At 70.7% G+C, this 57671-nt stretch carries 47 protein-coding genes (1 of these 47 running past the window's edge); 13 read left to right on the top strand and 34 right to left on the bottom strand.

Annotated features, from left to right (window positions below; genetic code table 11):
* Positions 1-453, bottom strand: partial view of a serine hydrolase domain-containing protein gene (locus AB0395_RS07360; protein ID WP_366277930.1) — the beginning only. The gene continues 843 nt to the left of window position 1, outside the view; only the first 453 of its 1296 coding nucleotides appear in the window; its start codon is at positions 451-453; its stop codon lies off the left edge, out of view.
* A 305-nt stretch (positions 454-758) separates the two neighbouring features.
* Between AB0395_RS07360 and AB0395_RS07355 the strand changes: the two genes are divergently transcribed.
* Positions 759-1004, top strand: a complete 246-nt coding sequence (locus AB0395_RS07355) for a hypothetical protein (RefSeq protein WP_366278127.1) — start codon at positions 759-761, stop codon at positions 1002-1004.
* On the opposite strand, the gene AB0395_RS07350 is transcribed toward AB0395_RS07355, so the two are convergent.
* From AB0395_RS07350 to dnaE, 5 genes are all read right to left on the bottom strand, one after another.
* Entirely contained in the window at positions 932-1147 is a 216-nt protein-coding gene (locus AB0395_RS07350; protein ID WP_366277928.1) for a serine hydrolase, read from the bottom strand. The genes AB0395_RS07355 and AB0395_RS07350 overlap by 73 nt on opposite strands.
* Positions 1144-2145, bottom strand: a complete 1002-nt coding sequence (locus tag AB0395_RS07345) for a hypothetical protein (RefSeq protein ID WP_366277926.1) — start codon at positions 2143-2145, stop codon at positions 1144-1146. The genes AB0395_RS07350 and AB0395_RS07345 overlap by 4 nt, the downstream gene beginning before the upstream one ends.
* A gap of 61 nt (positions 2146-2206) precedes the next feature.
* Positions 2207-3430 carry an MFS transporter gene (locus tag AB0395_RS07340; RefSeq protein WP_366277924.1) on the bottom strand — a complete coding sequence of 408 codons (1224 nt, stop codon included), beginning with the start codon at positions 3428-3430 and terminating at the stop codon, positions 2207-2209.
* The gene (locus AB0395_RS07335) at positions 3431-4813 is read right to left on the bottom strand and encodes a discoidin domain-containing protein (protein WP_366277922.1); all 1383 of its coding nucleotides are present in this window, start codon (positions 4811-4813) and stop codon (positions 3431-3433) included.
* 386 nt (positions 4814-5199) lie between these two features.
* Positions 5200-8721 carry a DNA polymerase III subunit alpha gene (dnaE, locus tag AB0395_RS07330; protein ID WP_366277921.1) on the bottom strand — a complete coding sequence of 1174 codons (3522 nt, stop codon included), beginning with the start codon at positions 8719-8721 and terminating at the stop codon, positions 5200-5202.
* Positions 8722-8872: 151 nt separating this feature from the next.
* Between dnaE and AB0395_RS07325 the strand changes: the two genes are divergently transcribed.
* Together AB0395_RS07325 and AB0395_RS07320 are read left to right on the top strand one after the other, a co-directional pair.
* Positions 8873-10252, top strand: a complete 1380-nt coding sequence (locus AB0395_RS07325; protein ID WP_366277919.1) for an amino acid permease — start codon at positions 8873-8875, stop codon at positions 10250-10252.
* Between the two features lie 24 nt (positions 10253-10276).
* A complete protein-coding gene (locus tag AB0395_RS07320; RefSeq protein WP_366277917.1) occupies positions 10277-10642 on the top strand; it encodes a helix-turn-helix transcriptional regulator in 366 nt (121 codons plus the stop codon).
* A 28-nt stretch (positions 10643-10670) separates the two neighbouring features.
* On the opposite strand, the gene AB0395_RS07315 is transcribed toward AB0395_RS07320, so the two are convergent.
* Positions 10671-11600, bottom strand: coding sequence for a chorismate mutase (locus AB0395_RS07315; protein WP_366277915.1), 930 nt, complete (start codon positions 11598-11600; stop codon positions 10671-10673).
* A 311-nt stretch (positions 11601-11911) separates the two neighbouring features.
* On the opposite strand from AB0395_RS07315, the gene AB0395_RS07310 reads away from it, so the two are divergent.
* The 6 genes from AB0395_RS07310 to AB0395_RS07285 all read left to right on the top strand — a co-directional run bounded on the left by AB0395_RS07310 (position 11912) and on the right by AB0395_RS07285 (position 19856).
* On the top strand, positions 11912-14158 hold the full coding sequence (locus AB0395_RS07310) for a protein kinase (protein ID WP_366277913.1): 2247 nt from the start codon (positions 11912-11914) through the stop codon (positions 14156-14158).
* Positions 14159-14208: 50 nt separating this feature from the next.
* The gene (locus AB0395_RS07305; protein WP_366277911.1) at positions 14209-16302 is read left to right on the top strand and encodes a protein kinase; all 2094 of its coding nucleotides are present in this window, start codon (positions 14209-14211) and stop codon (positions 16300-16302) included.
* Positions 16299-17255, top strand: coding sequence for an AraC family transcriptional regulator (locus AB0395_RS07300; protein ID WP_366277910.1), 957 nt, complete (start codon positions 16299-16301; stop codon positions 17253-17255). The genes AB0395_RS07305 and AB0395_RS07300 overlap by 4 nt, the downstream gene beginning before the upstream one ends.
* 10 nt (positions 17256-17265) lie before the next feature.
* A complete protein-coding gene (locus tag AB0395_RS07295) occupies positions 17266-17946 on the top strand; it encodes an AzlC family ABC transporter permease (RefSeq protein ID WP_366277909.1) in 681 nt (226 codons plus the stop codon).
* The gene (locus AB0395_RS07290) at positions 17943-18257 is read left to right on the top strand and encodes an AzlD domain-containing protein (protein ID WP_366277907.1); all 315 of its coding nucleotides are present in this window, start codon (positions 17943-17945) and stop codon (positions 18255-18257) included. The genes AB0395_RS07295 and AB0395_RS07290 overlap by 4 nt, the downstream gene beginning before the upstream one ends.
* 96 nt (positions 18258-18353) lie before the next feature.
* Positions 18354-19856 (top strand): protein kinase, encoded by a 1503-nt coding sequence (locus tag AB0395_RS07285; RefSeq protein WP_366277905.1) that lies wholly within the window; start codon positions 18354-18356, stop codon positions 19854-19856.
* 142 nt (positions 19857-19998) lie between these two features.
* On the opposite strand, the gene AB0395_RS07280 is transcribed toward AB0395_RS07285, so the two are convergent.
* From AB0395_RS07280 to AB0395_RS07270, 3 genes are read right to left on the bottom strand one after another with little or no spacing between them, the layout of a single operon-like run.
* A complete protein-coding gene (locus AB0395_RS07280; protein WP_366277903.1) occupies positions 19999-20931 on the bottom strand; it encodes an RluA family pseudouridine synthase in 933 nt (310 codons plus the stop codon).
* Positions 20924-21583: a signal peptidase II gene (gene lspA, locus AB0395_RS07275; RefSeq protein ID WP_366277901.1), complete on the bottom strand. Its 660-nt coding sequence runs from the start codon at positions 21581-21583 to the stop codon at positions 20924-20926. Before lspA ends, AB0395_RS07280 begins: the two co-directional genes overlap by 8 nt.
* A complete protein-coding gene (locus AB0395_RS07270) occupies positions 21547-21966 on the bottom strand; it encodes a TraR/DksA C4-type zinc finger protein (RefSeq protein ID WP_366277900.1) in 420 nt (139 codons plus the stop codon). The genes lspA and AB0395_RS07270 overlap by 37 nt, the downstream gene beginning before the upstream one ends.
* Positions 21967-22431: 465 nt before the next feature.
* On the opposite strand from AB0395_RS07270, the gene ileS reads away from it, so the two are divergent.
* Positions 22432-25599 (top strand): isoleucine--tRNA ligase, encoded by a 3168-nt coding sequence (gene ileS / locus AB0395_RS07265; RefSeq protein ID WP_366277898.1) that lies wholly within the window; start codon positions 22432-22434, stop codon positions 25597-25599.
* 202 nt (positions 25600-25801) lie between these two features.
* Here the strand turns inward: ileS and AB0395_RS07260 are convergent, their stop codons facing one another.
* The 18 genes from AB0395_RS07260 to mraZ all read right to left on the bottom strand — a co-directional run bounded on the left by AB0395_RS07260 (position 25802) and on the right by mraZ (position 47251).
* Positions 25802-27460, bottom strand: coding sequence for a hypothetical protein (locus AB0395_RS07260; protein WP_366277896.1), 1659 nt, complete (start codon positions 27458-27460; stop codon positions 25802-25804).
* 63 nt (positions 27461-27523) lie between these two features.
* Positions 27524-28381, bottom strand: coding sequence for a DivIVA domain-containing protein (locus AB0395_RS07255; protein ID WP_366277894.1), 858 nt, complete (start codon positions 28379-28381; stop codon positions 27524-27526).
* Positions 28382-28429: 48 nt separating this feature from the next.
* Positions 28430-28717: a YggT family protein gene (locus tag AB0395_RS07250; protein ID WP_366278116.1), complete on the bottom strand. Its 288-nt coding sequence runs from the start codon at positions 28715-28717 to the stop codon at positions 28430-28432.
* An 85-nt stretch (positions 28718-28802) separates the two neighbouring features.
* Positions 28803-29306, bottom strand: coding sequence for a cell division protein SepF (sepF, locus tag AB0395_RS07245; RefSeq protein WP_366277893.1), 504 nt, complete (start codon positions 29304-29306; stop codon positions 28803-28805).
* Positions 29307-29426: 120 nt separating this feature from the next.
* Positions 29427-30131 carry a YggS family pyridoxal phosphate-dependent enzyme gene (locus tag AB0395_RS07240; RefSeq protein ID WP_366277891.1) on the bottom strand — a complete coding sequence of 235 codons (705 nt, stop codon included), beginning with the start codon at positions 30129-30131 and terminating at the stop codon, positions 29427-29429.
* A gap of 90 nt (positions 30132-30221) precedes the next feature.
* Positions 30222-31625, bottom strand: a complete 1404-nt coding sequence (gene ftsZ, locus AB0395_RS07235) for a cell division protein FtsZ (protein ID WP_366277889.1) — start codon at positions 31623-31625, stop codon at positions 30222-30224.
* Between the two features lie 224 nt (positions 31626-31849).
* Positions 31850-32518, bottom strand: a complete 669-nt coding sequence (locus tag AB0395_RS07230) for an FtsQ-type POTRA domain-containing protein (protein ID WP_366277887.1) — start codon at positions 32516-32518, stop codon at positions 31850-31852.
* Positions 32519-32575: 57 nt separating this feature from the next.
* The gene (murC, locus tag AB0395_RS07225) at positions 32576-33982 is read right to left on the bottom strand and encodes a UDP-N-acetylmuramate--L-alanine ligase (protein ID WP_366277886.1); all 1407 of its coding nucleotides are present in this window, start codon (positions 33980-33982) and stop codon (positions 32576-32578) included.
* Between the two features lie 177 nt (positions 33983-34159).
* Positions 34160-35251: an undecaprenyldiphospho-muramoylpentapeptide beta-N-acetylglucosaminyltransferase gene (gene murG / locus AB0395_RS07220; RefSeq protein WP_366277885.1), complete on the bottom strand. Its 1092-nt coding sequence runs from the start codon at positions 35249-35251 to the stop codon at positions 34160-34162.
* A 14-nt stretch (positions 35252-35265) separates the two neighbouring features.
* Positions 35266-36576 (bottom strand): putative lipid II flippase FtsW, encoded by a 1311-nt coding sequence (gene ftsW, locus AB0395_RS07215; RefSeq protein WP_366277884.1) that lies wholly within the window; start codon positions 36574-36576, stop codon positions 35266-35268.
* Entirely contained in the window at positions 36573-37985 is a 1413-nt protein-coding gene (murD, locus tag AB0395_RS07210) for a UDP-N-acetylmuramoyl-L-alanine--D-glutamate ligase (protein ID WP_366277883.1), read from the bottom strand. Before murD ends, ftsW begins: the two co-directional genes overlap by 4 nt.
* A gap of 10 nt (positions 37986-37995) precedes the next feature.
* Complete coding sequence (gene mraY / locus AB0395_RS07205; RefSeq protein WP_366277881.1) at positions 37996-39054, bottom strand: phospho-N-acetylmuramoyl-pentapeptide-transferase; 1059 nt, start codon at positions 39052-39054, stop codon at positions 37996-37998.
* Positions 39051-40526 carry a UDP-N-acetylmuramoyl-tripeptide--D-alanyl-D-alanine ligase gene (murF, locus tag AB0395_RS07200; RefSeq protein WP_366277880.1) on the bottom strand — a complete coding sequence of 492 codons (1476 nt, stop codon included), beginning with the start codon at positions 40524-40526 and terminating at the stop codon, positions 39051-39053. Before murF ends, mraY begins: the two co-directional genes overlap by 4 nt.
* A 12-nt stretch (positions 40527-40538) precedes the next feature.
* Positions 40539-42083, bottom strand: a complete 1545-nt coding sequence (locus AB0395_RS07195) for a UDP-N-acetylmuramoyl-L-alanyl-D-glutamate--2,6-diaminopimelate ligase (RefSeq protein WP_366277879.1) — start codon at positions 42081-42083, stop codon at positions 40539-40541.
* A 40-nt stretch (positions 42084-42123) separates the two neighbouring features.
* Entirely contained in the window at positions 42124-44985 is a 2862-nt protein-coding gene (locus AB0395_RS07190; RefSeq protein WP_366277877.1) for a penicillin-binding transpeptidase domain-containing protein, read from the bottom strand.
* A 77-nt stretch (positions 44986-45062) separates the two neighbouring features.
* Positions 45063-45533, bottom strand: coding sequence for a hypothetical protein (locus tag AB0395_RS07185; RefSeq protein WP_366277875.1), 471 nt, complete (start codon positions 45531-45533; stop codon positions 45063-45065).
* A gap of 70 nt (positions 45534-45603) precedes the next feature.
* Entirely contained in the window at positions 45604-46596 is a 993-nt protein-coding gene (gene rsmH / locus AB0395_RS07180) for a 16S rRNA (cytosine(1402)-N(4))-methyltransferase RsmH (RefSeq protein ID WP_366278115.1), read from the bottom strand.
* A 223-nt stretch (positions 46597-46819) separates the two neighbouring features.
* The gene (mraZ, locus tag AB0395_RS07175) at positions 46820-47251 is read right to left on the bottom strand and encodes a division/cell wall cluster transcriptional repressor MraZ (RefSeq protein ID WP_366277873.1); all 432 of its coding nucleotides are present in this window, start codon (positions 47249-47251) and stop codon (positions 46820-46822) included.
* A gap of 571 nt (positions 47252-47822) precedes the next feature.
* On the opposite strand from mraZ, the gene AB0395_RS07170 reads away from it, so the two are divergent.
* Genes AB0395_RS07170 through AB0395_RS07160 form a run of 3 tightly spaced genes read left to right on the top strand, consistent with a single transcriptional unit; the run spans position 47823 to position 52476 of the window.
* Entirely contained in the window at positions 47823-48800 is a 978-nt protein-coding gene (locus tag AB0395_RS07170; RefSeq protein ID WP_366277871.1) for a MoxR family ATPase, read from the top strand.
* Positions 48797-50053, top strand: coding sequence for a DUF58 domain-containing protein (locus tag AB0395_RS07165; RefSeq protein WP_366277869.1), 1257 nt, complete (start codon positions 48797-48799; stop codon positions 50051-50053). The genes AB0395_RS07170 and AB0395_RS07165 overlap by 4 nt, the downstream gene beginning before the upstream one ends.
* A complete protein-coding gene (locus AB0395_RS07160) occupies positions 50050-52476 on the top strand; it encodes a DUF3488 and transglutaminase-like domain-containing protein (protein WP_366277868.1) in 2427 nt (808 codons plus the stop codon). The genes AB0395_RS07165 and AB0395_RS07160 overlap by 4 nt, the downstream gene beginning before the upstream one ends.
* 185 nt (positions 52477-52661) lie before the next feature.
* Here the strand turns inward: AB0395_RS07160 and AB0395_RS07155 are convergent, their stop codons facing one another.
* The 6 genes from AB0395_RS07155 to AB0395_RS07130 all read right to left on the bottom strand — a co-directional run bounded on the left by AB0395_RS07155 (position 52662) and on the right by AB0395_RS07130 (position 57529).
* Positions 52662-53060, bottom strand: coding sequence for a DUF3040 domain-containing protein (locus AB0395_RS07155; RefSeq protein WP_366278113.1), 399 nt, complete (start codon positions 53058-53060; stop codon positions 52662-52664).
* Positions 53061-53207: 147 nt separating this feature from the next.
* A complete protein-coding gene (dinB, locus tag AB0395_RS07150) occupies positions 53208-54446 on the bottom strand; it encodes a DNA polymerase IV (RefSeq protein WP_366277866.1) in 1239 nt (412 codons plus the stop codon).
* Positions 54447-54483: 37 nt separating this feature from the next.
* A complete protein-coding gene (locus tag AB0395_RS07145) occupies positions 54484-55242 on the bottom strand; it encodes a methyltransferase domain-containing protein (RefSeq protein ID WP_366277865.1) in 759 nt (252 codons plus the stop codon).
* Between the two features lie 224 nt (positions 55243-55466).
* On the bottom strand, positions 55467-55877 hold the full coding sequence (gene nusB / locus AB0395_RS07140; protein WP_086577701.1) for a transcription antitermination factor NusB: 411 nt from the start codon (positions 55875-55877) through the stop codon (positions 55467-55469).
* Entirely contained in the window at positions 55877-56437 is a 561-nt protein-coding gene (gene efp, locus AB0395_RS07135) for an elongation factor P (protein ID WP_366277863.1), read from the bottom strand. The genes nusB and efp overlap by 1 nt, the downstream gene beginning before the upstream one ends.
* A gap of 24 nt (positions 56438-56461) precedes the next feature.
* On the bottom strand, positions 56462-57529 hold the full coding sequence (locus tag AB0395_RS07130; protein ID WP_366277862.1) for a Xaa-Pro peptidase family protein: 1068 nt from the start codon (positions 57527-57529) through the stop codon (positions 56462-56464).
* Positions 57530-57671 lie beyond the last annotated feature (142 nt).

Here is a 57671-nt window from a genome sequence, read left to right as displayed (position 1 = left end):
GAGCAGCATCCGCACCGTGACCTTCTGGCCGAGCTCCGGCGGCAGCAGCCTCGGCAGGTAGCGCGCGACGGGCGCATCCAGATCGACACGTCCCCGCTCCACCTGCTGAAGGATCGCGACCGAGGTGAAGGACTTGGTGATGCTGCCGATCCGGTGGAGCATCCCCGCCCTGACGGGGCGGCCGGTGTCCAGGTCAGCGGTCCCGGCCGCCCCGTCCCAGGCCGCCTCACCGTCCCGCACACCGGAGTAGACGCCGTACATGCCCGCCTCGTGGATCGCCGCGAGGGTCTTCTTGAGCGCCTGGCGGTCAAGCGCCGATGGCGCCACCGGGCCGGACCCCGGTGGCGCCGCCACCGCCGTCGCGGGCGGCTGCCCCGTTTCCGGCCCGGCCGCCTCGGCGGGCGCGACGGCACCCGCCACGAGCACCGCACTCAACCCGAGTCCAACGATCATGAGCCCACGTTGGGAACGCCGTGCGAAATTCATCGTCCGCTATCTCCCTGAAGTCGGAAACACGACTGGATCGGAAACACGACCCCTTCACGATCGCAATCCACCTCGTCCCCGGCCTCCCCATCCCGGATGATCCGCCGTTCCTTCGCAAGGACGACGACCCCCGGAACGGAGCCGCATACCGGCCAGTGAAAACGGCGTGGAGGGCTTTTCACCTGCCACGCAGGGTAACCACGCTCATCCGCAAGACGTCCCCGGGGCTCTTCTCAGGGGACGCACCCGAATGCCCTCTTTGGCAGGCTCAGGTGAGACATCGGGAGGAGTGGAGCCTGGACGACGTCACCTTCGACATCGACACCTGGCCCGGCCTGTCAACCTTCGTCGAGATTGAAGGACCGGACGAGGCCACGGTCCGGCGAGCCGCGTCCCTCCTCGGGTTCGACTACTCCGAGGCCCGGTTTGGCAGCGTCGACGAGATTTACAAGAGCGAGATGGGCCGGGACATCCTCGCCGAACCCACCCTTCTCTTCTCCCAGGCGGACAAGGCGTAGAGGATGTAGTCGGCGATCCCGCTGATGTGGTTGAGCGGCATCCGCACCGTGATCTTCTCGCCGCGCTCCCCCGGAATCAGCTCGGGCAGGTAGCGCCCGACGGGCGCGTCCAGGTCGAGACGGGCGTGCCGTACGGCGCTCACCGCGTGGCCACCGGGGAGGATGCCCCCCGCACCAGCGGGACCGGGGCGCCCGAGCCGTCGGCGGGGACCGACCAGACGTCCCCGCCCCTGGCGTACATCACCGTGCGCTCATCGAGCCAGGCCGCCTGGTCGTCGACGTTCGCGGTCTCGGCCAGCGGCGTCTCCTTCATCGTGGACAGCTCCAGCAGGTGGAGCCGCCACATCCTCCGGGGGTCGGAGGAGACCCGTTTCTTGAACACCAGGCGGGTCCCGTCCGGCGACAGCGACGGGCACTCGACGTTCTCCCTGAGGGTCCGCGCCCGCCATCGGCCGTAGTCGCCCTCGACGAGGTAGGTCTTCCCGCCGGTGGCGACGGTCGCGTAGAAGCGGTTGTCGTCGGCGGCGAAGGTGACCCCCCAGTAGTTCACGTCCGGCGCGTGGTAGCGGCGGCCGTTCAGGGTGAGCGGGATGTCCTCGATGTTGGTGACGGCGTAGCCGGTGCGGGTGTCGAGAATGCCGGTCCAGGTGGAGAACTTCCCGTCGCTGTAGGAGTCACCGGTGACGAACACGGTCCACGACACCATCCGGCCGCTCGGCGAGACCCTGGCCCGGTTCGGGATCCCGGCCAGCTTGATCCGGCGGGTCTCCCTTAGGGACCGGTCGAGGATCACCGCGTCCGTGGTGACCAGCGCCCCCGGCCTGGCGACGAGGCAGACCGACGTGCCGCCCGCCGTGGAGAACCTGTTACAGGTCAGGCCCAGGGGGACGGGGGCCGCCGCGGGGTCGTCCTGCGGCACCCCGGCGACCTGGCCGCGGGCCGTACGGAACAGCAGCCGCCCGGCCCCGGGCGCGCCGCCCGCCGCCCCATCCCCCGCCTTCGCCCCCGCCGCCGTGACCGGGGCGGAAACGGAGGCGGCGGCGGTGTCCCGGCGCGCGGCCCAGGCCGTGTAACCGGCCGCCGTGCCGCCGAGGACGGCGACGGCGGCCAGCAGCACCGTCAGGCGCCTGAGCGGGGTCATGGGCGTCTCCTCGCCGTGTGCCGGGGGGCGGTCCCCCGTCGCGCCGGTGGCCGGAACGGGATCACGAGTGTCTCCTCAACGCGAACCAGGTGCCGAGTACGCAGAGCGCGAGCCCGGCCGCCATGACGGACAGTCCCCAGGTGCTTCCCCACACCGTCCAGACCGCGCCGAACAGGGCGGAGGACAGCAGCCTGGCCGTCGCCTGGCCGGTCTGGAGCAGGGCCATGCCGCTGGTGCGCAGGTGGGCCGGGAGCATCGGCCCCGCGACGGCCATCAGCACACCGTCGGTCGCGGCGTAGAAGGCGCCGAGCAGGGCCAGCACGGCGACCGGCCATCCGGGGCCCAGCAGCACGAGGTAGGCGGCGGCCAGGGCGGCGTGCCCGGCCAGGAAGACCGGCACCCGCCCCAGCCGATCGGCGAGCCGCCCCACGGGCACGGCCAGCAGCAGATAGGCCGCGGCCGTGCCGATCGACAGCAGCGGGAAGTACTCGGCGCCGATTCCGCCGCGCTTCTGCAGCAGCAGGTAGACGAACGCGTCGCCGACCGTGACCAAGCCGAGGGCGGCGGCCACGACGCACACCCGTAGGAACGCCGCATCGCGCAGCAGCCCCAGCGCGGCGCGCGGCGAGGTGGCCTGACCGGTCCCCGGTAGCGGCGCGCGCCGGTCGCGGACGTACATGACCAGCAGCAGCACGCCGAGCAGGGCGACGCAGAAGCTGACCACGAACACCGCGTCGTAGGCCCCGCCGGTGCCCGTCAGAACGGCGAACGCCACCAGTGGGCCGAGCAGCGCGCCGAGGGTGTCCATCGCGCGGTGCGTGCCGAAGGCCCGTCCGAGCTCGTCCGGTGGCGCGCTCAGCGAGATCAGCGCGTCACGCGGGGCCGTGCGCAGTCCCTTGCCCGTCCGGTCGACCGCGATCACCGCGCCCAGCGCCGTGACCGAGCCGCCCGCGGCGAGCAGGGCCGGCTTGCACAGCGCCGAGAGCGCGTACCCGATCCCGGCGACGAGTTTGCGCCGCTGCCACCGGTCGGCGAGGTTGCCTCCGGCGAGGCGGACCAGCGCGGTCACTCCGAAGGAGAGGCCGTCGAGCAGCCCGAACTGCAGCGGGTTCAGCCCGAGGAAGAGGGTCAGGTAGAGCGGGAGCACGGCGGTGACCATCTCCGAGGAGACGTCGGTGACCAGGCTGACCGCCCCGAGCGCGAGCACGTTCCCGGGAACCGCCCAGGAGAGCCGGGACCGCGGACGGGTTCCGTCCGCGGTCCGGCCGTTCGCCGAGATGTACATCTAGTGGCAGGCGTAGGTGGGGCCGGTGTCCTTGACGGAGCCGTCCGTCCCGATCAGCTGCCAGGAGAACGAGGCGGGGGCGAAGTTCATCTTGAGCACGCCGTAGGTGTCAACCAGCCGCTTCTGGCTGTTGGGCTGGACGTTCTCGATCTTGTACGGCGAGGCCCCGCCCATGCCCCCGAGGATCTCAACGATCCCGTTGGGGTCGGCCTGGGCGTCGGGATTCTGCGGGGCGAACCGCTCGTAGTGGTGGTCGTGTCCGTTGAGCACCAGGTCGGCGCGGGCGTCGTAGAGGATCTTCCAGACCGGCTTGCTCACCGGGTCGTTGCCGTGCTCACCGGAGCTGAACAGCGGGTGGTGCCAGTAGGCAGCGACGCACCCCCTGGTGTTGGCGGCCAGGTCCGCCTTGAGCCAGTTGATCTGGGCCGTCTGGTCGAAGTAGTTGGAGTCGAGGGCGATGAAGTGCCAGTTGCCCCGGTCGTAGCTGTAGTAGGTCTTTCCCTGCGGGGTGGCCGCGGAGCCGAAGTAGGCCTTGTATCCGGCGTAGACGCCCGCCGGGTCGTAGGTCTCGTGGTTGCCGACGGCCGGGCGGGTCTTGCTCTTGAAGGCGCCCCACGTCTTGTCGTAGTAGTTCTGGAAGTCCGACAGGCGGGCGTCGTCGTACTGGTTGTCGCCCATCGTGATGACGAACTCGGGGTTCATCGCCTTGACCTGCGCCGCGGTCTTGGGGTGGGCGCAGGAGCCAGAGCTCGAGGTGCACTGCTCGGCGATGTCACCGGCCGCCGCCACGACGAAACTCCCGCCCGGAGACGCCGTCGGGGTCACGGTCGCGGTCGGGGTGGCCGTCGGCGTCGGGCTCGGCGTCGAGGCGCCGCCGCCGAACACCTGGAACTCATACAGCGAGTAGCCGTACTCGGTGCCCCTGGCGGTGCCGTACACGCGGACGTAGCGCCCCGAGCCCGACAGGCCGGTCAGGTCGTCCTGGCCGCCGTCGCCGCTGCTCGTCGAGTAGACGGTCGTCCAGTTCGTGGCGTCGTCGGAGACCTGGATCTTGTAGGCCTTGCCGTAGGCGGACTCCCAGAACAGCTTGACCCGGGAGATCGGGGAGACCGCGCCCAGGTCGACGCGGATCCACTGGGGGTCGCTGCCCTCGGCGGAGGCCCAGCGGGTCGAGGTGAGGTCGCCGTCGACCGCCTTGGCCGGACTGTAGGAGGAGCTCTCCTTCGAGGAGGAGGCGGTCGGCCTGCCCTGCGACAGCAGGGTCTCGGCGGCGTCGGCGCGGCCGGTGGCGACCAGGGCGCCCGCGACGAGCGCCGTCGCCGCGAGCGCGAACAGGAACCGGCGGGGGAAACGGGGAACGGAGTGAGGCGTCGTTGAAGACACGTGCTTGTCTCCTGAGGGGGGAGAGACGACGGTCACGGCGCCGTCCGCGGCGCCGTGCGACAACGCGGCCGGGGCAGTCCAATCTCTCACTGAGCACGTCACGTCCCCGCCGGGGACGCCGCGCCAAGCCGCTCACCGGCATGGTGGCAAGCGGCCGGAAGGCATGTCAATGGAAGTTAGGAAAGTTTCCTAACTTGAAGACAGATGTACAGGCTGAGTACACGCACCCGATCTTGCCGTCCCGGCGGACGGCCGAAGGCCCAGAACGGAGCGGCGGCTCCGCCCCGGGCGGGGCGGAGTGGCGGCGGAGCCCCGGGCGGACGCAGTGGCGGCGAGATACGGCGAGGGGCGGGCGCCGGGCCCGCCCCTCGCCGGAAGGAGCCGGGTCAGGCGCCCAGGCAGGCCGGGCCGAGGAGTTGCTTCAGGTCGCCCATCAGGGCCGGGGAGAGCGCGACGCGCAGCCGGTCGTCGAGACGCACAATCGTGGTCTTCGGGCCGTTGTGGACCTGGAGGTGGACCTCCGTCGTGCCGGGGTGGGCGTTCAGGACCTCCTTGAGGCGGCCGATCACCGGTGGGGTGCAGCGGGTCAGCGGAAGGCTGACGGGCAGCGGGCCGCCGCTCTCCCGGGTGAGGTCGGGGGCCGTCACCTCCATGGCGATGATCTTGCCGACGTCCTCGCGCTTGTCCAGGCGGCCCTTGACGAAGACGATGGCGTCCTCGGCCAGGACGGTCGCGCAGAGTTGGTACGCCGAGGGGAAGATCATCACTTCGATGGCGCCCTCCAGGTCCTCCAGCATGGTCAGGACCCAGGTGTCGCCCTTCTTGGTGACCTTGCGCTGGACACCGCTCAGAATGCCGCCGACGGTGACGACCTGGCCGTCGGGGCGGTGCTCGTCCTGGAGCGCGGCGACCGAGCAGTCGGCGCCGGAGGAGAGGATGTGCTCGACGCCGAAGAGCGGGTGGTCGGAGACGTACAGGCCCAGCATCTCCCGCTCGAACTGCAGCACGGTGTTCTTGTCCCACTCCCCCGGTGGGATCTGCACATCGAAGGTCTGGTCCTCGGCTCCCTCGATGGCGCCGAACAGGGAGTCCTGCCCCTGCGCCTCGTTCTTCTTGATGCCGATGATGCTGTCGACCGCCTGCTCGTGGACCAGCACCAGGCCCTTGCGCTCGTGCGCGAACGAGTCGAAGGCTCCCGCCTTGATCAGCGATTCGATGACCCGCTTGTTGCAGACGACCATGGGAACCTTGCGGAGGAAGTCCTTGAAGTCCGCGAAGCGGCTCTTCTCCTTGCGCGCGGAGATGATCCCGTCGACCACGTTGCCGCCGACGTTGCGGATGGCCGAAAGGCCGAACCGGACGTCGCTGCCACGCGGGGTGAAGTCGAAGTCGGAGTCGTTGACGTCCGGCGGGAGCACCTTGATGCCCATGCGGCGGCACTCGTTGAGGTAGAGCGCCGACTTGTCCTTGTCGTCCTTGACCGAGGTCAGCAGCCCGGCCATGTACTCGGCCGGGTAGTTGGCCTTGAGGTAGGCGGTCCAGTAGGAGACCAGCCCGTAGGCGGCGCTGTGCGCCTTGTTGAAGGCGTAGTCGGAGAAGGGCAGCAGGATGTCCCAGAGGGTCTTGATCGCCGCGCCCGAATAGCCGTTGTCCTTCATGCCCTGTTCGAAGGACTCGAACTGCTTGTCCAGCTCGGATTTCTTCTTCTTGCCCATCGCGCGGCGCAGAAGGTCCGCCTTGCCGAGCGAGAACCCGGCGACCTTCTGCGCGATGGCCATGACCTGCTCCTGATAGACGATCAGACCGTAGGTCGTGCCAAGGATCTCCTCCAGTGACTCCCTGAACTCCTCGTGGATCGGGGCGATCTCCTGCTGGCCGTTCTTGCGCAGCGCGTAGTTGGTGTGCGAGTTGGCGCCCATCGGGCCCGGGCGGTACAGCGCGCCGACGGCGGAGATGTCCTCGAAGTTGTCGGGCTTCATCAGCCGCAGCAGCGACCGCATGCCACCGCCATCGAGCTGGAACACCCCCAGGGTGTCGCCCCGGCCGAGCAGTTCGTAGGTCTTGCGGTCGTCCAGCGGAAGCTTGAGCAGGTCGATCGCGCTGCCGGTGTTCGCCTCGATCATCTTCAGACAGTCGTCGATGATCGTCAGGTTACGCAGGCCGAGGAAGTCCATCTTCAGCAGGCCGAGCGTCTCGCAGGTCGGATAGTCGAACTGCGTGATGATCACACCGTCGGAGTCGCGGCGCATGATCGGGATGTAGTCGGTCAGCACCTCCGAGGACATGATGACGCCCGCGGCGTGCACACCGGTCTGCCGGATCAGGCCTTCCAGGCCCCTGCCGAGGTCCATCGCCGACTTGACGTCGACGTCCTCGTCGTACAGCTTGCGCAGCTCACCGGCCTCGTTGAAACGAGGATGGTCCTTGTCGAAGATGCCCGACAGCGGGATGTCCTTGCCCATCACCGCGGGCGGGAAGGCCTTGGAGACCTTGTCGCCGAGGGCGTACGGGTGACCGAGGACGCGGGCCGCGTCCTTGATGGCCGCTTTCGCCTTGATGGTGCCGAAGGTGGCGATCATGGCGACCTTGTCGGCGCCGTACTTCTCCGTCACGTAACGGATCACGTCACCGCGCCGACGCTCGTCGAAGTCGATGTCGACGTCGGGCATGGAGACGCGGTCGGGGTTGAGGAACCGCTCGAAGATCAGGCCGTGCGGCAGCGGGTCGAGGTCGGTGATGCCCAGCGCGTACGCCGCCAGCGAGCCCGCGGCAGAGCCACGGCCGGGACCGACCCGGATGCCGTTGTTCTTGGCCCACATGATGAAGTCGGCGACCACGAGGAAGTACGAGGGGAACCCCATCTGCAGGATGATGTCCATCTCGTAGTCGATCTGCCTCTGGTGGGTCTCGTCGACCCCCTCGGGGAAGCGGCGCTCCATGCCCCGCTGGATCTCCTTGCGGAACCAGCTCTCCTCGGTCTCCCCCGCGGGGATGGGGAAGGTCGGCATCAGGTTCTTGAAACCGAACATGCCGCTCGGGTCCACCTTCTCGGCGACCAGCAGCGTGTTGCGGCACCCCTCGGCCCACAGGTCGGAGGAGTCGACCGCGCGCATCTCGTCGGCGGTCTTGATGTAGTAACCGCTGCCGTCGAAGCGGAACCGGTCGGGGTCGGACAGCTGCTTGCCGGTCTGGATGCACAACAACGCGTCGTGGGAGGTCGCGTCGGACTCGTAGGTGTAGTGGGAGTCGTTGGTGACCAGCGGCGGGATGTTCAGTTCCTTGGAGATGCGGGTCAGCCCGTCACGGACCCGGCGCTCGATGTCGAGCCCGTGGTCCATGATCTCCAGGTAGTAGTTGTCCTTACCGAACAGCTCCTGGAACTTCGCCGCCGCCGCGACCGCCTCGTCGTACTGGCCCAGGCGCAAGCGGGTCTGCACCTCGCCGGACGGGCAGCCGGTCGTGGCCATCAGCCCCTCGGAGTGCTCGGCGAGGGTCTCGGCGTCCATCCTGGCCCACTTGCGGACGAAGCCCTCGGTGTAGGCGCGCGAGGAGAGCTTCATCAGGTTGCTCAGGCCCTTGGCGTTCTTCGCCCAGATCGTCATGTGGGTGTAGTAGCCACCCGCCGACACGTCGTCGCGCCTCTGGTGCGGCTCGCCCCACAGGACCGGCTTCTTCTGGTGCCGGGAGGCCGGGGAGACGTAGGCCTCGATGCCGATGATCGGCTTGATGCCGGCGCCGGTGGCCTGCTTGTAGAAGTCGTAGGCGCCGTGCATGTTGCCGTGGTCGGTGATCGCGATGGCGGGCATGCCCAGATCCCCGACCTGTTTGAACATCTGCTTCAGACGGGCCGCTCCGTCGAGCATGGAGTACTCCGTGTGAACGTGAAGATGCACAAACGAGTCGGACATGCGGCCTCGTTCCTCCCCCTAGTCGCGTGTCGGCGTGGGAAGCCTACGCTCGTTCGCCGCCCTTCGGGGGCACCCGCCGCCGCCTACCCAGAGCAACGATTGCATACTGTCCGTAACATCGTTTCCGGGCTGGGCAAATGGAGGGGGACCCATGAAGACCGACGAGGGCTACAGCCATGCGCTCGGCAACCGCCAGGTGCAGATGATAGCGATCGGCGGGGCGATCGGTGTCGGCCTGTTCCTGGGGTCCGGCGGGCGACTCCAGGCGGCCGGACCGGCATTGGTGCTGTCGTACGCGGCCGCCGGGCTCGCGGCGTTCTTCGTCATGCGGGCCCTCGGCGAGCTGGTGCTCTACAAGCCGACCTCGGGCTCGTTCGTAGAGTACGCCGCCGACTTCGTCGGGCCGTGGGCCGCCTTCGCCAGCGGCTGGATGTACTGGGTCAACTGGGCCTTCACCGGCATCGCCGAGCTGACCGCCATCTCCACCTACGTGGGACTGTGGGCCCCGCAGTTCCCCCGATGGGTCACCGCGCTCGTCGCACTGGCGTTCGTGCTCACCGTCAACCTGCTGTCGGTGCGGCTCTTCGGCGAGCTGGAGTTCTGGTTCGCCATGCTCAAGGTTCTGGCCATCTGCGCGTTCCTGGTGGTCGGGCTGGCACTGGTGATCTTCGGGACGTCCCTGGGCGGGAGCACCGCGGGAGTCGGCAACCTCGTCGACCACGGCGGCTTCACCCCCAACGGGTTCCCCGTGGTGCTGATGAGCCTGCAGTCGGTGATCTTCGCCTACTCCTCGATCGAGCTGGTCGGCATCGCCGCCGGTGAGACGAGGAATCCCAGGGAGATCATGCCCAGGGCGGTCAACGGCGTGATCTGGCGGATCGCGGTCTTCTATGTCGGCTCGGTCCTGCTGCTCGCCATGGTCCTACCGTGGACGGCGTACGGCCCCGGCCAGTCACCGTTCGTGACGGTCTTCGCCGCCCTCGGCGTCCCCTGGGCCGCGGACGCCATGAACCTCATCGTGATCACCGCGGCCATGTCGTCGTGCAACTCGGGCCTGTACTCCACGGGGCGCATCCTGCGGGCCATGGCGATCAAGGGCGAGGCCCCCGCGTTCGCGGGACGCCTCGGCTCCCGCCATGTCCCCTACGGCGGCATCCTCATCACGGCCGCGGTGTTCCTCGCCGGGGTCGCCCTCTACTACTTCGTGCCCGAGCGCGCCTTCAACATCGCGACCGCGGTCGCCTCCCTCGGGGTGGTCACCACCTGGGGCGCCCTGCTCTTCTGCCAGATCCGCCTGCGCGAGGCCGCCGAGCGGGGCCTGCTGGAGCGCCCCTCCTTCAGGATGCCCGGCTCGCCGTACACCGGCTGGGCGACCCTGGGCTTCCTGGCCCTGGTCGTGCTCCTGATGCCGTTCGCGGACGCCGACCAGCGCGTCGCCTTCTTCTGCATCCCGCTGCTGGTCGCCGCCATCGCCGCCGGATGGCGGATCGTCGATCCCCGCCGTCGCGCCAGGTCCCCCCTTGATCGATAGTACGTTGCGCGATATATATCGAATATGGCCTTACGTGAGCAGAGCTATCTGATCCTGCTGGCCCTCTCAGAGGGCCCATTACACGGATACGGCGTGATCAAAACGGTGCGGGAGCTGTCCGAGGAGCGAGTACGGCTCGGCGCGGGCACCCTCTACGGCGCGCTCGACCGGCTGGCCGCCGACGGCCTGGTGACCGTGACCGGCGAAGAGGTCGTGGACGGCCGCCACCGCCGCTACTACGACCTGACCGGGCAGGGGCGCGAGATCCTCACCGAGGAGACCGCCCGCCTGTCCCGCCTCGCCGCCACCGCCCGCCGCCGCCTGAACCTCCGCCCCGGGCCGGAGGCGGGCCAGCCCTCCCCGAGCATCGCGCCCCCACCGGCCCCGTGACGGCCTCGCGGCCGTGGCGGGCGCCGAACTAGGGCTGGAGGTCGGCCGCGCGTTCCTCGGACAGATGCAGGCCCGCCTCGATGATCGCGTTCATGATGGGCGCCAGCCGTACCTCGCCCAGAGTGGGCGCGCGGCGGGCCATCTCGGCGACCAGGCGGCGCTCACGGTCCATGTCGCGTCCCGCGAAGCCGCCGACGGGCTTGAGGCGCTGGATGGTTCCGGCCAGCTCGGCGCGACGTTCCAGGAGGACGGCGAGGGCGGCGTCGACGCGGTCGATGGCGCCCCGGGCGGCCAGGACGGAGTCGGGCCTCTCGTTGCGGGTGACCGCGCCGACGATCCGCGCGGCCTCCTGGGCGGTGAGGGCGGCCCGCTCGGTCGCGCCGGGGGCCAGCAGGAGCCCGTCGGCCCCGGCCGCGACCGCCGCGGCGGCCAGGGCGGGGTCCTCTCCGAGATCAGCCAGCACGGGACGGCCGGAGCGCTGCCTGGCCGCGCGCATCAGGGCCAGGTCGAGGGTGGTGCCCGCCTGGTGCGTACGGCTGCCGCTCTCACAGAGCACCACCTGGTCGTTGCCCTCGGCCACGCAGTAGTCGGCGATGGCCAGCCACTCCTCGAGGGTCGCGGCGGGTCCGCGCTGGACGACCACCGGGATGCCGAGCCTGGCGACCGCCCTGACCAGCTGGAAGTCCTGCATCCAGGCCGCGCCGACCACGACCCCCTCCGCGTCCGCGGCGATCTCCGGCAGGTCCGCCGCGGAGAACGGCTCGGCCAGGACGGGCCCGGCCCAGTCGGCGCGGACCGCGGCCAGGGTCTCCGCGGCGGACACCCTCCCGTGGTGGTCGCGCAGGCTGACCCAGCGGGCGTCAGCCCCGGCACCGCCGATCACCACGGCCGGTCCGGCACCCACCGTGAGCGTCCCCACCTGTACGGCTCCGCGCTCCAGGTGTGCGGTCAACGACATCTCGGCTCCCCATGCTCAGCCGGCGCCCATCCAGCGATCCGGCGAATCGTAAGAAACAAAAAAGGCAGAGACTGTGGCGTCTCTGCCTGGTGCCGGCTCCGAACGGTCGCTACATCACGCTGTCACGACCGGCTCCTCGGAGCCGGCTCGATAAACACGGAATAGCAAGTCATGAAAACGACGATAGGGCATCTCCTCCCCAGACGCCACTTGGATGGGCAACGGACCCCGGGGTACGGGCATCCAGATCTCCGGAGAGTCGATCACCCTCCTCGGCCTATGAGAGTATTCGGGGGTTTAGAAGGGGGTAGATGCGGTTGATGGCCGGAGCTCAGCCGGAGGGACGTCGCGTCGCCTCCCGTTACCACCTGCTCGAACCCATCGGCCGGGGCGGCATGGGCATCGTCTGGCGGGCGCACGACGAGCTCCTCGACCGTGAGGTCGCGGTCAAGGAAGTCCGCTACGCCGACATGCTCGGCGAGGACAACCAGGAGGACTTCAACCGCCGCACCAAGCGCGAGGCGCGGGCCGCGGGGCGGCTGACGCACCCGAACGTGGTCGTCGTCCACGACGTGGTCGAGGAGGACGGCAGGCCCTGGATCGTCATGCAGCTCGTGGAGTCCCGCTCCCTCGGCAAGGTCCTGCGCCAGGACGGGCCGCTGCCGTACCGGCGGGTGGCCGAGATCGGACTGCAGGTGCTCGAGGCGCTGCGCGCCGCCCATGCCCAGGGAGTGCTGCACCGGGACGTCAAGCCGGAGAACGTGCTGCTGGCCGACGACGGCCGGGTGGTGCTGACCGACTTCGGCATCGCGACGCTGGAGGCGGAGACCGCGCTGACCATGACCGGGATCGCGGGCACGCCCGCGTTCATCCCGCCCGAACGGATCAAGGGCGCCGCTGCGCAGCGCGAGTCGGACCTGTGGTCCCTCGGGGCGACACTGTACGCGGCCGTCGAGGGCAAGCCTCCGCACGACCGGGGCGGGGCGCTGCCGACCATGCACGCCGTGCTGAACGACGAGCCGGACGCCCCGGTCAACGCGGGGCCGCTGGCCCCCGTCCTTGAGGGGCTGCTCCGCAAGGACCCGGACCTGCGGATGTCGTACGAAGAGGCGTCGCGGCTGCTGCGCGAGGTCGCGGAGGGCGCAGAGGAGCGGCAGCGGCCCGTTAGGACGGCCGTCATGCCCGCCCTGCCGAGCGAGGCGACGGCCGAGACCGATCCGGGGATCCAGTACCAGGCCGAGGGCCTGCCCGCGACGGGGGTGAAGCTGGGCTCCGCCGTACCGGACCCCGCGCAGGACGCCCCCGCCCAGGAGGAACGGCAGGCGGAGCAGGAGGAGCCTGCGACGCAGGCGCGGCGGGAGCGGCCCTCGGGCGCGGTCCCCGGCCCCGTGTCCGGGTCCGTGTCGAAGCCCGCGCGGAAACCGGCGGCCAAGCCACTCTCGGGGCCGCTCTCGGGACCGGCGCCGAAGCAGGTGTCGAAGCCAGTCTCGAAACCGGCGCCTCAGCCGGCACCGAAGCCGGCGCCCGCGGCGGCCGGAGGCCAGGCGGCGCGTCCGGCACCCGTTCCGCCGCGGAAGCCGGAGCAGGAGGCGGCGTCCGGGCAGGTCCCGCGCCCCGCCTCCGCCGGGAAGCCCCCGGCTCAGGGCGCTCAGAACAGGACACCCGCGCCGGGCCCGGTCTCCGCCCCCGCCCCCAAGGCGGGGCGCGAGCCCATCCCGCCGGTACGGCGGGTCCCCGCCCCGGCGCCCGCCCCCGTCCCCGCCCCGCGGGATCTCCTCGCCGACCTCAGGCCCTCGTCCCCGCGGGCGGTGCCGATGGAGGAGTACCTCTCCACCTCGCCCTCCGCGGGCGGGGAGACCCCGAGGGGCCTGTCCTCCCTGTCGCCGATGATGCGGGGCCTGCTCCTAGTCGTGCCCGCGCTCGTGATCGTCGGAGTCGTCGCGGGCTACCTCGGGATGCGCTCGGGCGAGCGGGCGGGCGGCCTGCCCGCGCCCCGGCCCAGTGAGCCGACGGGGGCGACCCGGCCCGCCGAGACGGCCAAGGAGCGGAGCCCGGACCCGTCGCCGAGCCCGAGTCCCAGTGACAGCCCGACCAAGAAGGACAAGGACAAGGACTCCGCGCTTCCCGAGGGCTGGCACAAGCACAAGGACGGCAACGGGTTCTCCGTCGGACTGCCCAAGGGGTGGGACGTGGACCGGCGCCAAGGGCAGTCGGTGTGGTTCCGCGGCCCCGACCGGGTGAGCTACCTGCTGATCGAGTACACCGACAACCCGAGCTCCGACCCGAAGAAGGACTGGGAGGAGCAGGAGCGGTACGGCCGCAGCAACTTCAACGGCTACAAGCGCGTCCGGATCGAAAAGGTCGACTACATGAAGAAGGCCGCCGACTGGGAGTTCACCTGGAACATGAGTTCCGGCAAGGCACGGGTGATCGACCGGGGGTTCGTGACCGAGGGCGGCAGGGGGTACGCGATCTACTGGCACACCCGGGCCGACGAATGGGACAAGAACCTCGGTCTCTTCAAGGGGTTCACCACGACCTTCTCCTCGAAAAAGTAGCGAGGGTCCCGACCGGCTACGATGCGTGGGTTTGGGAGGGGCGGGAGAGAATGACCGAACGGAAGGTCGCGGGCCGGTATCGCCTGCTCGAACCTATCGGCGAAGGCGGGATGGGCGTCGTCTGGCGATCCCATGACGAGCTTCTCGACCGGGTCGTGGCGGTCAAGGAGGTTCGCTATCGCGGAGTCGACGAGGCCGCGCGGGCCGACCTGAACCGGCGGACGATCCGGGAGGCGAAGACCGCCGGGCGGCTCGACCACCCCTCCGTGATCATCGTGCACGACGTGGTCGAGGAGGAGGGCAGGCCCTGGATCGTCATGCAGCTGGTCCGCTCGCGGTCCCTGGGCGAGGTGGTGCGTGAGGGCGGGCCGCTGCCTCCCGCGCGGGTCGCCGAGGTCGGGCTGCACGTGCTGAGCGCGCTGCGGGCGGCGCACGCCGCCGGGGTGCTGCACCGGGACGTCAAGCCGGAGAACGTGCTGCTGGCCGATGACGGCCGGGTGGTGCTGACCGACTTCGGCATCGCCTCGATGACGCAGGAGACCGGGATCACCCGCACCGGCGGGATGGTCGGCACCCCGGCGTTCCTTCCCCCGGAACGGCTGCACGGGATGACCGCGACCCCCGAGTCGGACCTGTGGTCCCTGGGGGCGACGCTGTACGCCGCCCTGGAGGGGCGCCCGCCGTTCGAGCGGCCCACGGCCGCGGCGACCATGATGGCGGTCCTGAACGGCGAGCCCAGCCCCATGGCGCACGCCGGGCCCCTCACCGCCGCGATCCTCGGCCTGATGGCCAGGGAGCCCGCCGCCAGGATGAGCGCCGACGAGGCCGAGGCCCTGCTCACCCGCGCCGCGGCGGAGACGCGATCCGAGGACCGGTCCCCACGGGCGGGCACGGCAGGCCGCCACAGCCGCCCACCGCACGGCGCCCCCCAGGGGGCCGGGCAGCCGCCTCTGCCCCAGGACCAGTCGTTCTCACAGCACCCCACCGGTCCGGCGTCCCCGGGGCGGTCGTTCCACCCGACCGCCCCGTCCGACCGGCCGTTCGACGCCGATCCCTTAGGCTCCGGGCAGCCACCGTACGCGAACGATCCGGCGCGCTCGCCGTACCGAGACGGTTCCACCCAGGCGGGGCAGCCGCCCTACCCCAACGACCCGTTCCAGGCCCTCAACTCCGGCGGTCCGGGGCAGGCGGGACAGTGGCCGTACCCCCAGGACCCGTTTCAGGCCCCCTACCCCGGCACTCCCCCCCAGGCGGGACAACCCCAGGCGGGACAACCGCCCTATCTCCACACTCCCCACGCCACCCCCGCCCAGCCGCCCTACCCCAACGACCCGTTCCAGGCTCCATACCCCAACGCCGCGCCCCAGACGGGACAGCCGTCTTACGGCTTCGAGCCCGCCTACCAGGGGCCCAGGACGCAGCGAGGGCAGCACGCCGCGACCGACGAGCCCGCGCCCCGCGACCGACGGCCGGGCGCGCGGCGGATAGCCCTCATGGTGGGGATACCGGTGCTCGTCCTGGTGGTCGGGGTCGGCGGATGGCTGGCGTTCACGAATCTGACCGGCGACCCGGGGAACACGCAGAAGCCGCCGACGGCCACCGCCGCACTCCCCGACCCGACGGGCTCTCCGACGAGGCCTCCGAAGAGCCCCGACCCGACGGGCTCTGTGACCAAGCCTTCGAAGAGCCCCCGCCCGACCAGACTGCCCGAGGGCTGGCAGTCGTACCGGGACCCGGTGATGGGCTTCAGCGTGGCCATGCCGCGCGGCTGGGTGAGCAAGCGCTTCTCCGGGCGTGACCGGGTGGAGTTCAGGGCGCCGGGGTCGGACGCCCTGCTGTGGATCGAGTCGACCGAGGACCCGGAGACGGACCCGGTCAGGCACTGGGAGAAGGTCGAGAAGGGCGGGCTGGCCAAGAACATCTGGCCGGGGTACGAGCGGGTCGGCATCACCCCGCTGAGATACCGTGGTGTCGAGGCGGCCGACTGGGAGTTCACCTACCTGAAGAACAACGTCCCGACACACGTCCTGGACCGGGGGTTCCGCACGATCACGGGCCGCCCCTACGCGATCTACTGGGAGAGCCCGGAGTCCGAGTGGGACCGGACGTTCTTCGACAGGTTCATCGAGACCTTCCGTCCGTGACCGGCCGGAAGGCGGGCCGGGAGAGACGACTGGAGGCAGGACCGGAGAGCATGCCGAATCCGGTGCCCAGGCTGGAGCCGGGGCCGGAGACGGGGCTTGAGCCGGGGAGCGGGAGGCTGGAGGCGGCACGCTTCTGGCGCAGCCCGGCACTGCCCGGGGTCGACCTGCTCAGGGCCAGATACGTGACCCACAGGTTCACTCGGCACGCCCACGACGGCTACGCGATCGGGGTGATCGTGTCCGGGGTCGAGGAGTTCGACTACCGGGGCGCCCGGCACCGCGCGGGCGCGGGAAGCGTGGTCCTGGTCGACCCCGAGCAGGCGCACACGGGCCACGCGGGCGAGCCGGACGGCTGGGCGTACCGGATGCTGTACCCCTCGGTCGAGGTCATCGCCGAGATCGCCGCCGAGCTGGTCGCCGGGCGCGGCACACCGTACTTCCCCGAGCCCGTGGTCTTCAACGCGCACAGCGCCGCGCTGCTCAGGGCGGCGCACGACGCGGCCGAGCACGGCGACAGCCTGGCCTCCTCCACGCTGGCCCGCACGGCCTTCGGCGCGCTGCTCCGGCACCACGCCGCCCGACTTCCCCCGGAGACGCGGCTTCCCGACGACCCGAGCGCGGTACGGCTCGCCCGGGAGATCCTGCACGAACGCCTCGTGGATCCGCCGACGCTCGAGGATCTGGCGCTGGCCGTGCGGGCGAAGCCGTTCGCGCTGATCCGGGCCTTCAAGACGGTCACGGGACTGCCTCCGCACGCCTACCTGAACACGCTGCGGGTCAGCCGGGCGCGCGGACTGCTCGACTCCGGTGTGCCGGCCGCGCAGGTCGCCGTCGACGTGGGTTTCACCGACCAGGCCCACCTGACCAGGCACTTCAAGCGGATCGTCGGCGTTCCCCCCGCCGCGTACCAGCGTGCAGGAACGTACAAGACCAGGACCGAAAACCATACATAACCTCGTTTTTATGGAAACATCCACTCGTTCCTCAGCGGTCAGGGACGGACTCGGGGTGGGAATCGCGGTCGGGCTGTCCGGGCTGGCGTTCGGTGCCAGCGCGGTCACCGCGGGGCTGAGCATCGCGCAGGCGTGCGTGCTGAGCCTGTTCGCCTTCACCGGCGCCTCGCAGTTCGCCATGGCCGGCGTCGTCGCGGGCGGCGGGAACCTGGTCGCGGGCACCGCGGGTGCGCTGCTGCTGGGAGCCCGCAACAGCCTGTACGGCCTGCGCATGGCCGACGTGCTCGCCGTCAGGGGCAGGCACAGGTTCCTCACCGCCCACGGCGTGATCGACGAGACGACGGCGGTCGCCCTCGCCCAGCCCGACGACGAGTCGGCCAGGACGGGATTCCTCGTCACGTTCGGCAGCCTCTACCTGACCTGGAACCTCACCACCCTGCTCGGCGCGGTCGGCACCTCCTGGGTCGCCGATCCGGCCGTGCTCGGCCTGGACGCGGTCGGCCCCGCGACGTTCCTGGCGATCCTGTGGCCCAGGCTCACCGGCGACGGCCCCGAGACCCGCACGCTGCGGCTGATCGCGGCGGCCGGCGCGGCGATCGCGCTGGCCGCGACCCCCTTCACCCCGCCCGGCGTGCCCGTGCTCATCGCCGCGGTCGCCGTGCTCGCCGTGATCATGAGGAGGCCCCGATGAGCGGCGTGTGGTGGGCCGTGATCGTCACCTGCGCGGGATGCTACGCGCTGAAGCTGGCCGGGCTGTCCGCGCCGCGCAGGCTGCTCGACCATCCGCAGGTCCAGCGGTTCGCGGCGTTGGTCCCGGTCGCGCTGCTGGCCGCACTGATCGCGGTGCAGACCTTCGCGCACGGCCAGTCGCTGCACCTGGACGTGCCGCGTACCGCGGGGCTGGGAGCCGCCGTCGTCGCGCTGCTGCTGCGCGCCCCCTTCCTGGTGGTGCTGGCCACGGCGGCCGTCGTCACCGCCGTGTTGCGGTTGCTGATCGCCTGACCCGATCTATCACGAAAAGACCACCGTATGCCCGTTATTCACTGGCCGTTATGACTTACGCGGATTGTCGCCGGTAATCACGGGTAGGCGAGGCCCATGTCCGACTCTGGAGAGATCATCGGCGCTCGGTACCGGCTGCTCGAACACATCGGCCGCGGGGGCATGGGCACGGTCTGGCGGGCACAGGATGAGGTGCTCGGCCGGAACGTCGCGGTCAAGGAGGTCATTCCCTCGCCGGACCTGACGGGCTCCGAGCGCGAGGTGTTCACCGTACGGACGCTCAGGGAGGCCCGGGCCGCGGGCAGGATCGGCCACCCGGGCGTCGCGACGGTCTACGACGTGATCGAGGAGCACGGGCGTCCGTGGATCGTCATGCAACTGGTCGAGTCCAGAACGCTCGGGGCGGTGGTCCGCGAGGATGGGCCGCTGCCGCCCACCCGGGTGGCCCAGATCGGGCTCGAGGTGCTCGGGGCGCTGATCGCCGCGCACAACGCGGGTGTGCTGCATCGCGACGTCAAGCCGGACAACGTGCTGCTCGCCAGGGACGGCCGGGCCGTACTGACCGATTTCGGCATCGCGGTGCTGGAGGGCGACTCGTCGGTGACCAGGACCGGCGCGCTGATCGGCACTCCCGCGTTCATCGCGCCGGAGCGGGCGAGCGGGGGACCCGCGGAGTTCGCCTCCGACCTGTGGTCGCTCGGCGTGACGCTCTACGTGGCGGTCGAGGGACGCTCCCCCTTCGAACGCGCGCACCCCCTGGCCACGCTCAGCGCGGTCATGCATGAGGAACCCGCTCCCCTGAGGTTCGCCGGGCCGCTGGGCCCGGTGGTCTACGGCCTGCTCTCCAAGGAGCCCGCGCGGCGCATGTCCGCCCAGGACGTGCAGACGCACCTGCGTTCCATCGTGAACGGGATCGCCCCGCAGGCGACCATGCCGATCGACCTGCCCGCCCTCGCGCCGGTCCCCATGCCGGTGACCGGCCAGATCGCAGAGCAGACGGCGGGCTTCGCAGTGGCGCCGCCGGGGCCGGGCGGGGAGGACATCGTGGCCGCCCAGGGCGCCCGGCGACGACGCCCGGCCACGGCGACCGTGGTTGCGGCGGTGCTCGCGGTCACCGCGACCGCGGGCGCGGCGGCCTGGGCCGCCATGAGTTCCGCTCCCCCGCTCTCCAGGGAACCGTCGACCTCGGCGAGCGTCCCCGCGAGGGACGACTCGCCCCGCACCAAACCGGAGCAGGCGAAGCTGCCCTCGAAGAAGGCCCCCTCCCCCGTCCAGACCGGACAGGACCGGCGGGAGCGACCGGCCGCTTCCCCCTCGCCCCGCGACGAGCCGGAGACGAGCGATCCGTCCCCGTCCGGCGAGCCCTCGGCGACCCCCTCGAAGAAACCCCAGAAGAACGACACGGGAGACGGCCCCGGCAAGGGCAAGGGCGGCGAGGACGGGAAGGGCCAGGACTCGGAGAACGGCCCCGGATCCGGCGACGACGGCGGGAACGGCTCACCGCAGGACCAGGGAGACGACCAGGGCGCGGGCGAGCAGGAGCCGCTCGACGAGGTGGACCCCGGCGGCGCGCTCAACGCCCTCGCCAAGACCTCCTGAGCCCCGCCAGGACACGAGGACCGCGAACGGGAGAACCTGCACGACGGTCATAGGCCCTCTGCGACCGGGTCTTCCTACGTGCCGGTACGGCGGGCGGCGCGGCCCCGATCGGTGCCGGTAAGCGGCGCGTGCCCCGCGCCCGTTACCAGGATTCCTCGCCTACGACCTTCAGGGCGTGGGCGAGGTCGTCGGGGTAGTCGGTGGTGAAGCTGACCCATTCGCCCGTCGCCGGGTGCTCGAAGGCCAGGGAGACGGCGTGCAGCCACTGGCGGGTGATGCCGAGCCGCGCGGCCAGCGTGGGGTCGGCGCCGTACATCATGTCGCCGACGCACGGGTGGCGCAGCGCCGACATGTGAACCCGGATCTGGTGGGTACGGCCGGTCTCCAGCTTGATGTCCAGCAGCGACGCGGCGCGGAAGGCCTCGATCGTGTCGTAGTGGGTGACCGACTCCTTGCCTCCGGCCACGACCGCGAACCGGCCGTCCCCTGACGGGTGGCGGTCGATCGGCGCGTCGACGGTGCCGCGCAGTGGATCGGGGTGGCCCTGGACCAGCGCGTGGTAGCGCTTGTCGACCGTGCGCTCCTTGAAGGCCCGCTTCAGCCGCGAGTAGGCGTGCTCGCTCTTGGCCACGACCATGGCGCCGGTGGTGTTGGCATCCAGGCGGTGCACAATGCCCTGGCGCTCCGCGGCGCCGCTGGTCGCGACCCGGTGCCCGGTGCCGAGCAGGCCGCCGATCACGGTCGGGCCCGTCCAGCCCGTGGTCGGGTGCGCGGCGACGCCGATGGGCTTGTTGACGACGACGATGTCGTCGTCCTCGTAGACGATCGTCATGCCGGGGACCGGCTCGGCGACCGGCATCGGCGCGCTCGGCGGCGGCGGCAGGGTGACATCCAGCCAGGCGCCCGCGTGCACCCGGTCGGACTTGGCCGCGGGCGAGCCGTCGACCAGCACGTCGCCGTCGACGATCAGCTCGGCCGCGCGGGTGCGCGAGAAGCCGAACAGCCGGGACAGGGCGGCGTCGAGACGCTCGCCCTCCAGGCCGTCGGGGACCGGGAGACTCCGCTGTTCAGCCATCACTCTTGCTCTCTGCCCTGTTCTCCTGGCCGCTCTCCGCGGCGGTGTCCGCGCTGCCCTGCCCGGTGTCGCGCGTGCCGTCGATCTGGTAGCCCCGCCAGGCGAGGAAGACGGCCAGGATCCCTCCGCAGACGATCGCCGAGTCGGCGACGTTGAAGACCGGGAAGTGGCCGGGGAAGGTCTCGATGAAGTCCACCACGTGGCCCTGGAGCCCGCCGGGGGCGCGGAAGAGCCGGTCGGTCAGGTTGCCCAGCGCCCCGCCCAGCATCAGGCCGAGCGTGACGGCCCACGGCAGGCTGCGCAGGTTCCTCGCGGTGCGCAGGATGGCGATCACGACACCGGCCGCGATGATCGTGAAGACGATGGTCATCCCGGTGCCGATGCTGAAGGCGGCTCCCGCGTTGAAGATCACCCGGAACTGAAGCAGGTCGGGGATCACCACGAACGGCTCCCTGCCCTCGAGCGTCCTCAGCACGATGGTCTTCGTCAGCAGGTCGAGACCGTAGACGACCACCGCGAGGGCCGCCAGCAGCGCGACCCGCCGCGCCCGCCGTGGGAGGGCCCGGGGAACCCCGCCGGTGGTCTCGCCGGGGACCCCTTCTGCGGCGGCGCCGGTCAGCGCCGTTCCTCCCGCTGCTTGCAGGCCACGCACAGCGTCGCCCTCGGGAACGCCTGAAGGCGCTCCTTTCCGATCGGCTTGTGGCACGATTCGCACACTCCGTAAGTCCCCGCGTCGATCCGGGCGATCGCTCGCTCGTTCTGCGCGACCAGATCGCGCGAATTCAGGGTAAGGGCGATCTCGCGTTCCCGTTCATACGTCCGGGCGCCCGCGTCGGCCTGGTCGTCTCCCGCCCCGTCCGTGACGTCGCTCGACGCGATCTCTGTCTCGGCCTTGAGGATCTCCTGGTTCAGCTCGTCGATCTCCGCGGCCAGTCTCCCGCGGACCTCGGCGAGCTCCTTGGCCGACCAGGTGACGGCGCTACCGTTCTCCGACGGTGCTACCGCGCTCTCGTCCGCGCGTACAGTCGCGGCCATGGCGGCCTCCTTGCTCGATCGGACCGTATCCAATGTGGTAAACGGTGCGGGCAGCTTAGGTCTCCCATAACAGAACGGCAAACGACCCGCCGTGATGTTTACCACTCCCGTAACATCCGGCCCCCTCCTCTGGATTCCGTCCTCAGCCTTGACAACTGGGAGATATTCGGGAAGCTTCGCGCGAGCCGGTGCGTTATGGTGTGAGCCTGCAAGGCGTTGATGGGGACAACTACCTCCGAGCCCCTCGCGTGAGCGACCCGGGGACGGTGCGAGCCCGGGGCGATGCCCGGAGGGAAAATCACCCCTGAGCCGCCGGAAGAACGGTCGTCGAGACCCAGTAGAACCGGCAGCAGAGACCAAGGAAGAGGGCCTTCTCCCGAAGGCCAAGGAGGGTGGTACCGCGGGGCCCGCAGGGTCTCGTCCCTCCACGCCACTGCCAGCACCAGCGTGGAGGTCCAGACCGTCATGTCCGCCTATTTCCGCTCTCTTCCCGCGCAGGTCGACCTGCCCGCGCTCGAACACGAGGTGCTCGACCGCTGGCGGGACGGCAAGGTCTTCGAGCGGTCGGTCGAGCAGAACGCCGGCGGGCCCAACTGGGTCTTCTACGAGGGGCCGCCGACCGCCAACGGCATGCCCGGCGTGCATCACGTCGAGGCCCGCGTGTTCAAGGACCTCTTTCCCCGCTACCGGTCGATGCGCGGCTACAACGTGCCCCGCAAGGCGGGCTGGGACTGCCACGGCCTGCCGGTCGAGGTCAGCGTCGAGAAGGAGCTCGGCCTGTCCGGCAAGAAGGACATCGAGGCGTACGGCATCGCCGAGTTCAACGCCAGGTGCCGCCAGTCGGTGCTACGGCATGTGGACGCCTTCGAAGAGATGACCGAGCGGATGGGGTACTGGATCGACCTGTCCCAGGCCTACCGCACGATGGACCCCTCCTACGTCGAGTCCGTCTGGTGGTCGCTCAAGGTCATCTTCGACAAGGACCTGCTGACCCGCGACTTCCGGATCACGCCCTACTGTCCCCGTTGTGGCACCGGCCTGTCCGACCACGAGCTGGGCCAGCCCGGCGGCTACGAGACCGTGACCAGCCCGTCGGTCTACGTCCGCATGCCCGCCACCTCTGGCCCGCTGGCCGATCTGGGCGCCTCGCTGCTGATCTGGACCACCACCCCGTGGACGCTGGTCTCCAACACGGCCGTGGCCGTTCACCCGGAGGTGACCTACGTCGCCGCGCGCCCCGCGGGCTCCGACGAAGTGCTGGTCGTGGCCGAGCCACTGCTGGCCTCCGCCCTGGGTGAGGGCGCAGAGGTGCTGGCCTCCTTCCAGGGCTCCGACCTCGAGCACACCACCTACACGCGCCCCTTCGACCTGGTCGACATCCCCGGCGCGCACTACGTGGTGCTCGGCTACTACGTCACCACCGAGGACGGCACCGGCCTGGTCCATCAGGCGCCCGCCTTCGGCGCCGACGACATGACGACCTGCAAGCGGTACGGGCTGCCCGTGGTCAACCCGATCGGCCCCGACGGGCGCTTCCTCGACGGCGTCCCCCAGGTCGGCGGCCAGTTCTTCAAGGACGCCGACGAGGGCCTCACCGCCGACCTCGACGCGCGCGGCCTGCTGTATCGGGGCGGCCACTTCGACCACAGCTACCCGCACTGCTGGCGCTGCCACACCGCGCTGCTCTACTACGCGCTGCCCGCGTGGTACATCCGCACCACCGCGATCAAGGACCGGCTCCTCGCGGAGAACGAGAAGACGTCCTGGTACCCCGGGACGATCAAGTGGGGCCGCTTCGGCGAGTGGCTGCGCAACAACGTCGACTGGTCGCTGTCCCGGTCGCGTTACTGGGGCACGCCGCTGCCGCTGTGGGTCTGCTCGGCCGACGAGTCGCACATCACCTGTGTCGGCTCGCTCGAGGAGCTCGGCAGGCTGTCGGGGCAGGACGTGTCCGCCCTCGACCCGCACCGCCCCTACGTGGACGACGTCACGCTGCCCTGCCCCACCTGTGGCGCCGAGGCGCGCCGGGTGCCGGACGTGATCGACGCCTGGTACGACTCGGGGTCGATGCCCTTCGCCCAGTGGGGCGCGCCGTACCAGAACGCGGACATGCTCCAGAAGGCCTACCCCGCGCAGTTCATCTGCGAGGCCACCGACCAGACGCGTGGCTGGTTCTACTCCCTGATGGCGGTCGGCACGCTCGTGTTCGACAGGTCGTCGTACGAGAACGTGCTCTGCCTCGGCCTGATCCTCGCCGAGGACGGCCGCAAGATGAGCAAGCACCTGGGCAACGTGCTGCAGCCGATCCCGCTGATGGACCAGCACGGTGCCGACGCGCTGCGCTGGTACATGGCCTGCTCCGGCTCGCCGTGGGCGGCCCGCCGGGTCGGGCACGCGGCCCTTGAGGAGATCGTCCGCAAGGTCCTGCTGACCTACTGGAACACCGCGTCGTTCTTCACCCTCTACGCCAACGCCGAGTCGTGGTCGCCGTCCCGGCTCTCCGAGGCCCCCGTGTACGGCGAGCGCCCGCTGATCGACCGCTGGGCGCTGGCCGAGCTGCACCGCACCGTGGCCGAGGTCACGGCCTCGATGGAGGAGTACGACACCGCGAAGGTCGGGCGGCGTGTCGCCGAGTTCCTCGACGACCTGTCCAACTGGTACGTGCGCCGCTCCCGCCGCCGGTTCTGGTCGGGCGACGTCTCGGCGTTCGCCACGCTGTACGAATGCCTGGAGACGGTCACCCGGCTGATGGCGCCGGTGACGCCGTTCGTCACCGACTACGTCTGGGATGTGCTCCGCGACACGGAGGGCCCCTCCTCCGTGCACCTGGCCGAGTGGCCCTCGGTGAAGGAGGAGCTCCTGGACGAGGCGCTGTCCGAGCAGATGGCGCTGGTCCGCCGCCTGGTCGAGCTCGGCCGTTCGGCCCGCGCCTCCAGCGGCGTGAAGACCCGCCAGCCGCTGGGCCGTGCGCTGGTCGGCGCCCGCGGCTGGGGCGCGCTCTCCCAGGAGCTGCGCGACCTGATCGCCGACGAGCTGAACGTGCAGGGCCTGGAGGACCTCGGCGGCATCGAGGCCGACCTGGTCTCCTTCACGGTCAAGCCCAACTTCCGCGCGCTCGGCAAGCGGTTCGGCTCGCAGACCAAGCTGGTCGCGTCGGCCGTGACCTCGGCCGACGCCGCCGAGCTCGCCCGCGCGCTCCGCTCAGGCTCCGCCGTCTCGGTCGACGCCGGTGAGCTGGGCACGGTGGAGCTGACCGCGGAAGAGGTGATCGTCACCGAGCAGCCGAAGTCCGGCTGGGCGGTGGAGACCGGGGCCATCGACACCGGGACCGGCGAGACGGTCGCCCTCGACCTGGCCATCACCGACGAGCTGCGCCGCTCGGGTCTGATCCGCGACGTCATCCGCCTGCTCCAGGACACCCGCAAGTCCACCGGTCTGTCCATCACCGACCGGATCGACGTGTGGTGGTCGACCGCCGACTCCGACCTGGCCGAGGCCCTGCGCACCCAGGGCGGAACGGTGGCCGACGAGGTCCTCGCCGTTTCCCTCACCGAGGGCGGAACCGGTGACCTGCCCGTCCACCAGGACGCCGATCTTGGCCTGACGTTCCAGCTCCGCCGTACCGCCGTCTAGGACGGCACACCTTCACCGGGGCAGGTCGGTCGCGGGCCGCCCCGCCTCGGTGAAGAGTTCATCGGGACGACGGCGAACCTTCATCCGGCCGGGGCCTGCGGCACCGGCACGGCGAACGGCCACGCCTCGCGACGCTGAAGGCCCGGGGGTTGTCCCCGGGCCTTCTTGTGATGTGTGCGGGCCGCTCCGGCCCCGCCGCGGTCTATCCCGCGACAGGCCTGCAGACCGAGCAGCTGCGCATGCCCGCCTCCTCGGCCTCGGTCAGCGGGATGGTCTCCAGACCGCTGCCCTGCACGTTCTTGATGGCGTCCAGGCCCTTGATGAGGGGGCAGGAAGGGCTGTGGAAGCGGCGGGTACCAGAGATGATCTTGACCATCTCCGGAGCGGCCGCTTCCCGTGGCCTCCCCGCCGCCGGGCCGGTGCCTTCGCCGGGGGCCGCGGGGGTGTTCTCCCCGGTACCCTCCGCCGCGGGAGCCGCCGTGGTGGAGCCGGCCGACCCCGGTCGCCCGGCGCGCCCGGGCCCGGTGCCGGTCGGCTCCACCGGCTCGGCGGTCTCCGCCGAGGCGGCGGAGCTCCCCTGCTTCACCGGGGAGGGCGGGGCCTCCCCGGACTCGCCGGGGGTGGTTTCGTTGCGGGACGCGGCCTTCGCGGGCGCGTTTCCCGCCCCGCTTGGCACGTCGCCTCCCGTCGCAGCAGCAGAGGAGGGGGCCTTGTCCGGCCCACCGGGAGCGGTCTTCGGGGTGGCTGCTCCCGCCGTCTCCCGCTCGTCCGCGGAGGACTCAGGCTCGGTGCCTGCGGACGCGGTCTTCGCGTTCCCCGTCCTGGCGGGCCCGGCGCCGGTCTCCGACTGCCCGGTCTCGGGCTGCTCTGCAGGTGCGGCCTCTGACATCAGGGGCCTGACCATGTCGCGGCTGAACCAGCTGGTGGCGTTGGGATCGGCCGGGGTCTCGGATATGGGAGCCGGGGAACGGACCGGGAAGGCGGCGGGCTCGGCGGCGCGCAAAGGCGGGGCGGACTGCTCCCTGACCGACGGCTGCCCGCTCTCTCTCGGCTCACCGCTCTGCCCGTCGGCGGGTGACCGCTCCGGCCCTTCCTGACGGCCTGCCGGTGACTGCTCCGGCCCTCTCCGGGCCTGCTGCTCGGCGAGAGCCGAGGGACCCTGGACGTAGGGCCGGGTCACCGGGGTGTCGTGGACGCCGGACGCGGCGGCGGGGCCGTAGGGGGAGGTGAACCTGGCGGTTGACTCGTGGACGCCGGCCTCGCGAGCGTCTCCCGAGCGGGAGGGGCCCGGCCCCTGGGAGGAGGGGGACGCGGGTTCCTTGGAGCCCTGGGGGGCGTCCTGCTGGATTCCAGCGGTGAACTCGGGCAGGCACGTGGTGCAGGGCGTGAAGCCCTCCTCCCGCGCCTCCTCGTGAGTGAGTTCCTCATGATCCCGGCCGGCCAGCTGGCGGCACCCCTCGACGTGGTAGCGCTTACGGCCTGGAATCACCAGGACGATCGCCTCGTCGTCCAGAGGGCCCCGTCTCGCGGCGGTTGGCGGTCCGGCCACCGGACGACCCAGCCGAGGCTGGGACGCGACGGAGGCCGTCTGCGCAACGCCGTGCGGCACCGTGGTGGGTAGCGGTGCCTGCAGGACGGGCTGGTTCGGCACGGGCGGCCCCGGCGGAACCGTTCCCTTGGGCGGGAGCGGCGGAACTGCCCCGCCGCGTCCGCCGCCGGGGAACAACTCGTGGCGGCGTAACAACGCACCGATCACCAGGAAGACCGCGGACAGCACACTGACCGCGATCGACCACATGACCAGAAATGGTTTGGCCAGCACGAATCCCGCGATGAGCAGGACGATGGCCGTGAGTACCAAACCAGCGCTGATAAGGATCACAGAGGAACTCCCGGATACGGGTCAGACGGATGACCCGACACCCTAGCGGCGGTCGTTGTGCGGACCGTCAACACCCTGGAAGGCGCCCGAATGCTGAGTGGGCTCGCCGCCGAACGGGTTGGCGGGGCCCTGGATGGACGGCTGGCCGCCCTGAGCCACGGCGTGGGACATCGCGGGCGGGCCGCCCACGATCGGGAACCCACCGTTGCCCTCAGCGGCGACGGTCAACTCGGCGAGCTGGTTCTCCAGGTACAGCTTCAGGCGGCTGCGGTACTCCCGCTCGAAGCTGCGCAGTTCCTCAACCTTGCGCTCAAGCTCGTCACGGGTCTGCACCAGCGAGCCCATGGCCTGCCTGTGACGCTCCTGCGCGTCGCGCTCGAGCGTCTCCGCGCGGGCGCGGGCGTCGCCGATGACCTGCTCGGCCTGGCGGCGCGCCTTGCCAAGGATGTCGTCGGCCTCACGGCGGGCCCTGGTCACCGTCTCGTCCGCCTCTCGGCGGGCGTCGGCGATCGCCTGGTCGGCCGTCTGCTGGGCAAGGGCGAGCACGCGAGCCGCGGTGTCCATGTTGTCCTCGGCGGGGGGCATGCCCATCCCGACGGGAACCTGCTGCTGGTGCTGCACCGGCTCGGGAGCCCGCATCGGCTCGGGCTGCTGCATCATCATCTCGGGTTTGGGCTCGGCGACCGGGGCGGGTGCCATGGCCGTGCCCATCCCGCCGGGCACCTTGCCCCTGAGGCACTCCGCCAGCTTGGCGCGGAGCTCCTCGTTCTCCTGGATGAGACGGTCGAGCTCGGACTCGACCTCGTCGAGGAAGGCGTCTACCTCTTCCTCGTCGTAGCCCGGCCTCAGCCGGGTCGTACTGAATTGCTTGTTCCGCACATCAGCGGGCGTCAGCGGCATTTCGGTCTCCTTGGCGCGCTTGGAGTCTGTCCGGAGGACGGTACCCGATCAGGGAAGCGCGGACACGAGTTGGATCAAGACCAAGACCCCAATGAACAGCATCGTAAAGCTTAGGTCAAAGGCCACCGTACCCAACCGGAGTGGTGGAATGAAACGGCGGAGGAACTTGAGAGGTGGGTCGGTCAGCGTGTATATGACCTCCGCCACGACCAGGACGATCCCCGCGGGGCGCCACTGGCGGGCGAACGACTGCACCATCTCAAAGATCATTCTGCCGATCAGCAGAACCAGGTAGAGGGACAGGACGGCGACCAAGATCTCTCTAACGATCCCCACGGCCTGTGCCCGCCTCCACTCTTCTGTTCCGCCGTCCCCGGTCCCGTCGGGACTTGTCCGGCCGGTCACTGTTCATAGTGGAACTCTAGCTCTGGTTGAAGAACCCGCGTTCCGCGATTCGAGCCTTGTCCTCGGCGGTCACCTCGACATTGGCAGGGGACAACAGGAACACCTTGTTGGTAACACGTTCAATGCTGCCGTGTAGGCCAAAGACAAGACCTGCCGCGAAATCCACAAGCCGCTTCGCGTCACTGTCAACCATCTCGGTCAGGTTCATGATGACGGGAGTGCCGTCGCGGAAGTGCTCGCCGATTGTGCGGGCCTCGTTGTAGGTCCGGGGATGAAGCGTGGTGATACGCGCCAGATCGGTCGTACGACGCTCCAGAACGGTCGTCGCGGGCCGGGGAGCGGGGACCCCGGGATCGGTGTCGTCCTCGCGGTCGTGGACCGTGCCAGGCCGCTCGTCGCCGACTCTCCGCGAGTCCTCGAAGTCCTCGTACTCATCATCGGAATAGCTGTCGTACCTCTCATAGCGGTCGTCCTCAACAAGACCGAGGTAGACCGCCATCTTGCGCATCGCGCCGGCCATCGCTACTTCTTCCTCCGCCTTACTTCGATCTGCCTGCGGCGGTAGCCGCACCCCCTTGGAGCTCACCACCGAACGACCTCTATCTGGATACGCGGACGCCAAGGTCCACTTGAAGGGACATTACCTGACGAAGGGCTTCCTACGACCGAGCAACGCCGTACCGACACGCAGGTGTGTCGCGCCATTGGCGATGGCTTCCGACAGGTCACCGCTCATCCCCGCGGAGATGGCGTCCGCCCCCGGATGGTCCGCCCGTACGGCCTGCGCGATCTCCCACAGCCGCGCGAACGCCCTGCCGGGCTCCTCCCCGAGCGGCGCCACGGCCATCACCCCGCCGAGCCGCACCCCCTCGGCCCCGGCGACGGCGTCGGCCAGGGCCGCGACATCCACCGGCCTGACCCCGCCGCGCCCCGGATCGTCGTCCAGGGCCACCTGCACCAGACATGTGATCTCCCTGCCCGCCCGCACCGCCTCGTGACCGAGCGCGGTCACCAGGCGCGGACGGTCGACCGAGTGGACGACGTCCGCGTAGCCGACCACGGAACGGGCCTTGTTGGTCTGCAACTGACCGACGAAGTGCCAGGTGAGATCCAGGTCCGCGCACTCGCGGGCCTTGGCGGAGGCCTCCTGGTCACGGTTCTCCCCCACGTCCCTCACCCCGAGCGCGGCCAGCAGCCGCACGTCCGAGGCGGGATAGGTCTTGCTCACCGCGACGAGCGTCAGCTCCTCGCGGGCGCGGCCCGCGGCCCGGCAGGCCTCGGCGATGGTCGCCTCGACCTCGGCCAGGCCGGCCGCGATCTCATCACGTCGTGTTGTTTCCGTCACATCTCCGCCGCTCGAACACTGGAAAACCGGCGGAGACCATTCTTCCCGTCACGGCCGAGTGACTTGTCGCCCACCCAGCCGTGAGCAATGTCACTTCAGGAAGTCGGGAACGTCGAGCTCTTCCTCCTGCTCCTCGAAGATCACCTGACGGCGCCTCGCGGCGTCGGGGACCCTCGCGGAGATGGGAGTGGGCTGCGGCGGCTCGGGCGCGGGGCGCGGAATCGACACCGGAGGGGCGGGAGGCTCCTCGACGCGATGCGGCTCCACGTGCTCGACCGGAGGGTGCGGGTAGGGAGCGGGCTGCACCGGGTGGATCTGCTGGACCGGCTGCGGAGCGGGCGGCGGAGTCTCTGCGACCGGAAGCGGCGGCGACGCGTTGACGATCGGCCTGACCGGCACGGGAGGCTGCTCCGCCCTCGGCTCGGCCTTCACCGTCGGCGCAGGCGGACGCATCTGCGCGCCGACGGAAGGCGGCGGGGAGACCGGAGCGGGGCGCGCGGCGGGCTGCTGGCGCGGCAGCGGCTGCGGCGCCGCGGCGGCCTCGGCCGTGGGCTCGTCGAACCCGGCCGCGATCACCGTGACCCGGACCTCGTCGCCCAGCGCGTCGTCGATGACCGTACCGAAGATGATGTTGGCGTCCATCGCGGCGGCGTTCGAGACCAGCTGGGCGGCCTCGTTGATCTCGAAGAGACCGAGGTCCGACCCGCCGGCGATCGACAGCAGCACGCCGTGCGCGCCGTCGATGCTGGCCTCAAGCAGCGGGCTGGAAACGGCCATCTCGGCCGCCGCGACCGACCGGTCGTCACCGCGCGCGTGGCCGATGCCCATGAGCGCCGAGCCCGCGCCCGACATGACCGACTTCACGTCGGCGAAGTCGAGGTTGATCAGACCGGGCGTGGTGATGAGGTCGGTGATGCCCTGGACACCGGAGAGCAGCACCTGGTCGGCCGCCTTGAAGGCGTCCAGCACGCTCACCTGCCGGTCGGAGATCGACAGCAGCCGGTCGTTGGGGATCACGATGAGGGTGTCGACCTCCTCGCGGAGCGTCTCGATCCCCGCCTCCGCCTGCATCGCCCGGCGCCTGCCCTCGAAGCTGAAGGGCCGGGTCACCACACCGATGGTCAGCGCGCCGAGAGAGCGCGCGATGTTGGCCACGACCGGGGCGCCACCGGTGCCCGTGCCACCGCCCTCACCTGCGGTGACGAACACCATGTCGGCGCCCTTGATGACCTCTTCGATCTCCTCACGGTGATCCTCGGCCGCCTTGCGCCCGACTTCGGGGTTGGCCCCCGCGCCAAGGCCGCGGGTGAGTTCACGCCCGACGTCGAGCTTGACGTCGGCGTCACTCATCAGCAGCGCCTGGGCGTCGGTATTGATGGCGATGAACTCGACGCCCTTGAGTCCCTCCTCGATCATCCGGTTGACGGCGTTGACTCCGCCTCCACCGATTCCTACAACCTTGATGACCGCGAGGTAGTTCTGCGGTGCTGCCACGACGAGGGGCCTTTCCGCTCGTTGACTTGCAATTTCATGCGGCACGGGGGCCCGTGCCGTCGTTTCCCAAACTCTCACCCTCAAGTTGAGATTTAGATTTATGTCAACCTGAGGAGTGATACGGACAGTAGGAGTTGCCTTCAGGTGGGTCAACTAACCGCGCCGCAAGTGTGCCCGGCGTGTCGTGGGCCGTCCTTTTCAGGGAAGCGCACCGAGCGGCGAGATCACTTCACCGTCACGACGTCCGGCGAGCTCACGTCATAGCTGTCGGCCGGACGTTTCAGCAGCGTAGTGAGGATGCTCGCCTTGTCGGCAGGGCGATCGGCACCCCCCCACACGACCGTTCGGCCGTCCTTGAGACGCAGCGAGACCGTTTCCGGCGAGGGCGCGAGAACTTCCGCGATTCTCGGGACGAGACTCTGCGGCAGCGCGCCTATGACGGCCAGCGCGGCCCCCGCCGCCGGGTCACCCGCCTGCGGGTGATCGACCCGCAGCAGCGGGAGCATCGGCGGCACGGCGTCCTCGATCCCGGTCACCACGCCGTGACGGTCCACGACCGCGAACTTCCCGCCCACCGGGATCACGGCCATCGGCTCGCGTTCCACTATCTTCACCACCAGCGTGCCCGGCCAGCCCCGGCTGACCACGGCCGACTCGATCTGCCGGATCTTCCTGAGCCGGTCCTCGACCTCGGTCACGTCGACGGTGGCCAGCGGCGTGCCGTCGGCCACCCCCGTCGCCTGCCGGATCTGCTGGGCGGTGATGGCGAGATTGCCGACCACCTGGATGTCCCGCACTCCCAGTACGGAGGAGAAGAACACCAGCCAGGCGGCGGTGCCGACCACCCCCGCGGTGAGCAGCGCCAGGAAGGCGGGCCTCCACGCCCCGTTCATCGCCTCACCCCGTCCTGCGGCCCTGACGCCCGCGCCCTGCGGCGTCTCCCGGCCCGATCACCGCGCGGCCAGCTCCGCCACGATCAGGGGACCCAGCTCGGTCACGTCGCCCGCGCCCATGGTGAGCACGATGTCACCGGGCTTGGCACGTTCCGCGACGAGCGCGGGCACGTTCTCGCGCTGCGGCGCGTAGGCGACCTGCGCGGCGGGAAGCGGCACCTTGCCCGCGACCAGGGCTCCCGAGACACCCGGTTCCGGGTCCTCACGGGCACCGTAGACGTCCAGGACGACGGCCTCGTCGGCCAGCCCAAGGGCGGCGCCGAACTCGTCGGCGAAGAACCGGGTGCGCGAGTAGAGGTGGGGCTGGAAGACCGCGATCACCCGGCCTGAGCCGGAGAAGGAGGCGACGACGTCACGTGCCGCCCGCAGGTCGGCGGCCAGTTCGGTCGGATGGTGGGCGTAGCTGTCGAAGACCGCGACTCCCCCCGCCTCCCCCTTGGCCTCGAAGCGGCGCTTGGCCCCGGTGAAGGCGGCCAGCCCGTCGCGTATCTCATCGAAGGACACACCGAGCTCCGCAGCGACGGCGATGGCCGCGGCGGCGTTGAGCGCGTTGTGGCGGCCGGGGACCGAGAGCCTGACCTCTCCGTGGCCCACGACCGTGAAGGAGACGCCAAGGCCGTCGGGGACGATCTCACCGACCCGGAGGTCGGAGTCCTCCGCCTCGCCGTACGTGATCACCTTCAGGCCCCGCGCGCGGGCGGCCGGAATCAGGGCGGCGGAGCCCGGGTCGTCGGCGCAGACCACCAACGACCGCCCGACCCGCTCGACGAACCTGGCGAAGCTGTCGTAGACCGCCCGCGGGTCACCGTAGTTGTCCAGGTGGTCCGGCTCGACGTTGGTCACGACGGCGATGTCCGGGGCAAGCATGAGGAAGGAGCCGTCGCTCTCGTCGGCCTCCGCGACGAACACCTCGCCCGCGCCCTCGTCCGCGCCCAGCCCGGTCGTCACCAACTGGCCGCCAACGCAGTAGGACGGATCGGCCCCGCATTTCTGCAGCGCGACCGTGAGCATCGAGGTCGTGGTCGTCTTGCCATGGGTCCCGGCCAGGGCGACCCCGATCCGGCCCGCCATCACGGAGGCCAGCGCGGCGGCCCGGGGAATCACCCGCAGGCCCTGCCGCAACGCCTCGCCCAGCTCGGGATTCGAGTCACGGATCGCGGTCGAGACCACGACGGTGTCGACGTTCTTCACGTGCGAGGCGGCGTGGCCGATGTGGATCCTGCCCCCCAGCTCCCGCAGCTCGTTCAGCAGATCCGAGCCCCGCGAGTCGCTACCGGAGACGGGAACACCGCGTTTGAGCAGGATGCGGGCGATGCCGGACATCCCCGAACCGCCGATCCCGATGAAGTGCACTCGCCCGAGATCCTCGGCCGCGACCGGATCCACCAACTTGACCAGACTCATCGGTCGCTCACCTCTCCTCATTCACTACGCGGACGATCTCGTCCCTCGACCGCCCACTCCACTCACTGCGTCGGGCTCGCTCCCCACCCAAAAGTCGCTCCCCCTCCTCATTCACTACGCGGACGATCTCGTTCCTCGACCGCCCACTCCACTCACTGCGTCGGGCTCGCTCCCCGCTCATCGGTTCTTCCCCTCCGCCGCGATCTGCAGCACCCTGCGGGCGAGCGTCACGTCGGCGTCCTTTCTGCCCATCTTGACCGCCGCCTCCGACATGGTGACCACGCGCTCGGGGTCGGACAGGATGGGCAGCACGTTCTGGATGATCCACTCCGGCGACAGGTCGGCGTCGTCGATCATGAGACCACCGCCCGCCTGCACGATCGGCTCCGCGTTGAGCCGTTGCTCGCCGTTGCCGTGCGGGAGCGGGATGTAGGCGGCGGGCAGACCGACGGCGGTCAGCTCGGCGCAGGTCATGGCGCCGCTGCGGCACAGCGCGAAGTCGGCGGCGGCGTAGGCCAGGTCCATCCGGTCGACGTACTGCAGCACGACGTACTGCGGGTCGCCCGGCGGCGGCTCCTGCTCCAGCGTGTTCTTCGGGCCGATGACGTGCAGCACCTGCACCCCGGCCCGGCGCAGCGCGGGAGCGGCGCCCAGGGCCGCCATGTTGAGCGAGCGCGCGCCCTGCGAGCCACCGGTGACCAGCAGCGTGGGCAGGTCGGCCTCGAGGCCGAACCAGGAGCGCGCCTTGTCGCCCATGGAGAGCCGGTCCAGGCTCACGATCTCCCGGCGGAGCGGGATCCCTATGTGCTGGGCCTTGGCCAGGGGCGTGTTCTGGTGGCCGGTGAACACGTGCTCGGTGAGCCGGGCGCCGAGCCGGTTGGCCAGGCCCGGCCTCGGGTTGGCCTCGTGCACCACGATCGGCACCCCCCGCCTGCGCGCTCCCAGGTAGGCGGGGGTCGCCACATAGCCCCCGAAGCCGACCAGCACGTCGGCCTGGACCCTGTCCATGATGCTCGCCGCCGCGTTGATCGCTCCCGCCAGGCGTCCCGGCACGGTCAGCAGCTGGGGCGTGATGGCCCGGGGAAGCGGCACAGCGGGGACGAGCTGCAGCTCGTAACCCCGGGCGGGCACCAGCCTGGTCTCCAGGCCGCGTTCGGTGCCGAGGCAGGTGATCCCGATGTTCGGGTCCAGTTGGCGCAGCGCGTCGGCCAGGGCCAGCGCCGGTTCGATGTGACCGGCCGTCCCGCCGCCGGCGAGGACCACCCTCATGTCGGTCCTTTCACTTATCGTCTCTCGCGGACCGGCCGTCGTCTCCGTGCCGGACCACCCAGGCCAAGCCAGCTTAGGCCCCGCGCAACCGGTCCGGGGCCACGGACGGCGAGAGCCTCGCGCGCTCCCGGCTCGTGTTTGGCGAAGGAGAGCAGCATGCCGAGAGCGGCCAGCGTGGGGAGCAGCGCCGATCCTCCGTAGGACACCAGGGGCAGCGGGATTCCGGTGATCGGCAACACTCCGATCACCGCGCCGATGTTCACGATCGCCTGACCGGCGATCCAGGCGACCGCCGACGCCGAGGCGAGGCGGACGAACGGGTCCTTGACCCGGGTCGCGACCCGAAGCCCGGCGTAGCCGAGCAGGCCGAACAGCGCGATCACCACGAGGGTGCCCATCAGGCCGAGCTCCTCGCCGAGGATGGAGAAGATGAAGTCGCTCTCCGCGTGCGGGAGCCTGCCCCACTTCTGCCTGCTTGAGCCGAGCCCGAGCCCGAACCAGCCGCCGCTGCCCATGGCGATCTGTCCCTGCACCGCCTGGTAGCCCGTCGTCTGGGCGTTGGCCCACGGGTCGAGCCATCCCTGGATGCGGTCGGAGCGGTATCCCTCGGTGCTGATCATGATGACGGTCGCGAGCACCGCGACCGCGAGGACCCCGCCGAACAGCTTCAGCGGCGCGCCGACCACCCACAGCAGCGACAGGAAGATCAGCAGCAGCACCAGCGTGGTGCCGAGGTCCCGTCCCAGCATGACCATGACGGCCAGGATCACGGTGCCCGGCAGCAGCGGGATGAACAGGTTACGCCACTCGATCAGGCCGCCCCGCGCCTTTCGGGCCAGCAGGTCCGCGCCCCACAGCAACAGCCCCAGCTTGGCGGGCTCGGAGGGCTGTAGGTAGATGGGCCCCAGGTCGATCCAGCGCTGGGCGCCCAGCTGGGAGGTCCCGACGAACAGCACCAGGACCAGGGCGATGATCGACACGACCATCAGCGGATATCCGGCGAGCCTGAAGAACCGCTGGGGCAGCATCGAGGAGATCCACATGAGCGGGATGCCGAGACTGACCGAGACGGACTGCTTGAAGAACCAGTAGAACGGGTTCCCCTTCTCCTGCAGCGCCTCGATGCTGGAGGCGGAGAGCACCATCATCAAGCCGAGGGCGAGCAACAGCGCACTGCAGCCGAGGATCAGGTAGTAGGACGTCAGCGGCCGGTTGAGCAGCTCACGGAAGGCGGCGAGCTGGTCACGGAGACCGCTGTGCCCGCCCGTGCCCCTGCGGGCCCTGGCCCGACCGACCCCGGCGCCCTCCTGCGCCGCGGTGCTCACTCCCGCTCGCCGTCGTGCCGGGTCTCGAGCCGGCGCACGGCCCGTGTGAACGCCTCCCCCCGCGCTGGATAGCCGGCGAACATGTCCAGGGAGGCTCCCGCGGGGGCCAGCAGCACGGTGTCCCCGGGGGCTGCGAGCCTGGCGGCTTCGGTGACGACACGGTCCATGACCCCAGTGTCTTGCCCCGGCACCTCAACCACCGGAACATTCTCGGCGTGTCGCGCCAGAGCCTGGCGAATTCGCTCGCGGTCCGCGCCGAGCAGCACCGCGCCGCGCAGCCGTGGCGCGGCCCGCCGTACCAGATCGTCCACGTCGGCGCCCTTCAGCTGCCCTCCGGCGACCCAGACGATCGACGAGTAGGCGGCGAGGGAGGCGGCGGCGGCGTGCGGGTTGGTGGCCTTGGAGTCGTCCACGTAGTCGACCTCGCCGACCCGGGCGACGTGCGCGATCCGGTGCGGGTCAGGGACGAAGTCCAGCAGGCCCCTTCGTACGGCCTCGGCGGAGACCCCGAAGGACCTGGCCAGCGCCGCGGCGGCCAGGGCGTTGGCCACGTTGTGCGGCGCGAAGGGCCTGACGTCGGCGAACGAGGCGAGCTCCTCGGCCTCGCGCACCGGGTCGGCCACGAAGGCCCGGTCGACGAGCAGGTCGTCGACGACACCGATCTGCCCCGGCCTCGGCACATCGAGGGTGAAACCGACCACGCGCCCGTGCTCGCCGTACGGCTCCGCGAGGCGCGCCGACCACTCGTCGTCCGCGTTGTGGACGGCCGTCCCCGCCCTGGCGAAGACCTCCCCCTTGACCCGGGCGTACTCCTCAAGGGAGCCGTGCCAGTCGATGTGGTCGGGGGCGACGTTGAGCAGGGCCGCGGCGAGCGGGGCGATGCTGGGCGAGCGGTGCAGCTGGAAGCTGGACAGCTCGACGGCCAGCACGTCCCACGGTCCCGTGACCGCCTCGATGACGGGGGTGCCGACGTTGCCGACCGCGAGCGCCCTGTGCCCGGCGGCGTTCAGCATCGAGGTGAGCATCCTGACCACGGTGGTCTTGCCGTTCGTGCCGGTCAGCGCCAGCCACGGCGCCGCGCCCTCTGGGCGCAGCCGCCAGGCCAGCTCGACCTCGCTGACAACCTCGACCCCGGCCTTCGCCGCGGCCAGGAGCAGCGGGTGGCGCGGTGGCCAACCGGTGGTGACGACGAGGCCGGTGCCGTCCGGCAGCTCCGCGGGCGCGCCGAAGCGGACCTCGACGCCCGCCTCGGCCAGCTCCGCGGCGGTCGCCCTGGCCCGCTCTCCGTCGCCGTCCTCGACGACGACGACCTTCTCTCCCCTGGCGGCCATGGCCCGGGCGGCGGCCGTACCGGAGACCCCGAGACCGGCGACGCAGATCACCCGGTCACCTCCGCCCTCGGGGGACACGCATGCGTTGTCACTGCTTCGGCATCCATTCGACGTAGAACAGCCCGAGACCGGCCGCGGCGCAGAGGCCCGCGATGAGCCAGAAGCGGACCACGATGGTCGTCTCCGCCCAGCCTGACAGCTCGAAGTGGTGCTGGAGTGGCGCCATTCTGAAGACGCGTTTGCCCGTCATCTTGAAGAAGCCCACCTGGATGATCACCGAAAGGGTGATGACCACGCACATTCCGGCCAGGATGATCAGCAGAAGCTGGGTGCGGGTGGTGATGGCCAGGCCCGCGAGCACGCCGCCGAGGGCCAGCGAGCCGGTGTCCCCCATGAAGATCTTGGCGGGCGGGGCGTTCCACCACAGGAAGCCGACCAGCGCGCCGAGCACGGCGGCGGCGACGACGGCGAGGTCGAGCGGGTCGCGGACCCAGTAGCAGTTGGGGCCGAGCTGGGTCATGCAGTTGTTGCGGAGCTGCCAGTTGCCGATCAGGACGTAGGAACCGAGCACCACGCCGGTCGCACCGCTGGCCAGGCCATCGAGGCCGTCGGTGAGGTTCACCGCGTTCGAGAAGCCCACGATCATGACGAGCACCCAGATCGTGAACCCGACGATGCCGATGGACGGCCCGAAGTCCCTCAGGAACGACAGGCGGGTCTCCGCCGGGGTGATCAGATAGCCGTTCGGGAAACGGGTCACCAGGACCGCGAAGACCGCCCCGACGACGAGCTGGCCCAACGCCTTGGCACCGCTGCGCAGGCCAAGGCTGCGCTGCTTGTAGATCTTGATGAAGTCGTCGAGGAAGCCCACCGCGCCCAGGCCGGTCATCAGGAACAGCACCAGGATCGCGGAGATCGTCGGCAGGGTCCCGCTGTACAGGTGGGCGCAGGCGAACCCGAGCAGCGCGGCGATCACGATGACGGTGCCGCCCATGGTCGGGGTACCACGCTTGTCGTGATGGCCCGAGGGGCCCTCCTCGCGGATGCTCTGGCCATAGCCGCGCCGCGAGAACAGGCGGATCGCCAGCGGGGTGCCGAACATCGACAGCAGCAATCCGATCGCCGCCGCGATGAGGATCTCCATCATTGGCGCTCACCCCCGGCCAGCGCCTGGGCGACGCGCTCGAGGCCGACGGCGCGCGGTCCCTTGACCAGCACCACGTCGCCGGGCGCCAGCAGCGCCGCGACCCCGGCCACGGCCTCCGCGACGTCGGCGACGTGGACGACCCTGGTGCGGGACGGCGTTCCGGGTGGCGCACCCGGCGGGGCGCCGTCCTGCGCCCTCCGCTGTCCCGCGACCTCGGCCTCCGGGGTACGGCCCGCGCCCTCCGCGACGGACGCGGCGCCCGCCAGGACGGGGGCGGCGTCGGGGCCGACCACGAAGAGGGCCTCGAGGCCCGCGCTCGCGGCCAGGCGTCCCAGGTCCTCGTTCAGGGCGGCACCGTCCTCGCCCAGCTCCCGCAGGGCGGCGATGACCGCGAACCTGCGCCTGCCGCCCGCGAGAGCGTCGAGGGCGGCGAAGGCCGCGCGCATGGAGTCGGGGTTGGCGTTGTAGGCGTCGTTGATCACGGTGACGCCGTCCTGCCTGTCGGTGACCGCCATCCGCCAGCGGCTGCGGGGCTCGGCCTCCGACAGCTCCTCGGCGATGGTGGTGACCGGCAGGCCGAGTTCGTAGGCGGCAGCGGCGGCGGCCAGCGCGTTCTCCACGGCGTGCTCGCCGTACAGGCGGAGGCCGACCGGCGCGGCCCCTGACGGGGTGCGCAGCGTGAAGCGGGCGCGACCGCGCTCGTCGAGGGTCACGTCCTCTGCGCGCACGGTCGCGTTCTCCGCCCGGCCGAACCAGGTGACGCGGGCGGCGGTGCGCCCGGCCATCGCGGCGACCAGCGGGTCGTCGGCGTTCAACACGGCCACGCCGTCGGCGGACAGCGCCTCGACCAGCTCGCCCTTCGCCTGGGCGATCGCCTCCTTGCCGCCGAAGACGCCCAGATGGGCGGTTCCGACGTTGAGGACGACACCGATCCTGGGTGGGGCGATGCGGGCGAGGTCGGCGATGTGGCCCGCGTGCCTGGCGCTGAGCTCGAGCACCAGGTAACGGGTGTCCTCGTCGGCCCTCATGACGGTGAGCGGGTGGCCGATCTCGTTGTTGAACGACTCGACAGGGGCGATCGTCGGGCCGATCCTGGCGACGAGACGGGCCAGCAGGTCCTTGGTCGTGGTCTTGCCCGCAGAACCGGTCACTCCGATGACCGTGGCCTCGGGCAGGTCGGCGGCCACCGCGGTGGCCAGCCGGGCGAGGGCCGCCAGGATGTCGCCGACGACGACCGCGGGGGCATCGACGGGCCTGGACGCCAGGACGGCGACCGCTCCCGCCTCGATGGCCTGGGCCGCGAAGTCGTGCCCGTCGGCCCGCTCGCCCTTGATGGCCACGAACAACGACCCCGGCTCGACGGCGCGGGAGTCGATGACGACCGGGCCGCGCACCACCGCACGGGGATCGGCCATGCCGGCGAGAGCCCCCGAGGTGATCTCGGCGATCCTGGCCAGCGGCAACGGGATCATGATGCGTCTTCCCTACTCTCCATACGTGCTTGCGGGCCCGGTCCGGTTCCGCCGCCTGACGATCGCGTCGGCCACGACCTGCCTGTCGTCGAACGGGAGCACCTCGCCCCCGACGTACTGGCCCTGCTCGTGCCCCTTGCCCGCCACGACGACGACGTCGCCGGAACCGGCCCTGTCGATCGCCAGGCCGATGGCGGCGGCCCGGTCCGGCTCAATGATCACATGTGCGCGCTCGTGCGGGGACACGGCGAGGACTCCGTCCATCATCTCGGCCAGGATCCGCAGCGGGTCCTCTGAGCGCGGGTTGTCGCTGGTGAGAACGGCCACATCTGCGAGCCTCGCGGCCGCCTCCCCCATCATCGGGCGCTTGCCTCTGTCACGGTCGCCGCCGCAGCCGAGCACCACGGTCAGCCTGCCCGCCGTGACCTCGCGCAGGGAGCTGAGCACCGACTCGACCGCTCCCGGTTTGTGCGAGTAGTCGACGATCGCCTGGAAGCCGTCGCCTCCCGGCACCCGCTCCATCCGTCCGGGCACCCCGGCCAGCGTCGCGATGCCCGCGACCGCCGTGCGCAACGGCACCCCGGCCTCGACCAGGGAGACGATCGCGCCCAGCGCGTTGGCGACGTTGAACGGGCCCGGCAGGGCCACCGTCGCCTCCTCCTCGACCCCGCCAGGGCCGGCGACGCGGAAGGAGCTGCCCTTCGCCTCCAGGCGGACGTCCACGGCCCGCCAGTCTGCCTCGGCCGCGCCCTCCGCGGAGAAGGTGGTCAGCGGGATCTCGCTGAGGCCGAGGAGCTCGCGACCATGGGCATCGTCGATGTTGACGACGCCCACCCGGCTCATCCCCGAGGTGAAGAGCCGGACCTTTGTGGCGAAGTAGTCGTCGAGGTCCTTGTGGAAGTCCAGGTGGTCCTGCGACAGGTTGGTGAACAGCGCGACGTCGTAGAAGACCGCGTCGACGCGGCCGAGCGCCAGCGCGTGACTGGAGACCTCCATCGCGGCCGCGGTGACACCCTGCTCGCGCATGAGGGCGAACAGGCCCTGCAGATCACTGGCCTCGGGCGTGGTCAGCTTCGGGGTGAAGCGCAACTCGCCCGCGTGGATCTCGACGCCGCCGATCAGCCCCGTCGTGTGCCCCGCGGCCCGCAGCCCCGCCTCCAGCATGAAGGTGGTCGTGGACTTGCCGCTGGTGCCGGTAACGCCGATGAGCGCCACCTCCGCGGCGGGCCTGCCGTACACCCAGGCGGCGACCTGCCCGAGCAGGGCGCGCGGATCCGGCACGACGAGGACGGGCAGGCCGGTCGCGACGGCCGCCTCGCGGCCCTCGGGATCGGTCAGGATCGCGCAGGCTCCCGCGGCGAGAGCCTGCGCGGAGAAGTCCGCCCCGTGGGACGCGGTCCCCGGCAAGGCGACGTAGAGGTCGCCACGCTGGACCTCTCGCGAGTCGATGGTGACCCCGGACACCGGGGCCAGCGGCGCTCGCGACGTGCCGGAGGGCGCGCCGAGCAGGCTCGCCAGCCCCGAGAGCGGACGGGGTGAGCTGGTTGAGGGTCGCATGGACGACGGGGGACGCACGGCGAGAGCGTACCTTCCCTCATCATTCCCCGGCGCGTATCCGCACCGCGGGCGGCTTGGTTCCGGTGGGCGGGATCTTCTTGCTCTTCAACGCGAACGTCATCACTTTCTTGAAGACGGGAGCGGCGATCTCCCCACCGTAGTGCCCCTTCTGAGGATCCTGGACGACCGCCAGGACGACCAGGCGGGGCTTGTCCGCGGGGGCGAAGCCAACGAATGTCGAAGTGTATCCGCAGTAGCCCTGGCACTTGGCGTCGTAACGCATCGCGGTGCCCGTCTTGCCCGCCACCCGGTAGCCGTCGATGGCGGCGAGGCTTCCGGTACCCTCCGTGCTCACCGCGGCCTCCAGCATGCCCGAGATCTCCTTGGCGGTGCGCTCGCCGATCACCCGGGTCCGCTTGCCCGGGGCCGACGGCGTGAACACTCCCTCGCCGTTGCTGGTCCCGGCGACGATCTGAGGGGCGACGCGCGTGCCTCCGTTGGCGATGGTCTGGTAGACGCTGGCGGTCTGGAGCGCGGTCACCGAGACGCCCTGGCCGTAGGCGACCGTGCAGCGCTGGCTGCCCGACCACCTCTGCCAGTCGGGCAGCAACCCGGCCTCCTCGCCGGGCAAGCCGCTGCCCGGTTTTGCGCCAAAGCCGAAGCGTTGCAGCATCTCATACAGCTTCTGGTCGCCGACCTTCTGCGCGGCGAGGATCGTGCCGACGTTGCTGGAGGTGGCCACAACGCCGGAGAAGGTCAGCTGCTCCGTCGGGTGTGGGTGGGAGTCCCTGAGCACCTGGTCGGCGCACCTGATGTTGTCTCTGACCGAGAACACCGTCTCGGGACGCACAGCTCCCGACTCCAGGGCCGCCGCCGCGGTGATGACCTTGTTGGTGCTGCCCGGCTCGAACACGTCCGTCACCGACCTGTTGACCCAGCTCTCCTGCGGCGTCTTCTGCCAGTTCTTCAGATCGAGCTCGGGCGCGTTCGCCATCGCGAGCACCTGGCCGGTCTGCGCGTCCATGACGATGGCGCTTCCCGTGCGCGCGCCAACGGCCTTGACCTGGTCGGCGATGGCCTTCTGCGCGGCCCACTGGATGTCGCGGTTGATGGTCAGCCGCACGTTTCCGCCGTCGACCGGCGTCTTGAGTGTGCTGCCGGTCATCGGGATGCGCTGGCCATCGAGGCCCGTCTCGACGAGTTGCTCCCCGTCGCGGCCTGCGAGCAGCTTGTTGTAGGTGCTCTCCAGCCCGCTCAGGCCGCTGCCGTCGGCGCCGACGAAGCCCAGCAGGGTGCCCGCGAGGTCACCGCCGGGATAGTCGCGCCGGTAGCGGTGCTTGCTGCCGACGCCCTTGAAGTCGCGGTCCATGATCCGCTGGGCGACGACGGGATCGACCGCGGCCGCCACCTGCTGGTAGCGGCCTCCCGCGGCGAGCTTGGTCATGATCTGGTCCTTCGGGACGCCAAGCTCCGCGGCCAGGGCCGTGGCCACCTGGTCGCGCTTCGCCTGGCTCACGTCCGCGGGGTCGACGAAGATCTCGCGCGCCTCCAGGGTCAGCGCGAGCTCGTGCCCGTTGGCGTCGGTGATCGCCCCGCGCCGCGCGGGCAGTTTCTCCGGCCTGACCCGTTGCTCGGCCGCCTTCGCCGTGTAGACCTTGGAGTCAAGGCCCTGGAGCTGGATGAGCCGCCCGGCGAAGATGGACAGCACGAAGGTCATCCCGATCAGGCCGATGCTGATCCGCCTGCCGGGGTTGCCCAGGCGCAGCACGGCCGGGGGTCGCACGGGAGGGCGAGGCGGCGTGCCGCCGGGACGCGGCCTGCCCGGCGTGTCGCCGGGGTCGCCCGGCCGCCCGTCCCCGCGTCCCGCGCCCGGGCGGATCCGCTCGACGACGGTGTCTTCCTCGAATCTCGGCGGGCGCCGGGGCGGTCGCGGTCCCTGCGGCCTGGCGGATCCGCCCGTGCCCTCCGGGCGCCCCGGCCCGGGTCCCGTCTCGAAACGCGCCGGTCTTCCCGTGGTCCCTGGCCCCCTGGTCCCCGAGGTCCCTTCTGGCCGCGCGGGACCGCCCGTTCGCGCCGAGCCGCCTGACCTGCCGGAGGAACCGGGACGCGACCTGCCCGCAGCCCCGTCGGGGCGCGATCCGCCCACGCCGCCCTGGGCTCCGGACCTGCCCGTACCGCCAGTGCCGCCCTGACCACCCTGCCTGGCCGTGCCGCCCTGGCCCCCCGGGCCGCCCTGCCTGCCCGCGCTCCCCTCGGGACGCGCCTGCCTGCCCGGAGCACCGGAAGAGCCCCCGGGACGCGGTCTCCCGGCCCCGGCCGTACCGCCGGACCTGCCCGAGACCCCATCAGGTCGCGCGGGCCTGCCCTGGGCGTTCCCCCGTCCGCCTGAGGCACCCTCGGCACGCTGTCTGCCCGCTCCTCCGGAACCACCCGGCCTGCCCGTCGCCCCGTCGGCGCGCGACCTGCCCGCGCCGCCCTGGACTCCGGACCTGCCCGTACCGCCAGTGCCGCCCTGACCACCCTGCCTGGCCGTGCCGCCCTGACCACCCGACTTGCCCGCGCTCCCCTCGGGACGCGCCTGCCTGCCCGGAGCACCGGAAGAGCCCCCGGGACGCGGCCTTCCCGCCCCGGCCGTACCGCCGGACCTGCCCGAAGCCCCGTCGGCGCGCGATCTGCCCGCTCCCTCAGGGCGGCCGGACGCGCCGGGCTTCTCCGGTCCCGGTGGCCTGCCGGAGGCGGTCCTGCCCGTGTTGCCGCCCTCCGGCCTGCCCTGCCCGTCGGGGCGCTGAGGGCGCTCCTGAGAGCCGGGGCCGTCCGCGCGAGGGGGGCGGCCAGAGGCGCCCGGCTTCCCCGTGGCGTCCTGTCCTCCCGGTCTCCCGGCACGGCCCGGCCCACCCGGCATCCTGCGCCCTGAGCCTCCGGCGGATCCGTTGCCCGAGCCGCCTCTGCCGGGACCCGGGCCCCGTCCGCCGGTCTCTCTCACCGGCCCGTGCCCGGCACTCGCTCCTGCCCGGCGGGCGTCTGGCCGTCACTGGCGGCCCTGCTGTCGGCGGAGACGTCGGCCGAGCCGTCCGAGGCCGTCCCTGAGGCGGGGCGGTCGGGGGTGATGACGTTGGGCTTGTCCCAGTCGGGCTCCTGCCCCTGGTTCTCCGCGTTCTTGGCGAGCCACTCGGGAGTGTCCATCAGCGCGTTCTGGTGCTTGAGCGACTCCTTCTTCTGGCGGAGCTGGTTGTTGCCGTTGCGCAGCTCGTTGGCCCTGAAGGAGTCCTGGGCGAGGATCGTGTTCAACAGCAGGAGGCTGACCAGGCCACCGCAGAGCAGGCCGACCACGAGCAGCACAAAGGGAGCGCGCGGCGCCCGCCCCTGGCGTGCCGACGGCGCGGGCGCCGTTGCGGCCCTGGCCGCCTTTCCCGCGCCTGGAACGGTCCTTACCGGCCGCGTCCTGCGCACCTGCGGCATCGCACGGGGGACACGCGCAGGCCGTCCGCCACGCCCCGGCGCGGTGCGGCGAACGTCTTGCTCACTCCTCGTCAACTGCCTCACGGATCCTCTCTGCCGCCCGACACCGGGCAGAGGCCGCCCGCGGGTTGCGGGTGACCTCTTCTTCGCTCGGGAGCTCGGCTCCCCTTGTCAGGAGGGCGAACCGCGGCTGGTGAGCCGGCAGCGGGATGGGCAGCCCCGGCGGCCCCGTCTCCCTGGTTCGCGCCGCGAGGACCTGCTTGGTCAGCCGGTCCTCGAGGGAGTGGTAGGCGAGCACGACCACGCGCCCGCCGAGCGTCAGCGCGTCGAGCGCGGCGGGGAGCGCGCGTTCCAGTGCCGTCAACTCCGCGTTCACCTCGATCCGCAACGCCTGAAAAGTCCTTTTGGCGGGGTTGCCCCCGGTCCGTCGAGTGGCAGCGGGGATTGCCGCACGGACAATCTCCGCAAGCCGCTTAGTCGACGTTATGGCCTCCTTGGCCCGTTCCTTGCCGATTAGGTGCGCGACACGCGGGGCGAATCGCTCCTCGCCGTAATCTCTGAGGATCCGGATCAGCTCGGAGACCTGGTAGGTGTTCACGACGATCTCGGCCGTCAGCTCCTGGTCCCGGTCCATGCGCATGTCCAGCGGCGCGTCGTAGGAGTAGGCGAAGCCGCGCTCGGCCTCGTCGAGCTGCGGGGAGGAGACGCCCAAGTCGAACAGGGCTCCGTTGACCCGAGGGTGCCCGGTGCGGGCCAGCACCTCGGTCAGCTCGTCGGAGACGGCCTTGACGAGGGTGATCCGGTCGGCGTACGGCGCGAGCCTGGCCGTTGACCGCTCGATGGCGGTGGGGTCCCGGTCGATCCCGATCAGGTGCAGCGAGGGGTTGGCCGCGAGCAGCGCCTCGGCGTGACCGCCGAGACCGAGGTTGGCGTCGACCACGACGGGCTTTGGCCCGGAGAGCGCGGGAGCCAGCAGCTCGAGCACCCGGTCGAGCATCACGGGCACGTGGCCGCCCTGGCGCTGAAGATCATGCTTGTCGTTCTCGGCGCGCATGAAGCGCAACCTCCTTCTCGCCGCCCCGCCCGCGGTCGCGCGGCGGACTCTCATCGGTGTTTTCTACTGGCTCCCACCCCCGGGGGCCGTCCGGCCAGGTCCCCATCCGCACCCGTGTGTCGCCCGTCACCTGACACCGGGGAAGGTGCATCAGCTGACAGGCATGTGGTTGCGGGTGGAGACCTCGCCGAACGACGTTTTCACCGATGAGTCGACCGTGGAGTCACAGAATCCCTGGCAGCACCTCCTCCGACAGATCGGAAAAAGCCTGCTCTTGGTCGGCCAGATACTTGTCCCAGGCCTGGGCGTCCCAGATCTCCAGCCGGGTGTTGGCGCCGATGACCACGCAGTCACGGTGCAGGCTGGCGTATTCGCGCAGAGCCTGCGGGATGGTGACCCGGCCTTGTTTGTCGGCGACCTCGTCAGACGCGCTGGCGAAGAAGACACGGCTGTAGTCACGGACCGCCTTGGCGGTCACCGGCGCGGTGCGCAGAGCCTCGGTAATGCGCTGGAACTCCTCTACGGGGAAAACGTAGAGGCAGCGCTCCTGGCCTTTGGTGATCACCAGACCCTCCGCCAGCTCCTCACGGTACTTCGCCGGCAGGAACAGCCGTCCCTTGTCATCGAGACGCGGGTGATGAGTGCCGAGGAACACCGGCCCCACCTCCCGTGCCTAGCGGAGCGTTCGGCGCTCTAGCCCCTGCCCTCCACTGCGCACCACCATACTCCACTTCTCTCCACCGTCAACTGATTCTACGGGTCTTAGCGAGGGGTTTCGCCGTTATTTCCCCAGCTCAAGATGGGTGGAGCGGAGTGGAGGGGGTAAGCCGCCCCCTGTACGTCACGGGCGTGTCGAGAAGATGAGCGATAGCTGGACAATCGCGAAATCAACCGATCGGCGGCGCCGAGGGGTGGAAAGTGGAGCGCCCGGCGAACACACGGCCACCCGGGACCCCTTCCTTTAACCCGCCCGTAACCGGCAGGACAGGCCCGCCTTAACCGGCCCCGCCGGCCGCTCGTCACAAGATCGGGACGCTCCCCCTACAAGAACAGGACGCTCAGCTCACACACTGTGTCTGTCCCCCCGGAATCAGCCCTAATACCCACATAGAGTCGCTCTGGAACCCCCGGCGTCGTAGTGTCGGTACGCACAATGGAAAAGGGGCTATAAAGCCCCAGAAATACCAACCCCCGGCGTGAAACCGCCGCAGCTTCATGGAGGCCTGGTGGCAGTAACCCATGACATCTCACCTCGGCTCGATGATCTGGTCGTCACGGCGCATCGCATCCGCCAGGCGATCGAGTCGGTGATCGAGGGCAAGGGCGACGCCGTCCGCCTGACCTTGACTGTTCTCCTCGCGGAGGGGCACCTGCTCATCGAGGATGTGCCGGGAGTCGGCAAGACGATGCTCGCCAAGGCGCTGGCGCGATCCATCGACTGCCCGGTCCGCCGGATCCAGTTCACCCCCGACCTGTTGCCGAGCGACATCACCGGGGTCAGCGCCTACAACCAGCAGACCAGGGAATTCGAGTTCAAGCCGGGGCCGGTCTTCGCGAGCATCGTGGTCGGGGACGAGATCAACCGAGCCTCGCCGAAGACACAGTCGGCACTGCTCGAGTGCATGGAGGAGCACCAGGTCACCGTCGACGGCACGACCTACCAGCTGGAAAGCCCCTTCATGGTCATCGCGACCCAGAACCCCGTCGAGATGGAGGGCACCTACCCTCTCCCCGAGGCGCAGCGCGACCGCTTCACCGCCCGGATCGCGATGGGCTACCCCGAGCCCAGCGCCGAACTCGAGATGCTCGACGTGCACGGCGCCGCTTCTCCGCTGGACAAGCTGGAGCCGGTGGCGACGACCGTCGAGGTGCGGGCGCTGATCGAGGCGGTGCGCGCGGTCTACGTCTCGCAACCGATCAAGAAGTACGCCGTCGACCTGGTGACCGCGACCCGCCACTCCCCCGAGCTGCGTCTGGGCGCCTCTCCTCGCTCGACCCTGCACCTGGTCAGGGCGGCCAGGGCGCACGCCGCCCTGGCGGGACGCGACTACGTCATCCCCGACGACCTGCAGGAGCTCAGCGTCCCCGTGCTGGCCCACCGGCTGTTGCCCAGCGTCGAGGCCCAGGGCCAGCGGCGCGTGCCCGAGCAGGTGATGGCAGACCTGGTCCGCCGGGTTCCCGTGCCCGAGGCCCAGACGAAGTGACCTCGGGTCTCAAAGCGCTCACCGCCCGCGGCCGGTCCTTCCTCGCATCCGGCGTCGCGGCGCTGCTGTGCGCCTTCCTTCTCGGAGAGCATGACCTGCTCAGGATCGGGGTGCTGATCATCTCCCTGCCGCTGCTCGCGGCCATGGTGGTCAGCCGCACCCGCTACCGGCTGAGCTGTGCGCGACGCCTGGACCCGCCCAGGGTTCAGGCGGGCAGCGAGGCCACCGTGACGCTGCGCCTCGAGAACGTCACCCGACTGCCGACCGGTCTGCTGATGATCGAGGACACCGTTCCCTACGCGCTGGGGGCACGGCCCAGATTCGTCCTGGACAGGGTCGAGGCGCACGGCGTCCGCGAGATCGACTACCGGGTCAGGTCCGACCTGCGCGGCCGCTTCGCCATCGGCCCGCTCACCGTGAGGATCAGCGATCCGTTCGGCCTCGTCGAGCTGACCAGGTCCTTCACCATCAGCGACACGCTCGTGGTGACCCCGCAGGTCACCCCCCTGCCCCGGGTCCGCCTTTCCGGAGAGCTGGCGGGCGGGGGCGAGAGCCGTACCAGGAGCGTGGCGGCGGCCGGTGACGACGACGTCGCGCCGCGCGAGTATCGGCAGGGCGACGACCTGCGGCGGGTGCACTGGCGCTCGACCGCCAGGTACGGCGAGCTGATGGTGCGGCGCGAGGAGCAGCAGTGGCAGAGCAGGGGCGCGCTGCTCCTGGACACCCGCAGGTACGCCCACCGGGGCGAGGGCCCCCGTTCCTCGTTCGAGGTCGCGGTCTCCGCGGCGGCCTCCATCGGCGTGCACCTGGCGCACGAGGGGCTCGGCCTGCGCCTGGTGACCGACCAGGGCGCCGAACGGCTTCCGGAAACCGGGCTGAGCCTGTCGTTGCTGGACGCCCTCGCCGTGGTGCGCACCGGCGCGACGCGTTCCCTCGAGTACGGCCTGGCAGCCCTGCGGCAGGGCGGCGGCGACGGCCTGGTCGTCGCGGTGCTCGGCGAGGTCGACCTGGAGCAGGCCCGGGCGCTGGCCAGGCTCAGGCACGGGAACATGACCGCGGTGGCCGTGATGCTGGACGTCGCGGGCTGGGAGCAGCCCGACCTCGGCGGCGGCGAGGACTACCAGACGGCTCAGGGAGTGCTCGCGGGGGCGGGGTGGCGCATCGTACGACTGCCCGCGGGCGCCTCGATCGCGAGCGTGTGGCCGGACGCCGCGCAACGCGGACGATTCGCACTCAGTGGGGGCGGCTCATGAGACTTCCCATCGCGTCGGGCGCGGCCACCGCGGCGGTCGCGGTCTCGCTCTACCCCCTCTTCCAGGGCGGCGCCTGGTTCTGGGCGAGCCTCGGCGCCATCGTCGTCGTGACCGGGATCGGCGTGCCCGCCAGCCGCTACACCCTGCCGGACTGGCTGGCGCCGCTGGCCCAGATCGTCGCACTGTGGATCTACCTGACGGCGGCGTTCACCGGCCGGAAGGCGTGGGCCGGGGTCGTTCCGACCAGGGAGTCGGTCGCCGGGCTCGGCAAACTGCTGACCACCGGTTTCGCTGACATCCAGCGCTTCGCGGCCCCCGTCCCCGCGACCACCGCCATCACCCTGCTGACCTGCGGAGGCGTCGGCCTGGTCGCCATCATGGTCGACCTGCTCGCCTCCCGCCTGCGCAGGGCGGCGCTCAGCGGGCTGCCGCTGCTGGCGCTGTTCACCGTTCCCGCCGCGGTGATCACCGAGCCGATCGGCTGGCCCGCGTTCATCATCGCCTCCCTTGGCTACCTCGGGCTGCTGGTCGCGGACGGCAGGGAACGGGTCAGCCACTGGGGCAGGGCGGTGCTGGTGCGCCGGACCTCGGCCACCGGTGCGCCGAGGACCGGCTCGGACGTCGGCGTCCTGCGCCTTTCCGGCAAGCGCATCGGGCTCACCGCGGTCGTACTCGCCATCCTGCTGCCCGCGCTGCTGCCGACCCTGGAGCCCAACCCCCTGTTCGGGTTCGGCATCGGCAACGGGAGGGGCAGGGGCGGCAACTCGATCAGCATCCCGAACCCGATCGTCAACCTGCGGGGCGAGCTGTCGCTGCCGAACAACTCCGGCGTCCTCAGTTACACCACCAGCGACGGCGAGCCGCGCTACCTGCGGATGTACTCGCTGGACATCTTCGACGGCCAGCAGTGGACGATGACCGGGCCGAACGGCCGCCCCGAGGACCGGACCTCCGAGGGGCCCCTACCCCCGGCCCCCGGCCAGGGACGCGGCGTGCCCGTCACGACCGTGACAACCAAGATCACGGTGAGCAACGACGTCAGGAACCTGAAGTTCCTGCCGCTGCCGTACCCGCCAGGTCGGATCGCGGTCGAGGGCGACTGGCGGCCCGACCGGGACACGCTGATGGTCTTCTCGACCGAGAACACCGCCAGGGGGCTGACCTACACGGTCGTCAGCGACGAGCCGAAGGCGACCCCGGAAACGCTGAAGTCCTCGGGCCCGGCGCCCCAGCAGATCGAGGGGCGTTACCTGCAACTGCCCCAGGATCTGCCGAGGGAGGTCAAAGACCTGGCCGTGCGGGTGACGGAGCGGGGGGCGAGCCGCTACGAGCAGGCGGTCCAGCTCCAGGAGTTCTTCACCGGCAAGGGCGGGTTCACCTACAGCCTGTCCGCCCAGGGGCACGACGAGCAGGCGCTGACGGATTTCCTGATCCGCAACAGGGCCGGGTACTGCGAGCAGTTCGCCGCCTCGATGGCGGTGATGGCCAGGGTCCTCGGCATCCCCGCCAGGGTCGCCATCGGCTACACCGGCGGTAGCAAGCTCGGCGATCGGTGGCAGGTGCGCATGCACGACTCGCACGCCTGGCCGGAACTCTACTTCGAGGGAACCGGGTGGCTCCGGTTCGAGCCGACCCCGGCCGGCGTCACGGGCCAGGGCAGCGCGGTGGTTCCCGACTACAGCCGCACGCGGGCCGCCGACTGGAGCGACGACCGGCCGACCACGGCCCCGACGGTCGGCCCCGGCTCGTCCGACCCGGCCAACGGCTCGGCCAGCAACCCCCGCAACCGCAGGCCCGACCTCGAGTACGGCGGCGCCCCCGTCACCGTGGAGGAGGGCACGCCCATGGCGGCGCGGATCGGCCTCGGTGTGCTGGTCGTGGTGCTGATCATGCTGATCCCGGCGATGCTTCGCTGGCAGCTGCGCGCCCGCCGCCGCAGGTCCTACTCCCGCGCCTCAAGGCCCTCCGGCGACTCCGTCGCCCTGGAGTCGACCGCCGCGACCGCGGTCAGGACCGGGAGGTGGGAGGCGGCGACGACGGCGGCCTGGGCGGAGCTCGACGACGCGTTGTGCGACTACGGCATGTCCCGGCAGCCGAGCGAGAGCCCGAGGGCGCTGGCCGGACGGCTGATCGAGCAGTACGGGTTCGGCACGGAGGCAGCGGCCGCGGTGACGAGGATCGCGACGACGGTCGAGCGGATGCTCTTCGCCAGGACCCCCGGCGAGGCGGGCTCGCCGCGTGAGGACCTCCGCGTGGTACGGCGGGCACTGGCCGCCTCGGTGACGCGAGGCAGGCGGATCCGCGCGGTGCTGCTGCCGCCCTCGACGCTCCTGCGAATCCGGGCCATGGGCGGCCGCCTGCTCGACCTCTTCGACCGGCTGGAGAACCTCAGGCTCCGCCGCCCGGCCGGGAAGGACGCCTGACCGCGCCGGAGAACCAGACCGGGACCGCCGGGGCCGGACAGCCGCCCCGAAAACATGGGCCGCCCCCTCAGGGGGGCGGCCCATCGTTGTCAGGAGCTCCCGGAGGCGCCCATGGCCGGATCGGCGAGCCGCCCACGCTCGTCAGAACGAGTGGCGCGCGACCGTCACGAGTGGGCTTGGCGCTGCTAGTGCTCGTCGTGGCGACGGCGCCAGCGCTCCTCCATCCGTTCCATGAAGCTCGGCCGGGAGCCGCCGCCGCGGCGACCGGCTCTGCCCGGCTGACCGGAAGGGCCGGCCGTTGAGGCCTCGCCGAATCCGTTCATCCGCTTCCAGCTGGATAGACCCCACAGACACGCGGCGAGCATGACCACGAAACCGCCGACGCCGAGCGGGATGTAGTTCACGACGCCGACCATCAACAGGACGACACCCAGGACGAAGCCAATGGAGGCCTTCACCAGGCGGCGCTTGTAGTGGCTGCGCGGATCACTGATCCTTACGGTATTGGCCCACTTCGGGTCCTCGGCGTAGAGGGCCTGCTCGATCTGGTCGAGCAAGCGCTGCTCGTGCTCAGAGAGCGGCACGGCGCCTCCCAAGGACAGCCCCAGTACGGGGAAGACGGTGACGGACGACACGGGGTGTCCGAACCTCGCGGTCGGTTATCCCCAGAATACGAGGCTGTAGACGTAGACGAAAGAAAACGTCCAACGTAGTCCAAACCGGAGGCGGTGTCATAGATCTATTTCATCAAACGACGGACGAACAAGCGACGCCGGGAGGACCGCATCACGACCGAATCTGCGGGCGGCTCTGTCCATCGCCTGCTCGGCCTCCCGCCAGCCCGCCTCCCGCTCGCCCAGGCCGAGTTGCCTGGTCGTCTCCGAGGCCGGGCGGAGGTTCTCGACCCGCACCCCGACCAGGCGGAGCCGTACGCCCTCCAGGCCCGAGGCGGTGTACAGGTCGCAGGCGGTTGAGTAGAGGATCCTGGCGACGTCCGTCGGCTCCCTGAGGGTCCGGGACCTGGAGATGGTGGTGAAGTCGGCGCGGCGGAGCTTGACGCTGATCGTACGGCCCGCGTGGCCCCCCTCCCTGAGCCTGGCGGCGACCCGCTCGCAGAGACGGAGCAGCTCCTTGCGGATCTTCACCGGGTCGCCGACGTCTGTGGCGAAAGTCTCCTCAGCGCCGATGCTCTTGTCGGGCGCGTGCGGGGTCACCCGGCGCTCGTCACGCCCCCAGGCCAGCTCGGCCAGATGGGCGCCGACCGCCTGGCCGAGATCGCGCTGGAGCGTCTCGACGGGGACCCTGGCGAGATCGCCGACCGTCTTGATCCCGAAGCGCACCAGGGACCGCTCCGTGCGCTCTCCCACCCCCCACAGCGCCGCGACGGGAAGCGGGTGGAGGAAGTCGACGACCTTGTCGGCGGGCACCACCATCAGGCCGTCGGGCTTGCAGTGCTGCGAGGCGAGCTTTGCCACGAATTTGCTGTTGGCCACCCCGACGGAGCAGGTGATCTCGTGCTCGCGCGCGACCTGCTCGCGGATCATCGCGGCGATCGCCGCGGGCGGGCCGAGCCGCTTGCGCGCCCCGCCGACGTCGAGGAACGCCTCGTCGGAGGCGATCGGCTCCACCTCGGGGGTGAACGTGTGAAAGATCTCCATGACGCCCCTGGAGACCTCGGCGTACTTTCCCCGGCTCGGCGGGATGATGACGGCCCGGGGGCACAGGCGCCTGGCCCGCGTCATGGGCATGGCCGAGTGCACCCCGAATCTCCTGGCCTCGTAGGTGGCGCTGAGCACGACCCCGCGCGCACCCGGCGCGCCGACGATGACGGGGGTGCCGCGCAGCTCGGGGCGCTCGCGCAACTCAACGCTGGCGAAGAAGGCGTCCATGTCCACGTGGAGAATTGGGCAACCGGTGTCGTCGGCCCCCAGGTCGGAACCGGGACGCGGCACCTGCTGTTTCCTCGACACGACACCATTGTATGGGAACACACGTTCGTCGTAAGGCTCACCGGCGACCGAGAACGTGGAGCTGGGTGGCGATGTCCCTGAGCACGGGGTGGGCCGCCGCGGCCTGTTCGAGGGCGACCAGCGCACGCGCGGCACCCGGCTCCCCGTCGAGCAGGCGGCTGGGCACCAGGTCGGCGAAGACTCGCACCCCGTGGACCTCACCCGGGGTGAACCCGGTCGTGGCGAGGAGCTGGGAGAGCGCCTCGCGGGTGAAGCGTCTCGGGGTCGGGTCACGGTCGCCCCAGCGGCCCTCCGGGTCGTCCAGGACCTGGAGCGCCTCGTCGAAGCGGCCCGCGATGGAACGGTGCAGTGCGGCGGCGAGCGGGTTCGCGGCCAGCACGCTGATCGCGCCGCCTTCGCGCAGCAGGCCCGCGATGGCGGTCAGCGCGCTGGCCGGATCCTCGACATACTCAAGAACGCTGTGGCAGAGCACCAGGTCGGCACCGTCGACGGGCAGGATCTCCCCCAGGTCGGCCGCGTCACCCTGCAGGGCGCGCACACCGACCCCCGCCTCCGCGGCACGGCGCTCGAGCGCGGCCAGCGAGTCGGGGCTGGGGTCGACGACAGTGACGGCGTGCCCGAGACCGGCCAGCGGTACGGCGAAGCCGCCCGTGCCCCCTCCGGCATCGACGATGTCGAGCCGATCCCTGCCGGTCGCGGCCATCCGGTCGGCGAGTACTGCCCGCAGCACGTCCCATACGACGGCGGTGCGGACCGCCGGGGTGCCTGACGGGCGCGAGATGCCTACGGCGCGCAACTTCAGATCGCCTCCTCTTTCGCAGTACGAGCCCAGCCTACGCTGGGCCGCGCCCGGCGCTGTCCGGGGGCGATCCGCCGCCACGCCTGATCGACTGCTTCCCGGGCGCGGACGAAGTCCGGACCGGCACCACATGACACATCAGGCTGGAACGGAAAAATCCGCGTATGGCTCTCAAGACGCACCTGTGGAGGGACCGGGTCGGCCCCCTCCACAGGTGTGCCCTACAGCGCCAGGGAAGGCTTGAGCTGCTTGAAGCGGGCCATGAGGCCGTTGACGAACTGCGGCGACTCATCGGTCGACAACTCGGAGGCCAGGCCGACCCACTCGCTGATGACCACGCCCTCCGGGACGTCGGGCATCCACAGCAGCTCGTAGGTGCCGCCGCGCAGCAGGTTGCGGTCGACCGCGGGCATGCGGTCGAGCGTCCACCCCTCCGCGTATGTGGTGATCAGCTCGTCGATGCGCGCGCGGTGCCTGCACACGCCCTCGACGATGGTCGCGGTGTACTCGTTGACGGGCGGCTCGGCCCGCTCGAGGCGCTCGGCCAGCACACTGAGCGGATCCTGGCTGCGCGCCTCCGCCTCGAACAGGATGTCCAGCGCGCGCCTGCGCGCCTTACCCCGTGCGGACATCAGGCGCGGCCGAGGTAATCGCCGGTACGGGTGTCGACCTTGACCTTCTCGCCGGTCGTGATGAACAGCGGCACCTTGATCTCGGCGCCGGTCTCCAGCGTGGCGGGCTTGGTGCCGCCGGTCGAGCGGTCGCCCTGCAGGCCCGGCTCGGTCTCGGCGATGATCAGCTCGACGGCCGCGGGGAGCTCGACGTAGAGCACGTTGCCCTCGTTGACCGCCACGGTGGCGAGCATGTTCTCCAACAGATAGTTGGCGGAGTCGCCGACGGCGGCGCGGGAGACGTTGAGCATGTCGTAGGTCTCGGTGTCCATGAAGACGAACTCGCCGCCGTCCATGTAGGAGAACTGCATCTCCCGCTTGTCGACGTTGGCCACCTCGACCTTGACGCCGGCGTTGAAGGTCTTGTCGACGACCTTGCCCGAGAGGACGTTCTTCAGCTTGGTGCGGACGAACGCACCTCCCTTACCGGGCTTGACGTGCTGGAACTCCACAACCGCCCAGAGCTCACCGCCGTCGAGCTTGAGCACCAGGCCGTTCTTGAGGTCGTTCGTCGTCGCCACTAGTTTCTCCTGCGTACGGCCGCTCTAAAGGACAAGCAGCTCTTTGGTCGTCCGTGTGAGAAGTTCCGGTCCGTCATCACGCGTCACGAGCGTGTCCTCGATGCGGACGCCGCCCCTACCCGGCAGATAGACGCCGGGCTCAACGGTGACCGGAACTCGATCCTCTAGTCTAGCGTGCTCGCCGTCCGCTTCCGGCTTCAGCGGAGCCAGGAACGGCACCTCATGGATCTCGAGCCCGACACCGTGCCCGAGGCCGTGCCCGAAGCGCTCGCCGTACCCCGCCTCGGCGATCAGGTCGCGGGCCGCGGCGTCGACCTCGTGGGTGATCGCGCCCGGCCGTACGGCATGCCGACCGGCCCGCTGAGCGGCGCTGACCAGCTCGTAGAGCTCCCGCTGCCAGTCGGCGGGCTCGCCGATCGCCACCGTCCTGGTCATGTCGGCGTGGTAGCCCCCGTACAGCGCCCCGAAGTCCATGGTGACCAGGTCGCCGCGTTCCAGGGGGCGGTCGGAGGGCGAGTGGTGCGGGATCGAGCCGTTCGGGCCCGCGGCCACGATCGAGTCGAAGGCGGGCTTCTCCGCGCCCAGCTCGATCATCCGGGTCTCCAGCGCCCTGGCGACCTCCTTCTCCGTCACCCCGGCCCGCAGCCTGGGCAGCACGTCGGCGAAGGCCAGGTCGGTGAGGGCGCACGCGGTGCGGATGAGGTCGATCTCCTCCTCGTCCTTGACCCTTCGCACCGACTCGACCAGCCCGGTCAGCCGCAGCAGGTCCTCACCGAGGCGGAAGTAGTCGGCGACGGGCATGTGGTGCGCCTCGACGGCGACCCGGTCCGCCAGCGAGACCAGGCTTCCCACGACGTCGCGCTCCTCGAGCACCTCGATGTCGGAGCAGACCCGCCTGGCGGTCTCCGCGTAACGGGCATCGGTGGCCAGCGTGGCCACCGCGTCCGCCGTGACCAGGACAGCGGCGTTCGAGCTGGCCAGGCCGGTCAGGTAGCGCACGTTCACGTCCCGGGTGACCAGGATGGCGTCCGCCTCGTGAGCGGACAGTAACGCCGCCAGACGTTCACGGCGCTGAGCGTGGGTGTCGGTCATGACCTGCATGCTATTGACCGCGTTCGCCTGTGTCGCCACTCACGGCCGCGTATGTCGGGCGGAAACCGGTTCGCCGGGCACGCGTCCCCGGTGCCAGCCGATGACCGGCGGAGGCCGTGGGGCGGGCTCCCGCGGGAGCCCG

The organism is Streptosporangium sp. NPDC051023 (assembly GCF_040689595.1).
GTDB lineage: Bacteria > Actinomycetota > Actinomycetes > Streptosporangiales > Streptosporangiaceae > Streptosporangium.
This window is presented reverse-complemented; position numbering and strand designations above follow the sequence as displayed.

Excerpts from the sequence above, each read along its gene's own strand:
- murC (WP_366277886.1), bottom strand. The coding sequence starts at position 33,982 with ATGAGTCTGGTCAAGTTGGTGGATCCGGTCGCGGCCGAGGATCTCGGG.
- AB0395_RS07315 (WP_366277915.1), bottom strand. The coding sequence starts at position 11,600 with ATGTCGTTGACCGCACACCTGGAGCGCGGAGCCGTACAGGTGGGGACG.
- AB0395_RS07280 (WP_366277903.1), bottom strand. The coding sequence starts at position 20,931 with ATGGCTGAACAGCGGAGTCTCCCGGTCCCCGACGGCCTGGAGGGCGAG.
- murF (WP_366277880.1), bottom strand. The coding sequence starts at position 40,526 with ATGATCCCGTTGCCGCTGGCCAGGATCGCCGAGATCACCTCGGGGGCT.
- nusB (WP_086577701.1), bottom strand. The coding sequence starts at position 55,877 with ATGTCCGCACGGGGTAAGGCGCGCAGGCGCGCGCTGGACATCCTGTTC.
- AB0395_RS07130 (WP_366277862.1), bottom strand. The coding sequence starts at position 57,529 with ATGACCGACACCCACGCTCAGCGCCGTGAACGTCTGGCGGCGTTACTG.
- mraY (WP_366277881.1), bottom strand. The coding sequence starts at position 39,054 with ATGATGGAGATCCTCATCGCGGCGGCGATCGGATTGCTGCTGTCGATG.
- AB0395_RS07340 (WP_366277924.1), bottom strand. The coding sequence starts at position 3,430 with ATGTACATCTCGGCGAACGGCCGGACCGCGGACGGAACCCGTCCGCGG.
- ileS (WP_366277898.1), top strand. The coding sequence starts at position 22,432 with ATGTCCGCCTATTTCCGCTCTCTTCCCGCGCAGGTCGACCTGCCCGCG.
- AB0395_RS07290 (WP_366277907.1), top strand. The coding sequence starts at position 17,943 with ATGAGCGGCGTGTGGTGGGCCGTGATCGTCACCTGCGCGGGATGCTAC.
- AB0395_RS07295 (WP_366277909.1), top strand. The coding sequence starts at position 17,266 with ATGGAAACATCCACTCGTTCCTCAGCGGTCAGGGACGGACTCGGGGTG.
- AB0395_RS07160 (WP_366277868.1), top strand. The coding sequence starts at position 50,050 with ATGAGACTTCCCATCGCGTCGGGCGCGGCCACCGCGGCGGTCGCGGTC.
- AB0395_RS07230 (WP_366277887.1), bottom strand. The coding sequence starts at position 32,518 with ATGAACGGGGCGTGGAGGCCCGCCTTCCTGGCGCTGCTCACCGCGGGG.
- AB0395_RS07345 (WP_366277926.1), bottom strand. The coding sequence starts at position 2,145 with ATGACCCCGCTCAGGCGCCTGACGGTGCTGCTGGCCGCCGTCGCCGTC.
- AB0395_RS07195 (WP_366277879.1), bottom strand. The coding sequence starts at position 42,083 with ATGCGACCCTCAACCAGCTCACCCCGTCCGCTCTCGGGGCTGGCGAGC.
- AB0395_RS07270 (WP_366277900.1), bottom strand. The coding sequence starts at position 21,966 with ATGGCCGCGACTGTACGCGCGGACGAGAGCGCGGTAGCACCGTCGGAG.
- AB0395_RS07190 (WP_366277877.1), bottom strand. The coding sequence starts at position 44,985 with ATGCCGGGTGGGCCGGGCCGTGCCGGGAGACCGGGAGGACAGGACGCC.
- AB0395_RS07320 (WP_366277917.1), top strand. The coding sequence starts at position 10,277 with ATGGCCTTACGTGAGCAGAGCTATCTGATCCTGCTGGCCCTCTCAGAG.
- AB0395_RS07285 (WP_366277905.1), top strand. The coding sequence starts at position 18,354 with ATGTCCGACTCTGGAGAGATCATCGGCGCTCGGTACCGGCTGCTCGAA.
- AB0395_RS07305 (WP_366277911.1), top strand. The coding sequence starts at position 14,209 with ATGACCGAACGGAAGGTCGCGGGCCGGTATCGCCTGCTCGAACCTATC.
- AB0395_RS07310 (WP_366277913.1), top strand. The coding sequence starts at position 11,912 with ATGCGGTTGATGGCCGGAGCTCAGCCGGAGGGACGTCGCGTCGCCTCC.
- murG (WP_366277885.1), bottom strand. The coding sequence starts at position 35,251 with ATGAGGGTGGTCCTCGCCGGCGGCGGGACGGCCGGTCACATCGAACCG.
- AB0395_RS07255 (WP_366277894.1), bottom strand. The coding sequence starts at position 28,381 with ATGCCGCTGACGCCCGCTGATGTGCGGAACAAGCAATTCAGTACGACC.
- dnaE (WP_366277921.1), bottom strand. The coding sequence starts at position 8,721 with ATGTCCGACTCGTTTGTGCATCTTCACGTTCACACGGAGTACTCCATG.
- sepF (WP_366277893.1), bottom strand. The coding sequence starts at position 29,306 with ATGGCCGGCGCGATGCGCAAGATGGCGGTCTACCTCGGTCTTGTTGAG.
- AB0395_RS07325 (WP_366277919.1), top strand. The coding sequence starts at position 8,873 with ATGAAGACCGACGAGGGCTACAGCCATGCGCTCGGCAACCGCCAGGTG.
- rsmH (WP_366278115.1), bottom strand. The coding sequence starts at position 46,596 with ATGCGCGCCGAGAACGACAAGCATGATCTTCAGCGCCAGGGCGGCCAC.